The organism is Pseudoduganella lutea (assembly GCF_004209755.1).
GTDB lineage: Bacteria > Pseudomonadota > Gammaproteobacteria > Burkholderiales > Burkholderiaceae_D > Rugamonas > Rugamonas lutea.
On the sequence record NZ_CP035913.1, the window covers coordinates 229686 to 287356 of the forward strand.

Here is a 57671-nt window from a genome sequence, read left to right on the forward strand (position 1 = left end):
CTGACCAATCATCCTGCCATCATTACCAATGTGCAGTTCTATTCCGGCGAGAGTTATTACAATCACGCCAGGTATGAAGGTGAACTACCGTTCGGCTTGTCTTTTGATGACGACCGTGCAGCCGTCATCGACAAGCTCGGTCAGGGCGCCTGGCGGTTTCCGCTGGTCGCACCGTTCAAGCTCGAACGATTCGACCTGCCGGATCGCTGGATTCTTGTGAAGTATGCCGACGATGGCTCCGGTATCAGCATGATCCAGATCGGGCTGAAGCCTAAGAAGTCAGATGCAACCGTCTTGCCGAAGATCCTGCAACCCGACATCCATGCGTTGCAATCGATGCTGACAAGAAGTTGGGACATCGTGAGCGAAGATGACCGATTCGAGGGCATCGATTTGTCAGGCTTCTGCGAGCCTGCCGCTGAAGAAGATTGCCCAGATGAGATCGACGCGTTACCGACGCACGGGGTCGAACTGTACTTCCGTCAGTCCAAGGAAACCATCGATGCGAAATCGGTGCTGTCAGGCGCGCGGTACATTCGCAAAGGCCTGAACTGGTCTTCCGGTTTTGATGGGGATCTTCCGATGGGGATAGGCTTCGACGACACCCCGGAACAATTCCTGGCAAAGGTAGGTTGCTATCCGGTGACCGGAAAAGCGAATGTTCTGACTGGGTACTATGTTTGGCGGCTTCCCGAACACCTTCTTCACATCGGCTACAGCGTCATGGAGCAACGTATCAACCGCATTTATATAGCTGCCCACTCCTACTACTCTCCGTCATTATTGGAGTCGCCGCTCCTCGAGTTGCCGACGTGATCGAAATACAGAAAAGCGGAAATTCAGAGACACTTGCTCATTAGCTGCCGTTCCAAACCACTCCTCCGAAGCAATGAGAATTCATAGATCCGGTGAAGATGATAAAAAGTATCCATGAATATTGAAGAAGTTATCAGGTTTCTTGGGCTGCCGGCCCAAAGCAGAGAATTCGACGAATATCTTACTGCGCATGGCATCTCACATAGACCAGAATTCAAAGAAACGCCGGTTGACGACATCAACATTGAAGCGGCAGGTCTTTCGCTGGTTTTCGACAGTGCCAATATTTACGAGAGTATGTATGGCACTCTGCAAGAACAAGGATCAATGATCTTTTCATCATTACAGGTTTATAGCGCCGCCAACGATAGTGGATTTCAACAATACGGTGGGCCGCTGCCTTATGGTCTTTCGTTTGAATCCACCCCCATGGAAGCAATGACTATCTTCGGCACACCGACAGTGAAATATACTTTCAGCGAAGAGCCTTCGTATGTTTGGCATGATTACAATGGCAATACCATTGGAGTTACCTTCTTAGGGGAAGAGAAAGGTATTTCATGGCTGGAATTGTCGAGAGCCGAGAAAGAACCACCAGAACAGATGGATTTCGATTAATTTGCGTTGCGCATTCAATTACGCAAGAATGAGACAAAGCAGACCTTGAATGACCGACATGACCGGTTTAAGCTCGAAGAGTGCAACTGAAACTGGAACTGGATCGTCGGCGCTGTCAGTCAGACATCCGCGTCAAGTCAGTCCAGAAAGGTAGACCATGACGATCGATAAAATAACAAAATTCCTGGGCCTGCCCGCCCAGAATATCGAATTTGACAAATATCTCGCCACGCACGGCATTTCACATCGCCCCGTCTTCCGGGAAACGCCTGTCGATCGAATCAGCCTCGAGAGCTCGGGCCTCTCGCTGGTTTTCGACACCGCCGGGCTGTATGAGGAAATGTATGGACCGCTTTCGGAGAAGGGGTCGATGATATTTTCAGAACTGCAGATCTATGGAGCAGTGAACGACAGTGGATTCGAACAATATCCTGGTCCGCTCCCGTATGGCCTGTCATTCAAATCCACATCCGCGGAGGCGATCAACATTTTTGGCAGCCCAACGGTAAGTCATACCTATGGCGAACAGCGCAGTCTCGTCTGGTACGATTACGATGGCAATACCATCGGCATTACATTCTTGCAGGAAGATCAGGGCATTTCCTGGCTGGGTTTATCGAAGGCCGCGAAAAAGCCACCAGAGCAGGACGACTGGGACTAACGCTGGCCCGGCAAGCTCGCACCAGGCACTTGTGGCATGTGCGCAAGCACAGTCTGGCCTCGACCGAAGGTGATCAGGCACAGCGCGATGCGGCTTGTCGGCGGTTCACGTGCGCCTCACGCCCAATCCCGAACTCCCCACCAGCGCCACCAGCGTGGCCCGCCTGCTGCTGCAAGCTCTACCCCGCGGCGGCGGCTTCTCGACCAGCGCGCGAAGTGCCCTAGGGATCACTATGGCAAACAGTATTTTTGTACCAGCATTGCGAATGCCGACGGATATCCTTGAATTGAGTTCCGTTATAAATTTTGCTTTTGCAGAATTGGGTTTTTTGACACCGTCAGTCCGGATCGATAAACAGGGTCGAGAATCTCTATCGTTAACTGATGGCTTCATCATGATCGAAGGACAACACGACAAAGATCAATGTTGGGTATCGATTGGCAGGTGCGACCCGAAATTTACCGGCGATGCCGAGTGCTGCATTCTTTGCGATGTAAAAACTCGCGGCAGCTGGCTTTTCGCCGCCGTGGTCGCATATGCTTTTTGCAAGGCATGGGGACGAACTGTTTTTAACGATGCAGGCGAGCTGGATGGACAAGAGACCTACTCTGCCGAATCATTAAAAGAGGTAATCCTCAAAGCCAACCCCACCCGCCGAGACGCTTGATGCGGCATTTTCATGCATGCATCTGCTGACCTGCCCGGGACAAAATGCCAGCTGGGCTGATTCCGAGAAATAGTCACGTTCCGGAAACGAAGCTGCGCATCGCGCCACCGGCTGGTGGCGCAGTGCGTGGGAGGCGCCGCCTCGAACTTACGCCCCGATCCTGAACTCTCCCACCAGCGCCACCAGCGTGGCCGCCTGCTGCTGCAGGCTCTCCGCCGCGGCAGCCGCTTCCTCGACCAGCGCGGCATTCTGCTGCGTCACGCCATCCATCTGGCCGACGGCCTGCGTGACCTGCCCAATGCCGGCGCTTTGCTCGATGCTGGCCGCGGCGATGCCGGCGATGATGTCGGCCACGCTGCGCACGCTCGTCACCACTTCATCCATCGTGGCGCCGGCGCCCTGCACCAATGCGCTGCCGCGTTCGACCTGGGCGACGGAATCGCCGATCAGCGCCTTGATTTCCTTGGCCGCGCTGGCCGAACGTTGCGCGAGGTTGCGCACTTCGCTCGCCACCACGGCAAAGCCGCGGCCCTGTTCGCCAGCGCGCGCCGCTTCGACCGCCGCGTTCAGCGCCAGGATATTGGTCTGGAACGCGATGCCGTCGATGACGGCGATGATGTCGACCACCTTCGTCGACGATGCGTTGATGGCGGCCATCGTCTCGACCACTTCGGCCACCACGGCGCCACCCCGTGTCGCCACGCCGGAAGCATTGGCGGCCAGCTGGCGCGCCTGCGCGGCGTTGTCAGAATTCTGCTTCACGGTGCTGGTCAGTTCTTCCATCGATGCCGCCGTTTCCTCCAGCGCGCTGGCCTGCTGCTCGGTGCGCGCCGACAGGTCGGCGTTGCCCTGGCTGATTTCACTGCTGGCAACGGCCACGCTGGCGGAACTGTCGCGCACGCGCGCCAGCACCGCCTCGATCTTCGCGACGAAGGTATTGAAGCCATTGCCGATCACGGCCAGTTCATCGTTGCCCTTTACCGCCAGGCGCTTCGTCAGGTCGGCATTGCCGCCGGCCAGTTGCGTCATCGTGCGGGCGAGTTCGCGCAGCGGCCGGGTCAGGCGGCCCAGCACGAAGACCATCACGGCGGCCGCGATGGCGGCGCACAGCACCGAGGCCATCGCCGTGTACACCATCAGTTCGTGCGCCGGCGCGGTGGCCACGCTTTTCGGGAATGCCAGGCGCACGGCCCACGGGGCCACGCCGCCGGAAATATGCAGCGGCTGCACCAGGTTGACGATGCCGTCGGCTTCGTATTCGAACGGCTGGCCGGCACGCACGGCCGCCAGGGCGGCCTGCGGCATGTCGTCGGCCTTCTTGCCGTTGCGGGCCGCGTCCGGGTGGCTGGCGTACAGGCCTTCGTTCGACACGAGCGCCAGCCTGCCCTCTTCCACCGTCTTCAGGCCGGCAAGGATATCGCCCAGCTTCGTCAGCAGGAAGTCGGCGCTGACCACGCCCCTGACCTGACCCGCGACAACGACGGGCGCCATCAGGGAGATCATCAGCACGTCCTTGCCGGCGACGGGATACGTGGTCGGTTCGGTGAGATAGCGCTTGCCGGTTTTCTTCGGCACGTCGTACCAGTCGTTGGCACCGGGCTTGTCGCTGAACGTGATCGGTTCGACGTGGACGCCGCCGTCGGCCTTGCGCGTGAAGTACGGCATGTAGCGGCCGGTCGCGTCGAAGCGGGGTTTCTGGCCCGCGAATTCGGCGTCGCGGCCATCGAGCGCGTTCGGCTCCATCGTCACGGAAACGCCCAGCAGGTCATCGGAACCGCGCAGCAAGGCCTGCGACGCCGCATCGACCTGGTCGCGCGCCAGACCCTTGTCCGCCGCCAGCGCGGCGGCCACGGTGTTGGCCAGCGTGGTCGTCGAGGAATAATTCGCTTCGATGCGGCCCGACAGCGTGGCGGCGGCCGCCTCGGCGGAAACGCGCGCGAGGCGCATGGCCGCGTCCACGGCGCTGTCGCGGTTGTGCGCGCCGGTGATGATGGCCACCAGCGCCAGGCTCACGATCACAAGCGTGGTCGCGGCGAGGCTGATGCGGGCGTTCAGGGAAAGGTTGCGAAGCAAAGTCATGCTGCTCTCCATCGATTGCTGAATCAGAAGGTGTGTCGGAAGGTGCGTCAGAACGCGCGGCTCACGCCCACGATAGCCGTGGCCTTCGCCACGTTCGCGTAGCGCAGGTTCCCGGCGCTGTCCGCAATCCCCGTCGTGTAGGTTTTATAGATACCGGTGCGCCCCCAGGCGCGCGTGACGGCCAAGGATGCGCTCCAGCCGCCACCCAGGTCCTTCGTCACGCCGGCCTTGGCGTCGCGCCAGTTCCAGATGTCGTTGCCGGCGCCGGCCACGCGGCCGTTACCCGCGTGCAGGTTCAGCGTCCAGCCGTTGCCGAGGTCGGGATTGGCGCCCACGTCGAGGTAGCCCGTGCCGCGCGAATCGGGAATGCCGAAGAACATGGCGCTGACGGTGCGGTAGTACTTTGCATAGGCCGCGCGCCACGTGAAGCCCAGCGCCAGTTCCGCATAGTCGAAACGGTCGCCGGTGGCGCTCATCCGCGCGCCCGGATAGGCGTAGCAATACGCCATCACGCTGTAGCCGATGGCGCCGGCGCTGCCGCTGTAGCCGCCATACAGGTCCCACTCCACGCGCCCGTCTTCCATGAAGCGGTCGCTGACCGTCGACGCCCACGTGCCGGCCGACCAGCCGTCCGGCCGCACGTAGTCGACGCCGGCCTGCACGGCGGGCTTGCCCCACGTCTGGCGGATGCCGCGCGAGACATATTGCGACACGACGCTCGTGGTCGCGGTCCATTGCGCCGCTTGCGCCTGCGGTTCCTTCTCTGCGTCGGTGTCGGAAGCGTGCGCGGCGCCCGCGAACACGGCAAGGCAAAGCACGGGCAGGAGCGCGATGCTCCACTGTTGGGCTTGATTCATGTGATTGTCGTCAGGTAGCGGCGAACATGCCGGGGAAAAGTACCGCGCGGCGAAAGCGCCCGGTGCGGGATGTATATCCACACGGCAATAATAAACGCGATCTGTGCCTATCGCCTTGAAACGTGCGTTTACGTCCACGCCTTTTTCGCCCAGGTGCGTCGGCGATACAACAAACCGGTCAGCGGATTGATCGGGCCTGCCCTTCTGCCCGTGCATACGGTCGGCTACACTCGGCCGTCAAATCCCCGGAGCCCCCATGACACGACGCCCCGCCCCGGCAGCACTGTTGCCATCGATCCTGCTGGCCGCGCTGGCCCTGCCAGCCGGCGCCGCCGAGCCGCGCCGGCTGGCGATGCCCGACATGCCGCTGCACGATCCGTATATCGTGGCCGACAAGGCCAGCGGCACGTATTACCTGTACACGTCGAACGTGCCGTTGGTGAGCGGCGAATGCGGCATCGGCATCATGGCCTACACGAGCCGCGACCTGAAGTCATGGATGCCGCCGAAGGTGGTGTTCAGGCTGCCCGAAGGCAGTTGGGCGAACGGCGGCGCCTGGGCACCGGAAGTGCATGCGTGGCGCGGCAAGTACTATCTTTTCACCACGCTGCATAACGAGGCGGCCACCATCGCCACGCCATCAGCGTCGGGCTGGCCGGCCTACCGGCGCGGCACCGTGATGGCGGCGGCGGACCGCCCGGAAGGGCCGTTCACCGTGGCGAACGGCGGCGAGCCCATGGCACCGGCGGACCGGATGACGCTGGACGGCACGCTGTATGTGGACCGGGCCGGCAAGCCTTCCTATGTGTATGCCCACGAGTGGATCCAGGCCGGCGACGGCACCATCGAGGCGCTGCCGCTGACCCAGGACCTTAAACCGGCCGGTCCGCCGAAACTGCTGTTCAAGGCATCGGGCGCGCCGTGGTCGAACGGGCAACGCCCGGTGGCGCCGGACGGCACGCCGGCGAAAACCAATGTCTACGTGACCGACGGGCCGCAGCTGTATCCGTCGAAGGATGGCAGCCTGCTGATGCTGTGGTCGAGCTATGACCGCAACGGCTACGTGCAGTCGGTGGCCCGCTCCGCATCCGGCGAGCTGGCCGGCCCGTGGGAACAGCTCGAACCGATCGTGCGGCGCGATTCGGGCCACGGCATGCTGTTCGACACGTTCGACGGCAAGCGCATGCTGGTGGTGCACCGGCCCTTCAAGAACGCGCGCGGCAAGCTGTACGAGGTGCGCGATGCCGGCGGGAGGCTCGAGATCCTGAACCAGCGTGTGGACCTCGATGGCGACCATGTGATGGCGCCTTCTCCGCCGGAACGGGACCACTGCAAGCCGACGCAGTAGCCCGCCGCCGGGGGAAGCGCCTAGAGCGTCAGCGGCTTGCCGTTGACGCGCACGTTCTCCAGCCGCAGGTTGCTCGCGCCCGTTGCGTCCAGCGTACCTGTCTTCAGGTCGACGTCGATATCCTTCAGCAGGATGTCGGCGATTTCCGTCTGGCCCGGATTGGGCGCGATCTTGCCGAACGTGCCGAAGCGACCCTTGATGTCGACGAGGCTGATGTTGCGCACGACCGACTTCGGCGGCGGCGCGCCCTTCAGGTTGAAGTACTGCGTCCACGGGCGGAAAGCCACGATCAGGCCGCGTTCGGAATCGAGCGTGAGGCCGCGGAAGTGGATGTTCTCGTAATGCTGTGGCGTGTCGGCGCGCAGCTTCAGCACGGCCACGTTGGAGACGCCCGGCCCCACCTTGCAGTTTTCCACAATGACATCGCGCACGATGGTGGCTTCGCTGCCCAGCGTCATCACGCCATGACCCCGGCGGAACTCGCAGTTACGCACGCGGATCTGTTCGACCGGCGGGCTGTCCTTGTCATCCATCGCGAACGGGCCCTTGGAACCCTTGGCGGCGATGCAGTCGTCCGTCACGGAGAAATAGCAGTTCTCGATGGTCACGCGCTGGCAGCTGTCCAGGTCCACGCCATCGGTGCTGGGTGCCTGCTTGTAGTCATCCGGCACCTCGAAGCGCGCGCCGCGCACCGTCACGTCCTGGCAGCGGTACAGGTGCAGGTTCCAGAACTGCGAATCCTTGAACGTGACACCTTCGACGGTCACGCCGCGCGACCGCTCGATCAGCGCCAGACGGGCGCGCGGCACGCTGATGTTGGCGAAGTTGTGCGGGTCGGGCGCGGCATTGCGCAGCTGCCAGAACCGGTCCCAGATCGGCCTTCCCGCGCCGTCGAGCGTGCCTTCGCCGGAAATCACCAGGCCGTCGCAGCCGTTCGCATTGACCAGCGCCGGGTTGAAGCTGGGCGCGAAATGCCCTTCGATGCGGGTGCGCTGCGCGGGAAAATTCGACAGCTCCGTCGAGCATTTCAGCACGGCGCCCTTGTCCAGGTGCAGGTTCACCTTCGGCTTGAGGAACAATGCGCCGCTGACGAACACGCCGGCCGGCACCACCACGGTGCCGCCGCCCTGCCCGGCCGCGTGGTCGATGGCCTTCTGGATCGCGGCCGTGTTGACGGTCCGGTCGTCGGCCACGGCGCCGAATGCGGTGATGGCGAAGCGCTGGGAATCGTCCAGCGTGGCGCAGGCCGGCAGCGCAAGGAAGGGCGTGGCCAGCAGCGACAGGGTGAAACTGCGGCGGTTGAGCGGGTGGTTGGGCATGCCGGACCTCATGGGAATGGACCGGCCATGGTAGAGCCGTACTGCCCGGCAGGCCAGCGCCGCAGGCCATTCAGTCAGGAACTTGATCCATTGCGCGATATCCGTTCGGGCATCCCTGGGCCGGCAAAAGTGATTGGCGCGCGGGGCGGGGCTGATGGCACACTCGCCGCACCATAACGATATCCTCGAGACATGCCCTACCGTACCCTCCCCGTGCTTGCCGCCCTGGTCTTCTCCACCGCCGGCGCCGCCCCCGTGTTCGACAATCCCCTGGTGACGCAGCGTGCCGATCCCCACGTGACCCTGCAGGCCGATGGCTATTACTACCTGACCGCGACGGCGCCTGAATACGACCGCATCGAGGTGCGCCGCGCGCGCGACCTGAACGGGATCGGCAAGGGCGAGAGCAAGGTCGTCTGGCGCAAGCATGCTTCCGGGGAGATGGCGGCCAGTATCTGGGCGCCCGAGATGCACCGCATCGACGGCAAGTGGTACATCTATTTCACCGCCGGCCGCTCCGATGCGCCGATGGACATCCGCCTGTATGTGCTCGAGAACGACGCCGCCAATCCGCTCGAGGGCACGTGGCGCGAGCGCGGGCAGCTCAAGACGGGCTGGGAAATGTTCGCGCTCGACGCCACCACGTTCGCCCTGGACGGCCGGCGCTACCTGCTGTGGACCCAGCGCCCGCCCAAGTCGGACAAGCACATGACGGCCGTGTACATCGCGGAAATGGATACGCCGCTGTCGATCAAGGGCCCGGCAACCCTGCTGACCACGCCCGAACATCCGTGGGAAAAGGTGAAGTTCGACGTCAACGAGGCGCCGGCCGTGCTGGTGAAGAACGGCCGCGTGTTCGTCACCTATTCGGCCAGCGCCACGGATGCGAACTATGCGCTGGGCATGGTCACGGCCGATGCCAGGGCGAACCTGCTCGATGCGAAGTCGTGGACGAAGTCGCCGAAGCCCGTCTTCGCGAGCAGCAAGGCCACCGGCCAGTATGGCCCGGGGCACAACTCGTTCACCACCACACCCGATGGCAAGACCGACATCCTCGTCTACCACGCGCGCGGCTACGAGCATATCCCCGGGGATTCGCTGCACGATCCGAACCGCCATACCCGCGCGCAGGCGATCGCATGGCGGGCGGACGGCACGCCGGACTTCGGCGAACCGGTGGCGGACAAGAAGGCGCCGGCGGTTGCCCGGCAATAGACTGCCACTATCGCTCAAGGCCGTGTTGGGGCACGCTCGCGGATCCAGTAGAAATACAGGTCGCGGGCGCCGCCGGCAACGTCCACGGTGACCCGGCGCCGCTGTTCGACGCCCCGGGACGTGGCCACCACCGTGTAGGTACCGGGCGGCACCTTCAGGAAGACCAGCGGCCCGCTGCCTTGCAGCGCGAACACCCGGCCCCGCCGGACGTCGTCGACCGTCAGTGCCACATTGGCCACCATCGCGTTTGAATCGTGCACGCCAAAGACGAGGCGCAGGTTGTAGTCGTCGCGCCGGGTGGCCAGCGCGGTGCGTTCGGCCGCGCTGGCGCCGCCGCTTGCATACGGGATCTTGCCGCTGGCGTCACCTGGCGCCCGCCCCTGTGCCGGCAGAGCGCACGCCGGCACCAGGCAAGCCAGCGCCACGCACAGGATTCGTCGGATGTGTTTCATGCAATCTCCTGGCGGTGGGAGCGGCCGCTCCACGTTCCACCAGCGCCATGGTACGCCAAAGCGTCGCGGCACTGCCGGCACAGGGCGTGTGCCGGCACCCGCGGGTCCCCGCAGCCGCGATTACCCTCTACAATCGCGCAGTCCGTCCTTCGTCCGAGCATCCATTGACCGAGCTGGCCACCGCCATGAAAACCACCCGCAAGACGCCGTCCGCCGGGGCGCTGCTCGCGGCCGCGTGCGACATCGTGGCCGGTGGCGGCGGCCTGCATGCGCTGGCGCTGCGGCCGCTGGCCCAGAAACTGGGCGTTTCCGTGACCGTGCTCGCCACGCATTTTGGCGACCGGGCCGGCGTGCTCGCGGCCATCTGTCGGGCCGCCAGCGCCAGCGACGCCGTGCCGTTCGAGCGCTGGCGCGCGACGCTGGCGGCCATGGGTGCCATGACGCCAGCGATGGCCGCCGACCTGGCCGAGGCGATGCTGGAGGAAGAAGCCACGGCGCGGCGGGCGCTCTCGATGCTGTACGTGGCCATGCTGCATGCCAGCGCCTCGGACCCGTCGCTGCGCCCGGCGTTTGCGGGCTGGGCCGGGCAACGCCGCGGCTTCTGGGATGAATTCGGCCGCAGGGCCGGCATTCCCGGGCCGATGCTGGCCTGCGGCTGGTGGCACGGCTACGCGATCGCCGAGCAGTTCTACGGGCTCGCCCTGGATGGCAACCTGCCCTACCGGATGCTGCGCCGGCTCTGCCTGCAGCGCCTGTTCGCCGGCCCGGCCGCGGGGTCGGCGGCGGCGGCGGAAGATGCGCTGTTCGTCCACGCGGGCGAACGCATGCGCCACGCGATGGAGCCGCCCGCGGCCGGCGCCGATAGCGCACGCGTGCCCGCATGGCTGGCACCGGCGGCGCGCGCCTGCGGCATGCGCCTGGCCGCCGAGGGCATCGGCGGCCTGACGCACCGGGCGGTGGCGGCGGACATCGGCATTGCCCACACCACGCTGAGCTACCGCTTCCCCACGCAGCACCATCTCGTGCTGGCCGGGCTGGCGTCGATCACCGCCCACGTGCTCGGCGCCGTCGATGGCCCCGGCCTGGACGACGTGCAGCGCCTGCGCAGCGAGGGCGACGGCCGCAAGCTGGACCTGGCGCGCGCCAACTGCGCGGTTGCGCTGGCCGCCACGCACATGCCCGAACTCGTGCCGCACACGGCGCACATGCGCAGCCGGCGCGGCATCCATCTGGCCAGGGTGTTCCGGAAATACCTGCCCGACACGCCCGGCATCGACGCGCTCTGCGCACAGGTGGTGTCGCTGGGATTGACGGGGCTGATCAACAGCCTGCCACCGGGCGACGCATGCGAACAGTCGGTGCAGGCGGCGTTCACCGCCGCCGCCCGGTGGCTGCAGGACCGCCACCGATAGAACAGGGCACCCGCCTGCTTCCTGACCGCAGGCACCAAGGCCGAGCCTGTGTCCACCTTGGGGTCAACCCCAAAAATGGACACGGGCTCGGCAGTCGCAACCGTGGTCAACGTGCTTTCCAACGACGTTAGTGTCGAGCTCGTGTCCGATTCCGGGGTTGACCCCATGGTGGACACGAGCTGGGCAGTTGCTGCATGGGATTTCGGGCGGCATGGCCCTGCCGTGTGGCTGGCGATCAGCCGGGGTAGGCCCACAGGTCGAGCGGCGCGGTGCCGCCCGTGCCCAGCAGCCGGAAGGCGGCCGGCGCATAGTCGGCATCGATCACCAGATAGCCCTCCACCCCGGCCGGCAGGTCGCCGCAGCCGGCCGTGGCCAGCGTGAGCTTGAGCGTGTTCGGCAGCGTGGAAGCCGCCACCTTGCCGGACAGCCTGCACGCCGTGGTGCCCGGCACGATATCGCCGCCGGCGCCGACCGAGAACGCAGCCGCCGCACCCGAGGCCAGGCGCACTTCATACCGGCCCGCGACGGACGCCACGCCGGGCGTGCTGGCCGCGATGGTGTTGTTGCCCGTCAGGTCCACCACGGTATCGGCGTCCGCCGCGGGCGTGCCGCGCCAAGGGCCGTTGCCGTCGCGCCGGTAGAGGGCGGCGGCGGCCTGGTCACTGTTGTTGAGGACGAGCAGCCGGCTGCCATCGGCGCCGGCGTAGTACTTGCCGTCGACGGGACTGGCGGCATCGCCCGTGCTGACGGCATAGGCGCCGGCGGCCAGCTCGGTCACCTTCATCGTGGGCGCGTCATCGTCATGGCTGCTACCGCAGGCGGCGAGCATCAATGGCAGGAATGGGGCCAGCAGCGCGGCCGCAGCACCGCGGCGTGACATCGGCTTCATGGCGCGGCTCACTGGAACATCTCGCGCAGGCGCAGGCGCAGCCACTGCTGCGCCGCGGGGCGCTGCTCGTAGCCGACCTGCATGGCGGTGACGGCCACCCGGGTCTTGTAGACGAGGGCTTCGTCCTCGGCCTGGTCGGCGGTCGCCGCACCGGGCGCCGCGCCCGACAGGCCCCATGGCGCGGCACTGGCGAATTTCAGCCGATAGGTATCGTAGGTGCCCTGGCGGGCGAACGCCCAGCCCACGTTCGCCGCCGGTGCGTCGGGGAAGTTCACGTTCAGGGCCATGCCGGCCGGCAGCAGCGCGCCATTGCCGGCCTTGGCCTGCAGCGCCGCGACCAGCTTCACGGCCAGCTGGGCAACGATGCGCGAGCGTGGATTGGCCAGGCCCGTGTTGTCGACGGTGTCGGTACCGGCACTAAGCGCGATCGCCGGCAGGCCGCGCCCCGCGGCGAACTGGGCATTGCCGATGGTGCCCGAGTTGATCACCACCTTGCCCACGTTCTGGCCTTCGTTCGGGCCGGACAACACCAGGTCGGGCGCCTTGCCCCAGCGTGCCGGCGCCAGCACGTCGAGGCCGTACATCAACGCCATCACCGGCGTGCCATGCACATAGTGGTAATCGCCGCCCGTGTAGCCGCTCTTGGTAAACGGCCCGACGGCCGGCGCGCCCAGTGGCGCGGCGCCGTTGTGGCAGCCGCCTTCCGCCTCGATCTGCGTCTTGTCGTTGTCGGCCACGATCGTGGTGGTGCTGTACATCACGATGGCGGAGCTGCGGCCGCTCTGGCCCGTGCACGGCACCGACACGATGACCGAATGGCCGGCGGCGCGTAGTTCATCGTACAGCGCCTTCACGTTGCTGGTCAGGCCGTCATCGTTGGCGACGACGATGTTCAGGGCAAGGGCGTGGCTGGCGCACAGGGCCAGCCCGGCGGCGGAGATCAACCGTAGTGTCATGGATTCCTCTTGGATGCTGCTGTGTTGTGGAGCAGCGATACTAGCGAGTGTTCATGACAAGACCATGACGCATGTACGAATTATTAATCGTTTTAGTGGCTTGTCACTGGCCCTACTCTCAGCCTAAAAGACATTTGTTCGAAAAATTATGCGACCGGGACGCTTCCGCCGCCGCATCTGGGCACGGCTCGTCATCGCGCCGTGGCACAGGCGAGCGACAAGGCTGCGACCTGCGTGGTCCATCGCCGCAGGCAAGTCGATTTGCCGAGGGCGTGTACTTTACGCTAACATGAGAATAATTCTCATTACCGTTTTTAGCCGGTCTTTCGCCGAAATGAACTCAACCCTGTCCCCTGTCGATGCGCATCGACAAATAGGCACGCTCTACAGCGAGCATCACGGCTGGCTGGCCAGCTGGCTCAGCCATAAGCTCCAGTGCAGGGACCTCGGGGCCGAACTGGCGCAAGACACGTTCCTGCGTATCCTCACTGCCCGTCTGCCCCTGGATCTGCGCGAGCCGCGCGCATACCTGACGGTCATCGCGAAGGGCTTGCTCATCAGCCATCTGCGCCGCAGGAAGCTGGAAGAGGCTTACCTGGCGGCGCTCGCCACATTGCCCGAGGCGGCCCAGCCATCGCCGGAAGACCGGCTGGCGGTACTGGAAACGCTGACCGAGATCGACGGCATCCTCGACCGCTTGCCAAGCAAGGCAAAGCAGGTATTCCTGCTGGCCCAGCTCGACGGGCTGTGCTATGCCGACATCGGCGCGATGCTCGATCTTTCGCTGAGCACCGTCAAACGCCACATGGTGCTGGCGTTCCGCCGCTGCCTGGTGGCGCTGTAGTGGCGCGCGCAACGCAGGACGACGACGCGATCTCGAAGCGCGTCCTGACGGAAGCCGCCACCTGGCTGATGACGTTGCACGACGGCCCGCTGGACACGCGGCAGCGCCTGCAGCTCGAGCAATGGCGCCAGCGCAGCGACGAACATGAACGGGCTTGGGCAAAGGCCACCCTGCTGCTCGGCAAATTCGAGGCCTTGCCACCCGGTGGCGCCGCGGCCCTCAAGACCATGGCGAAACCCGAGCGTCGCGTGGCCGTCAAGGCGCTGGCCACCCTGCTGGTGGCCGGGCCAGCCGCGTGGCTCGCTTACCGCGGCGCGCCATGGACACAGGCGGTGACCTACAGCACGGCCACCGGCGAACGCCGCACGCTGGCCCTGGACGACGGATCCCAGGTGATCCTCAACACGGACACCGGCATCGACATCGCATTCGACCGCACGGACCGGATCGTCCACCTGCGGCGGGGCGAGATCCTCGTCGGCACCGCAAAGGACACTGCGTATCCGCCCCGTCCATTCCAAGTGGCCGTCCGTGACGGCATGATCCGCGCGCTTGGCACGCGCTTCACGGTCCGCCAGCAAGACGACCTCAGTCATGTGGCGGTGTTTGCCGGCGCCGTGGAGGTCGATCCACGCGGCATGCCCTCGGCCAAGGCCATTATTCCCGCCGGCCGGCAGGCATCGTTTTCCCGTTCGCACATCGGCGCATCCACCGCCGTCGACGAAGCCGTCACGGCCTGGCGGCAAGGCATGCTGATCGCGGACCGGATGCCGATGTCGCACTTCCTGGCCGAGCTGGACCGCTATCGCCGCGGTACGCTGCAGTGCGATCCAGCTGTCGCCATGCTCGCGGTCTCGGGCGCCTTTCCCGTGGCCGACACCGACCTGGCGCTGTCGCTGCTGGCGCAAACCCACGCGATCAGGGTGCGGTACCTGACCCGCTACTGGGTCACCGTGGGGCCAGCCTGAATATCACTGAAAATATTTGAGCCTTTTTCGATTCTCGTTCGACATATCAGATGAGACAGCACATTTGATGATCGAAAGGCCGTAATGAATTTTCAGCAGGATCTGCAAGATCAGCAGCAAGAACGGGCACATGCCGGGACGGCACACCAACCCGGCATGCTCCGGTCCCCCGGTGCGGGCGTCTTGCGGCGCAGCCCTCTGTCGCTGGCCATCGGATATGCCGCCGCCATGCTGTCGGCAGCATCCCTGGTGCCAGCCGCCCAGGCACAGCCGGCGCCCGGCACCGCCGCCGCCACCTACCGCGATATCGCGGCGGGCCCGCTCGGCCAGGTCCTGTCCCGCTTTGCCGCCGATGCCGGCGTGGCGCTGTCATTCGACAGCCGTTTATTGGAAGGGAAAACCAGCCCGGGGCTGCGCGGCAGCTTCTCCGTCAGCGACGGCTTCACACGCTTGCTGCAAGGCAGTGGGCTGCAGGTGCGACGGCTGTCCAGTGGCGGCTACGTGCTCGAGGCCGGGGCACCTGCCGGCAACGCCATTCCGCGCGCCGACATCGCGGTGACGGAGCTGCCGACCGTCGAGATCACGGCGCAGCGCACCAACAGCGAGCTGGTCCGGCCGACGCGGCAAAGCACCTTGATCGGGCGCGATGAGTTCGTTGAACTGCGCCAGGCGTCCGACAGCCTGGCGACCGTGCTGAGCAAGGCAGTACCCGGCATGGCCGATTCAAGCCGCACCATCACCGACTATGGCCAGACGCTGCGTGGCCGCAACGCGCTGGTGCTGGTCGACGGCATCCCGCTGAACACGAACCGCGATTCGGCGCGCAATATGGCGACACTGAACCTGGCCAGCATTGAAAGCGTCGAAGTGCTGCGCGGCAGCAGCGCCATCTACGGGGCCGGCGCCAGCGGCGGCATCATCGCCATCACCACGCGGCCGGCCGGCGGCGCGCCCCATGCGGAAACGACCGTGTCGTTGCGCTCGTCGTTGTCGCAGCCGCGTGCCGACAGCCTCGGCGGCGAAATCAGCCATTACCTGTCCGGGTCCGCCGGCGCGGTGGACTATGCCGTCAATGTCGGCCTGCAGCATATCGGCGCCTCCTACGACGGCAAGGGCCGGCGCATCGCGCCCGAGCCCAGCCAGGGCGACCTGTTCGACAGCGAAAACTACACCGTCGGCGGCAAGATCGGCATGCGCATCGACCGCCACCAGCGCGTGCAACTGAGCGCCAGCCGCTACGTGGCCGAGCAGGACAGCGAGGTTGCTTCCGATCCCTCGGTGGCGCGCCTGCCCGCCGGTTCCGCGGTCGCCGCGCCGATCCATGGCCTGCGCCTGGACAAGCAGAACCAGATCAGGAACACGCTGCTCAACGCCAGTTACCAGCACGGGAATATCGCCGGCAGTTCCCTGTCGACCCAGTTGTATTTCCGGGATTACTTCACGCGATTCACGCCGTTCGACGCGCGCGCGGTCGCCACGCGCGGCAACAACGTCGACCAGGTGATGCAGAACTCGACGATCTGGGGCGGGCGGGCCACGTTCGACACGCCGCTGGCCAAGGACTGGAAGCTGCTGTGGGGCCTGGACGCCAACCACGAACGCAGCGACATGCCGAACGATTTTTTCGACGCGGCCGCGTATGACGCCAGCGGGGGTCTGGTTTTCGAGCCGAGCCGGACGGTGATGTACATGCCATCGCTGACCACCCGCAGCATCGGCGGCTTCGGTCAGCTGCAATACCGGATCAGCCAGGCCTGGGCGCTCGAAGGCGGCTTGCGCCGCGAGCATGCCCGCGCGCATTTCGACGATTTCGTGCCGCTGTCGCAGATCCGTGCCGCCAGCCCGCGCCAGGTGCGGGGCGGCACGTTGTCGTATGCCGCCTGGCTGGCAAACGTGGGCGCGGTGTTCAAGCCGGCCAAGGGGCACGAACTGTATGCCTCGTTCAGCCAGGGCTTCCAGCTGCCGGACATGGGGCTGCAGGTCCGCAACGCCACGCCGGCGTTCAACCTCACCTCGTCGGCACTGGCGCCGGTCAAGACGAATAACTACGAGCTCGGCTGGCGCGGCGGTGCCGGCGCGCTGCACGGAACGCTGGCGCTGTTCTATACGACGTCGAAACTGGGCGACCTGCAAAGCTTCAACAACGGGCTGATCCTGACGCGCACCGCGGAAAAGATCCGCGGCCTGGAAGCGGCCGTCGATTATCTGCCGGTCGCCTCCTCGTGGGGCTATGGCGCCACGCTGACAGCGATGTCGGGCCGCGAAACGCCGCAAGGCAGCACGCAGGACCAGGTCATGACGGGTTACCGCATTCCGCCGACCAAGGTCACCGCTTACGTGCAATACAAGCCGGGCGACGCCTGGAGCGCCCGTTTGCAGGCCACCCACTATGGTGCCCGCGACTCGCGCCTGAATGGCGCGGCCAGCTTCGGCCGCCGCGACGTGTCCAGTTACACCACGCTCGACCTGACCGGCCGCTACCAGCTGACGGCGCGCGATGCCATCACGTTCGGCATCGAAAACCTGCTGGACCGCTACTACCTGCCCGCCTACAGCCAGCTCATGCGAAACAGCAACAACACGAGCCGCTTGCCGGCCCTTGGCGCCGTGCTGAGCGCCAGCTACCAGCACCGCTGGTAACCACCACGCGTCGCGCGGCAGTCACGCTTTCACGAGTGACCGCCGCGCATCGCCGGCGGGACAGACGGCCAGCCCATCCCACACCACGATCTTCTCAGCCCTTCGCATCCCGACCGGCGTTGTTTCAACGGTTGACCGGCGCGGCGCCCTTGCCGGCGGGGCCCCGTGGCCGCCGGCGCGGGCCGCCCGCCGCCACGCCCGCCGCCGACCGCGCCTGTTCGGCCAGCGCGAGGAAGTTGGCCACCTTCGCGGAAGGTTCCGCATCGCGCGACGCCAGCGCCAGGTTGGTGACGACCTTCGCATCGGCGATGTCCGCATACACCACGCCCTCCGCGCGGATCTGGCTGACGGATGCCGGAACGATCGAGACACCGAATTCGGCGGACACGAGGTTGACGACCGACGACAGCTGCGGCGCCTGCTGCCCCGGCAGCGGCTCGAAGCCCGCCTTGCGGCATGCGTTGAAGATTTCGTCGTGGAGCATCGGGCTTTCCTCGCGGGGAATCAGCACGAACGATTCGGCCGCCAGCGCCGTCAGTGGAATGCGGCGGCTCTTCGCCAGCGGATGACCGGCCGGCAGCACCACCTTCATCGGCTCGCTGGCGATCTGGTACAGCGCGATGCCGGCAAACGAGTGGGTGCCGGGGCGCATCAGCGCCAGGTCGAGCCGCCCTTCCTCCAGCAGTGCCAGCAACTGCGTGGTCGTGCCTTCGGTCAGCGTGAGCGCCACGCCCGGATACGTGGCGCGAAACGCGCGGATCAGCGCGCGCACGATCGGGTGGAACGCGGCCGAGGCGGTCGAGCCAAGGTGCAGGCGGCCCGTTTCGCCGCGGCCGGCGCGTTGCGCATTCGCCACAGCGCTCTGCGCATCGTTCAGCAGCCGCTTGGCATCTGCCATCAACGCCTTGCCGGCTTCCGTAAGCGACACCCCATGGCCCGTGCGATGGAACAGTTGCACGTCGAGTTCCCGCTCCAGCGTGAGGATCTGCTGGCTCAGCGGAGGCTGGCCGATGCCGAGCCGCTCCGCCGCCCGGGTCACATTGCCCTCTTCCGCCACGGCCAGGAAATAACGCAACCGTCTTAATTCCATTGCAATAATCCAATCATTGATGTGCCTGAAAAACAGGCGAATCGCACCAGCAAGTGCTCCGGTATCTGATTTTCATCTGGATTCCAAACGTTTCATATATTGGACAGTATAGCGGCATTTCACCATAATCCGTGCCTTGCAACCTGCGTTGACCATGGGCATGGTCGCGCGCGTCATTTAAAACCCAGGCGAGAGAGGTCTCCATGGCTGTACAAGAAACCCAAATAAAAGCGCGACGAGAGTTCCGCAACATCCACGTTACCGAGCTGTCGAACTACCGCATGCCGTTCTCGGCCATCGTGTCGATCCTGCACCGCATCAGCGGCATGCTGCTGTTCGTGCTGCTGCCGTTCATCCTGTACCTGCTGCAGGAAAGCATCCGCTCCGAGATCTCCTTCGCCCACTTCCAGGGCATCGCTTCGCACCCGCTCGCGAAACTGGTCATCCTGGCCATGGTGTGGGGCTACATGCACCACTTCTGCGCCGGCATCCGTCACCTGGTGATGGACACGCACGTGGGCCTGGACAAGGATTCGGCCCGCAAGACGTCGGTCGCCGTGCTGATCATCAGCCTGGTCGTGACCCTGCTGGTCGCCCTGAAACTGTTCGGAGTGTTCTGAGATGAAAAACAATATCGGACCAAAGCGCCTCGTCGTCGGTGCCCACTACGGCCTGGGCGAATTCCTCGCGCAGCGCGCCACCGCGATCGTGATGGTGGTGTACACCGTCGTGCTGCTGGCCGCTTTCCTGACTGGCAATAATTTCTCGTATGAGGGCTGGGCCGGCCTGTTCGCGCAGACGTGGTTCAAGCTGTTCACGCTGGCCACGCTGATCGGCCTGTTCTATCACGCCTGGGTCGGCGTCGTTTCCGTCTACCAGGACTACATCAAGAACGTGGGCGTTCGCTTCCTCATTCAAACCGCGTCAGCCATGTGGCTGATCGCGTGCGCCGTGTGGTCGGTGCAGATCCTCTGGAGTGTGTAAATCGTGGCAGCAATCAAATCTTCCATCCCAGTCCGCCGCTTCGACGCGGTGATCGTCGGCGCCGGCGGTTCCGGCATGCGCGCCTCCCTGCAACTGGCAGAAGCTGGCCTGAACGTGGCCGTGCTGTCGAAAGTCTTCCCCACCCGTTCGCACACCGTCGCCGCACAGGGCGGCATCGGTGCTTCGCTGGGCAACATGGCCGAGGACAACTGGTTCTGGCACATGTTCGACACGGTCAAGGGCGGCGACTACCTGGGCGACCAGGACGCGATCGAATTCATGTGCCGCGAAGCGCCAAAGGTCGTGTATGAACTCGAACACTTCGGCATGCCGTTCGACCGCAACCCCGACGGCACGATCTACCAGCGTCCGTTCGGCGGCCACACGGCGAACTTCGGCGAGAAGGCCGTGCAGCGCGCCTGCGCCGCGGCCGACCGTACCGGCCACGCGCTGCTGCACACGCTGTATCAGCGCAATGTCCGCGCCCGCACGCACTTCTTCGTCGAATGGATGGCGCTGGACCTGATCCGCGATAGCGAAGGTGACGTGATCGGCGTGGTCGCGCTGGAAATGGAAACGGGCGACGTGATGATCCTGCAGGCGAAGACGACGATCTTCGCCACCGGTGGTGCCGGCCGTATCTTCGCCGCATCGACCAACGCGTTCATCAACACCGGCGACGGCATGGGCATGGCGGCACGCGCCGGCCTGCCGCTGCAGGACATGGAGTTCTGGCAGTTCCACCCGACCGGCGTGGCCGGCGCGGGCGTGTTGATCACCGAAGGCGTGCGCGGCGAAGGCGGCATCCTGATCAACTCGCAGGGCGAGCGTTTCATGGAGCGCTATGCGCCGACGCTGAAGGACCTGGCGCCGCGCGACTTCGTGTCGCGCTCGATGGACCAGGAAATCAAGGAAGGCCGCGGCGTGGGCCCGAACAAGGATCACGTGCTGCTCGACCTGCGCCACATCGGTAAAGAGACGATCGAGAAGCGCCTGCCGTCGATCCTGGAAATCGGCCACAAGTTCGCCAACGTCGATGCGACGAAGGAACCGATCCCGGTCGTGCCGACGATCCACTACCAGATGGGCGGCATCCCGACCAATATCCACGGCCAGGTGGTCGCACCTTCTGCCGACGGTTCGCAGAAGATCGTCAACGGTCTGTACGCGATCGGCGAATGCGCCTGCGTGTCCGTGCACGGCGCGAACCGCCTGGGCACGAACTCGCTGCTCGACCTGGTGGTGTTCGGCCGCGCGGCCGGCAACCATGTCGTCGCCTCGAACCTGAAGGCGAAGGAACACAAGGACCTGCCGAAGGATGCGTCGGACTTCGCGATGGACCGCCTGAACCGCCTGGAAACCTCGACCGGTTCGGAAAAGGTGCAGGGCGTGGCCAACGATATCCGCGCCACGATGCAGAAATACTGCGGCGTGTTCCGCACCGACGACCTGCTGAAAGCCGGCTTCGACGAAATCATGAAGCTGGACGAACGCCGCAAGCACGTGTCGTTCAAGGACAAGTCGAAGGTGTTCAACACCGCCCGCGTGGAAGCGCTGGAGCTGGACAACCTGATCGAAACGGCCAAGGCCACGATCACGTCGGCAGTGGCCCGCAAGGAATCGCGCGGTGCGCATGCGCACAGCGACTTCCCGAACCGCGACGACGAAAACTGGATGAAGCACACGCTGTGGTTCTCCGAAGGCTGCCGCCTGGAGTACAAGCCGGTCGTCACCAAGCCGCTGACGGTGGAAACCTTCAAGCCCAAAGCACGCACTTTCTAAGGTAGCAAAACATGGCACGCACCCTGAAATTCAAGATTTACCGCTACGATCCGGACAAGGACGCCAAGCCCTACATGCAGGACCTGACGGTCGAGCTGAAGGACACCGACAAGATGCTGCTGGACGCGCTGCAGCGCATCAAGTCCGACGTGGACGATTCGCTGGCGCTGCGCCGTTCGTGCCGCGAAGGCGTGTGCGGGTCGGACGCGATGAACGTCAACGGCAAGAACCGCCTGGCCTGCACGACGAACCTGAACGAACTGTCCGAACCGATCATCCTGCGCCCGCTGCCGGGCCTGCCGGTGATCCGCGACCTGATCGTGGACATGACGCAGTTCTTCAAGCAGTACGAGTCGATCAAGCCGTTCCTGATCAACGATTCGATCCCGCCCGAGAAGGAACGCCTGCAGACGCCGGCCGAGCGCGAAGAGCTCGATGGCCTGTACGAATGCATCCTGTGCGCGTGCTGTTCCACGTCGTGCCCGTCGTTCTGGTGGAACCCGGACAAGTTCGTCGGCCCGGCCGGCCTGCTGCAGGCTTACCGCTTCATCGCCGACTCGCGCGACGAAGCCACCGGCCAGCGCCTGGACAACCTGGAAGACCCGTACCGCCTGTTCCGCTGCCACTCGATCATGAACTGCGTGGACGTCTGCCCGAAGGGCCTGAACCCGAACAAGGCGATCGGCAAGATCAAGGAACTGATGGTCCGCCGCGCGATCTGATCACCGGCTGAACCGTTCAAGGAACGCCCCGGATGCCCCGCATCCAGGGCGTTTGTCATTGATGGGCCATGCGGACCTGCCGCCTTGGTGTGCCCCTGCCATGAAAAAGCCGCGCGATGCGCGGCTTTTTCATGGGTGCAAGCCCGGATCGCTTGCCGATCAGCGCACGTCCAGCAGTTCGACCTCGAAATTGAGCGTGGCGTTCGGCGGAATCGGGCCAGCGCCGCCCTCGCCGTACCCCATGTCCGGCGGCACGATCAGCGTGCGCTTGCCGCCGACCTTCATGCCCTGCACGCCTTCGTCCCAGCCCTTGATGACCTGGCCGGCGCCGAGCTGGAACGTGAACGGGCCGCGCCCGATCGAGGAATCGAATTTCTCGCCCCGCTGCTGCGGCGCAGCGGGTACGTACAGCCACCCCGTGTAGTTGACGACGGCGGTGCTGCCGGCCACCGCTTCCTTGCCGGTACCGGCCACGGTATCGACCTTCTGGAAAGGCACGGCGACGGCGGGCGCGGCGCCCGCCGCAGGGGCTTCCTTGGCGCGGTCGCAGCCGGCCAGCGCCAGCGTGAGGGCCACGCCGAGGACGCAGGAGGAGATCATCTTTTTCATGGTGTTCTTTCGTTATGGTTGTCCGATGCCGCCGCAGCATACATCGCGACCGCGCTCCTGCCAACACCTCCGGTGCGGCGTGCCGGCCGGTCGCGGGGATTGCCACCATCGTGTCACCACCGTGCCACCACCGCGCCACCATCGCGCCAGCCCGGCATGCACGCAGCTCAGCATGCACGTAAGGATGCTTCACCAATTGTCGCAAGTTCTTCACGCGGCTTGCATCGGCGACCGTGGAGCCTAAGCTGTGGACACACCAACCATGGCATGACGGAGGCGCGATGGGCAATGCGATGCACGGACGCGATCGGAGCATCCCCACGCCGGCGAGTTCGTCCAGCCTGGCGGACACCCAGCGGCTGTATTTCCTCGACTGGATGCGCATCGGTGCGTTCGGCGTCCTGGTCTGCTTCCATACGGGCCTCTACTACGGGCCCTGGGACTGGCACGTGAAAAGCGCGCATGCCGGCACGGCCGTCGAGCCGCTCCTGCTGCTGACATCGCCCTGGCGCATGTCGCTGCTGTTCCTCATCAGCGGCGCGGCGTCGGGCCTCCTGCTGGGCAATGCGCCGGACGGGCGGTTCCTGCGCGAGCGCAGCACGCGCCTGCTGGTGCCGCTGCTGTTCGGCATGCTCGTCCTCGTGCCACCGCAAACGTTCTGCGAGGTGGCGGAAAAGATGGCTTACCAGGGCAGCTATGGGCAATTCATGGGGCGCTACCTGGCGGCGGACCCCGGGTTCTGCACGGACACGCATTGCCTGGCACTGCCGGCATGGAACCACCTGTGGTTCGTGGCCTACCTGTGGGTCTACACGCTGGTGCTGTCGGTACTGGTGGCCATCGCCGGCAGGGATCGCCTTGCCGCCGCTGGCCAGTGGCTTGGCGGCGTGCTCACCGGATGGCGCGCCGTGCTGCCGCCGATCGTCGCCCTTGCCCTCGCGCGGGCGATCCTCCATCCCCGCTTCGGCGACACGCATGCGCTCGTCGACGACTGGTACAACCACGCCGTGTACTTTTCCGTCTTCCTCGTGGGCGTGCTGGTCGCCCGGCAGCAGCGCTTCTGGGAAGAAGCGTCGCGGCTGCGCTTCGTCACGCTGGCCCTGGCGCTGGGCGGCTGGGCGCTGCTCGTGTGCCTGCATGCCGTGCCGGAAGCGTCGCGGCAAGGGGACCATCTGGCGTTGGCCACCGCCTGCGTGCGCAGTGTGCAGCAATGGTGCGCCATCCTCACCGTGTGCGGGTTCGGCTACCGGCACCTGAATCGCGATGCCCGGGCGCGGCGCTACCTCACCGGCGCGGTCTTTTGCGTCTATATCGTCCACCAGACGTTGATCGTCGTCGTGGCAACGGTGCTCAAGCCGCTGCGCATCCCGCCTGTGACGGAGGCCTCCGTCATCATCGTCCTCACCTTCGTCGGCAGCTTCGCCCTGTTCGAAGCGGCGCGGCGCCTGGCACCGTTGCGGCCGTTCCTGGGCATCGCACCGGTGCGCACCACGCGGGCGGATGCGCCGCCCGATACCGGACGACGCCCGGCCGGGGTGGCGAAGTAGCAGGCGCCGTTCACCCTCGCCCTGCACGCCATAAGCTCTTTTCCCCGGCCCTTCCGAGGCGTTGGCGCGCGCCGCTTCCGCGAGCCCGGCATTACAATCGGCGCTTTCCATTCTGAAAGCCGTCATGGTCCGCCGCCTTGCCATCGTTGCTGCCGCCTGCCTTCTCGCCACGGGCGCCAGTGCCCAGACCATCGTGAAGATCGGCACTGCGTCTCCACTGTCCGGCCCCGGCGCGCACCAAGGCAAGGATATCGAGAACGGCGCGCGCATGGCGATCGACGACCTGAATGCGAAAGCCATCACCATCGGTGGCCAGAAGGTGCAATGGGTATTGATGGCGGAAGACGATGCCAGCGACCCGAAGGCCGGCACGGCCGTCGCGCAGAAACTCGCCGATGCGCGCGTGGCAGGCGTGGTCGGGCACCTCAATTCGGGCACCACGGTGCCGGCGTCGAAGATCTATGCGGCGGCGGGCATCCCGCAGATCTCGCCGGCCGCCACCACGCCGGTCTACACGCGGCAGGGATTCAGGACGGCGTTCCGCGTGGTGGCGAACGACAACCTGATCGGCCGCACGCTGGCCACCTATTCGATCAAGGCGCTGCGGGCGAAACGGATCGCCATCATCGATGACCGCACGGCGTTCGGCCAGGGGCTCGCCGACGAATTCGCCAAGGGCGTACGCGCCATCGCCGGCAACGAAGCCATCGTCAGCCGCCAGTTCACCAACGACAAGGCAGTGGACTTCAACGCCATCCTCACGCAGATCCGCGGCAAGAAACCGGACGTGATCTTCTACGGCGGCATGGACGCCGTGGCCGGGCCGATGCTCAAGCAGATGAAGACGCTGGGCATCGACGCGCGGCTGGTGTCCGGCGACGGCATCTGCTCCGAGCGCCTGCCGCTGCTGGCGGGCGATGCGCTGGGTGACGACAAGGTGATCTGCGTGGTCGCCGGCGGCATCGACGGCCCGCAGGAAGCGAGCCACGCGGCGTTCACGGAGCGCTACCGGGAGCGCTTCGACCTGCCCGTCGAAACCTACGCCCCGTATGCCTACGACGCCGTGATGGTGCTCGCCACGGCCATGCAGCAGGCACGGTCGACCGTGCCCGCGAAATTCCTTCCTGCCCTCGCGAAGGTGCGCTATGAAGGCATCACCGGCGACATCGGCTTCGACGCCAGGGGCGACCTGCGCGACGCGGCAATGACGATGTTTACCTACCGGCAAGGCAAGAAGGTGAAGCTCCAGGTGGTGCGCGGGCGCTGAACACTCGAAGTGCCTCCGCTTGCGTTTCTCCGGATCGCGATGCGGCATGTTCCTACAGGGCCCAGCGCCCTGGCCTGACAGATCCGGCTGCCGGGCGCGGCTACGCAGGCGTTCCTCGTGCGGTCGGCCACGCCGGGCCTGGAAGCAAAGGTGTAGTTCTGCTGCCCCATGCCGCGCGACCCGCTCCGCGCTACATGGTGACCGAGCGGTTGCGCCCGGCGTGCTTGGCGTCGTAGAGCGCCTTGTCGGCGCGCTCGATCACGTCGTCGATCGCCTCGCCTTTCCGGTAGCCGGTGATGCCGGACGAGAACGTGAGCTGGATGTGCGGCGCTTCCGCGCAGACCGGCGTTTCCAGCAGGGCGCGCCGCAGCCGCTCGATGCCCAGATGGGGGTCCGACGCGGCGGGGCCGGCCAGGATGATGACGAATTCTTCGCCGCCCCATCGTCCGGGCACGTCGGTGCTGCGCAGGTGCGCGCGGGCCCGCTCGGCAAAACCGGCCAGTACCGCATCGCCGATGGCGTGCCCATAGCGGTCGTTGATGTTCTTGAAATGATCGAGGTCGGCGATCGCCACCGCGAACGCCGCCCCCCGCGGTCGAAGCGTTCGATGTGCTGCGCCAGCAGGGTGCGCACATGGCGCCGGTTCGGCAGCCCGGTCAGCTCATCCAGCGTTGCGACACGCTGGATCTTTTCCAGCGCAACCTGCAACTCCGATCGCTGCTTCTGCAGGCGCTCGCGCATCGCCCTCAACTGGGCGGACAGCGACGAGATCGCGGGCAGCACCGTCGCCAGCATCGCAAAGTGGATGATCTCGACATCGGGCTGGTACGTCTTTGGGTCGTGGCCGGCGCACCAGAGCATGACGGCTCCCATCAGCACGAGCGTATAGCGCATCAGCAGCCACACGTGCCTGGCACGCATTTCGAACATGCCGAATACTATGACCATGGCAGCCAGTGCCAGCACGGATGGATGGGCCGGCCCCGTGACCATGTAGGCCGCCGCGACGAGGGTCTGCGCGCAGATTGCCTGGGGCAACGCAAGCGAGGGCGCGGCGAAGCGCAGGTTGAAGCCGCTGCGGATGGCGATATAAAAGCAGGTGACGACGGCCGCGCAAGCCAGCGCCAGCGCGCCGATCCAGTTCTTGTTGAAAATGCCCCGCGCGCTGCCGTAGTACAGGATGGCGATGCAGATCGTGTACACGCCCGCGGTCATCAATGCCACGATGGCCCGGCGCCGCTGCTTGAAGTCGGTGGTCAGCACCAGGTCGGCAAAGCGATGCGCTGCGCGTTGCAGCGGAGACTGCGCTGGCGATGCGGGGTCAGGTGAATCCACGGTGCGTTCCCGCTGTGAATGCCGTACCGCCCGGCGGATGAAAAATGCAGAAAGGCACCGGCTGCCCGCTAGCGGCGCGGGCGATCTGTCGGTATGGAAGCTGGTGCCATTCACGGTATCGCGTTCGCCGGCCTCTGCCCGATGCTGCCTGCAAAGGCAATAGCGGAAGCATGACTGGCGAAAGTTGATGCAAGGAACTATATCATGGGATCAGACATTATTTTTCGTCGATCCCCCGACGGATAGTACACATGTGCCGATATGTTGTGCATGCGCATCAAGATACGTGTCTTGAACGAAGCCAGACCGGCTCGTTCGGGAGCTTGCAACAATGAAGTCGCCTACAGCTTGCTGGGGCACGTCCGCTACGCCAAAGTCCGCTCCCGCCCCATAGGGGACATAGGCGAATGTCAGAATGTGGGCAAATTGTCCGGTTCCATCAACAGAAAAATCGAGTTTCCCTCTCTGTCTGGCCCATGCGCTAAAGATTGGAGATGGAGTAGAAATCCTGCCAAATCCATTGGGTTCGTGTCGAGTGGTTTCCATGGCAATAGCTGCGCCCATCGCGCGCCGGCATCTATCAATTCCTCCGCCGAAGCCTGTTCAACCTTAGCCTGCAGACAATCACTAAGTTCACGGAACGGTTCAAGGGATAACGGCACTGGTTCAGCGGAAAACTCGGCTCTTCCCGTGATTGCCTCACCTAGCGAAATAAGCGCGCTAGCGTCGGGCATTGTGATGCCAATACACGGAAATCGATCACATGCCTCTTGAAAGTGCAAGTAACGATCTGCTCTCTTTTGCATCCGAAAAAATCGACTGCGATCATGTATGCGTCTATGGTGTCATTTGTCCGGAAAACTGACTGGGACTTAGGTCCGCTTCTGGCCGATCTCGGCCGTTTGCCACAGCGTATCAGGTCGTCGAACCAAAAAAGGCATGGCCTGTCACGACAGGCAGCTCCCGCCCCAAGCGGACCTTAATAACCCCTGCAACGGCTTGCATTGGAACAGCCAATGCCAAACTTACTGCTGGCCATGAGTTTTCAGCCAATCGGCCCCGATCTCGAAACGTTCGGCTTCCCAGCCAGGCAGCAGGTCTGCGATCTCGTTTAGGGTGAGGTCTGCAACAAGCAACACGCCCAAGCTCACATGGTAGGGTTTAAGCGAATCGTCGTTATCGACGTTACCGCACAAGAATTGCCAGTCCTCGTCTTCTCTAACGACCAAGAGCGAGGGCCGTTCTCCTCGGAATATGCCCGCAGCAGTGAACGCCCAGCCGTTGATCAGTAAACTCAGGATTTTCAATCCGGCGTACCTCATCTATTGTGCCGATCAATTTCGAACAGCGACCGTCCGCTCTTGCCCCGGTTGCTGCCGCCCAGTGTACGACGGCTATCGACCCATTGCACACCTTCCCATCAGGCTTGCTTGGAGATTAGAACTCTGCCAGTTGCCACAACTTGGCTCCCTTCCACAACGCGAAATCCTGCGCCAGGCACGAGCGCTGAATAGTCGACGCCTGGATACATCAACGCGACGATTGCAACTGCCGAATCACCTGGCTCTACGACGGGCGGGGTCGACTGTACGAAGACAACTCCAAGGAGTTCGCTGGACTCAGTTATCAGATGGGGACGGTAAGTGCCCGTTGTCAAATCTAATGAGGGCTTCCGCCCCCCTGATGCCGTTGGCGTGAAGAGCACCTCGACTTGCAAACGTTGTGATGTATCCATAAATTTCCTCAGCGTGCGCAGCTGATCATTAATCCAGGATCTGCATGATCCGCTTCTGGCCGAACTCGGCCGTTCGCCGCAGCATAGCAGTTGCCGAACCGGAAAAATCACAGACTGTCACGACAGGCTACTTACGCCCCAAAGCGGACGCTCATGTGTTCCGTTTAGGCTCTTCAAACGTTGCATTCAGCGAGTTGCACGCATCGCCACAATCGTGGACGCCGACGTTCAGCCGCTGTTCCAGCGCAGTGATTGCAAAGCTGAAAGTATGAAGTGCTAGAATCACCAAACAATACCCGTTATTTCCGACCTATTTTCGTGAGTGATTGATGCGCAGATCCGGCAATCGATACAACCATCTCTTTGCTGATACCGACCTTCAACACCAGCTCGATATCACGCTGCACGAACTGTGCACTACCGTCGACAACATCCCAGCAGAGCGTTTTCTGAATACCGCCCATGACGACCTGATTGCTCATCTTGTCGAAAAGTTCAGCGTTGAGCAAGTGAACCTACAACGCGACCAGATGTCGGTTGAAGCAACAGAAACTAAAGTTGACGTCAGCCAGGACCATAACCGGTGGATCGAGGACCGGAGTCGCCCCTTCTATCGTCCAGGGCAAAAGATTGTTGTGCACTTGCCGTTTATATGCGAGGCGCCCTTGTTGAAGGCGCGGCCCAGCACGTACACGACCAGCTCACCTATCGCGGAGGTCACCGGTCAAGAAATAATCCTTACCTACGACATCGCGGACGACGTCACTCGCGACATCAAACCCGATCTCGATGCGACTATTGCTCAAATCGAGCAGTATCTAAATTGGCAGGCACCCCAGATCTTTGCCCACAACGCGCGTCTCCAAGGTGCAGCCGATACCGCGATTAACGAGCGCCGGCGTCGTCTGCTTGCCAATACCCGGCGCCTGACAAACTTGGGGATACCGGTACGCACTCGGGCTGACGCGCCGGCTACTTACACGATTCCGACGGTGCGTAAAAAGGCACTGCCGACTTTGCCGATCGCCACTACTGCACCGTTCGAGCCAGAGCCTACTTGGGCCATGGACCAGTACGAGCATGCCCTAAATGTCATCCAGCAGATGACTTTGGTTATGGAACGTAGTCCGAGTGCATTTAGCACCATGGACGAAGAGGCGCTTCGCCAGCATTTTCTCGTGCAGCTCAACGGACAATTCGAGGGCAGGGCAACAGGAGAAACGTTCAATCTGAATGGCAAGACCGACATCCTCCTCCGCGAAGGTGCTCGAAATGCATTTATCGCTGAGTGCAAATTCTGGAAGGGACCGAAAAAGTTTCGCGAGGCGATCGACCAATTGCTCGGCTATACGGCATGGCGGGACAGCAAAACCGCGATCTTGGTGTTTAACCGCGGTACAGCGACGTCGACCGTACTGGAAGGAGTCAAGGATGTATGCGAGTCGCACCCCAATTTAAAGCGTGTCGTCAATTGGCCCCACTCTTCCGGCTACCGCTATATATTTCATCAGAATGGCGACCGCAACCGCGAGTTTTTGATGACCGTTCTCGTTTTCGACGTCCCTGCTGACGCGGCGGCATCTTAGATCCCCCCGACTAGCGTTGCGCAGCGGAGTTCTATATTACTACCCTTAGTAAATAAACCTGCGTCCTGTACCATCGCACGGCCCGGCGCATGGGAGCCTCGGGCGACAGTCAAAGTTGGTATGACCGCTTCTGGCAGGTTGCTGCCGTCCAGTGTATGGCGGCTCCCTGCCCCTTAGCGGTCGTAGGACCACTCTAGGAACTCGGCAACGGTATCCGATGAGGTCATCTCCAGCAGCGCCTCTGCAAGCTCGTATTGCCCCTTTGCGGCGGCCGTGGCAGACAAGGCACAGGCTGTAAAAGCAGCACTCCAGTGATTCCCTTTGGCACTTGCAACTAATGCAGGAATGCGGCTTAGTGCGTCGAAGTAGTCTGCTGCCAGCTCATCGGGAACATCGACGCCATTCTTGTGCCGGCAGATTTCGATCCATGCCGGGAAGTGAAAATACACATCGGGCAAGCGTTCTGGTGAACCAGCGATTGCCGCAATAACGTGGGGAACCGCTGCAAATGAAGCCGAGTACACGTCGCCTTGGTGAGCAAGGGCGCTCCAGAGACTGAACCACGGTTCGGAACTGCCGTCATCACCAGGTAAAGCCGATAGCTGGCGAAGAAGCTCAGGAATCTTCGCGGCACTACCGTACGCATCGCCCAGTTCACGCCATCGTGGATTATTCAGTTCCAGCATGTCTTGTCCCTTTTTCGTGTAACGAACTGCGTACTTGGTCAATGGCTGATCCTTGCCGATCTTGGCCGTTCGCCGCGGCATAGTAGCTGGCCAGGCGGAAATTCGCAAACTGTCACGAAGGACCGGAACCGACCAGAAGCGGAGCTAGCTTGGTCGCCTTATTCGTATTCGAAATCGGCTTTATATGTCCGGATCTTCGCGGCGCTGGCACGGCATTGTTAGTTCGTGGCGACCTGTATCAGGTGACCACGACGCCGGCTTCACTGTGCCAAGCCTCTACCGTTCAGGGCCGATCCCGCCATAGCGCCGGGCTAAACCAGCAATAGCTATGATTATGTAGGAGTCCTATACATTCGCTGCTATGATGCTTTCCATGGACGCACGGCAAGCAGTCTTCAGCGTGCCGATCCAGGTGACTGCCCCATCATTAATCAGGAATCCTAACTTCACGACCCGAAAGGAAACATCATGGCCTCGACTACTACCACCGCCCGCGTTGCACTTCTCACCCGCGACACCGCAACGGGCGCTTCGCAGCCGCTGCTCGAACAGATCCATGGCGCCTTTGGCGTTACGCCGAACATGTTCAAGGCCGTCGCCAACTCCCCCGCGGCGCTGGCCAGCATGTGGGCCGCCTTCGGTGCCCTCGGCAGCGGCACGCTGGGCGCGAAGCTGGGCGAGCAGATCGCCGTGGCCATCGCCGACATCAACGATTGCGAATATTGCCTGGCCGCGCACACGGCCCTGGGCCGCAAGGCCGGCGCCACGAGCGATGAAATGACGGCCGCCCAGGCCGGGCAGTCGCACGATCCGAAGACGGCCGCCGCGCTGACCTTCGCGACGCGCGTGGTGCGCAACCGGGGCAAGGTCGGCGCGGAGGAAGTCGACGCGCTGCGCGCGGCCGGCTTCGAGGATGGCCAGGTCGTGGAAATCGTGGCCCACGTGGCGCTGAACCTGTTCACCAACTATGTGAACGTGGCCCTCGCCGTGCCGGTCGATTTCCCGCAAGTGAAGCTGCGCGCCAAATGAGCGCCGGGACCGTGACGGATTTCAGCACCGCCCCCGAATTCGAGGTGGCGGCCTGGCTGAACGCCCGCGGGCCCGTGAGCCTTGCCGCGCTGCGCGGCAAGGTGGTGGCGGTCTACGCGTTCCAGATGCTGTGCCCCGGCTGCGTGTCGCACGGCATTCCCCAGGCGAAGAAGATCGCCGCCACGTTCGACCGCGGCGACGTCGAAGTACTGGGCCTGCACACGGTATTCGAGCACCATGCGGTGATGGGCCAAGAAGCGCTGGAAGCCTTCATCCACGAATACCGGATCGATTTCCCGGTCGGCATCGACCTGCCGTCCGAGAGCAGCCCGGTACCGCGCACGATGGCGAAGTACCGGATGCGCGGCACGCCCACGCTGCTGCTGTTCGACCGCCGGGGCATGCTGCGCCAGCAGGTGTTCGGCATGGCCGACGACATGCGGGTGGGCGCCCTCATTGCGGGGCTCGTGCACGAACACGCGGATGACGCGGCATGCGACGATGGCGGCTGCCGCATTCCGCTGTCCTCCGTCACCTGAAAGGAGTGTCCATGCAAGTAACGCACCGCCGCTGCATCGCCCTGTACCACGTGCGCTTCGAGGATCTCGGCAGCTTTGCCGCCCCCTCGCCGCCAAGGGCTACGAAATCGAGTACCGCCACGCCGGCGCGCAGCCATTGACGCCGGACGAGTGGCGTGACGCGGCGCTGGTCGTCGTGCTCGGTGGCCCGCTTGGCGCCGGCGACCTGGCCGCTTACCCGTGGCTTGCCACGGAAATCGACGGCCTGCGCCAGCGGCTGGCCCTTGGCCGCCCCACGCTGGGCATCTGCCTGGGCGCCCAGCTGATGGCCGTCGCCCTCGGTGGGCGCATCGAGCGCCGCGGGGCGGATAACGTGCCGGCCATGGAGATCGGCTGGGCGCCGCTCGACACGGTGGCAGACGCCGGCCCGCTCGGCGCCTTGCAGGGCATCCCGGTGCTGCACTGGCATGGCGACAACATCGTGCCGCCGCCCGGCATCGTATCGCTGGCCGCCACGCCGGGAACACCCTGCCAGGCCTTCGCCGCCGGGCACCATGCGCTGGGCCTGCAGTTCCACGCCGAGTTCGCGGCGCACGCGCTGGAGGAATGGCTGGCCGGGCACGCGGTGGAACTGGCGCGGGCCGGCACCGACCTGGCCGCGCTGCGCCGCGACACGTCCCGGCATGGCGACACGCTGGCACAGGCCGGCCAGGCCTTGCTGCGCGGTTGGCTTGCCGGCCTGCCGGCGGCGCATGCGCGCTGAACGGGCGCCGGCGCCAGCGGCTGCGCGGCCTTCGATCCCGGATCGTGCCGCGCAGGCCATCTTGGCGGTAAGGCCAGCATGGTGTTGCTCCGGCCCATCACGGTCCATGCATACACTGCCTATACGGCAGCAAATATTGTTCCTTGTCAATATCCATGCTACGTTTACCGCTCCACCCGCACGAATCGCGGGACCTCCCATGAACTCCGGGCATTCGACCCACCGCGATGCGAAAAAACCAAGTCGGCCGGGCCATGCAGTACATCACCCTGGCAATGATCATCCTCACCGCGGCGCTGCTCTGGTGGCACCGGCTGGGCATGGTGCGCGTTCTGGAAATCTCGGCGCGCAGCGGCCATGCGGTGGAGGCGCGGGACGATCACGCCGATGGCGGCATGTCGCGGGCCGTGCTGGCGCCGGAAAATCCCTTTGCATTCACGTGCACGCTGACGAAAAGCGCGTACGCCTGGCCTTACTGCGGCGTGCATTTCCTGCTGGGGCGCGATGACGGCGGCATCGACCTGTCCGTGTTCGACCACATGACGGTGGTGATGGACCGCGCCGGCCCGGGCGAACACCACGTCCGCGTCGCCATCCGCAACTTCGAACGGGGTTTCTCCACGGTCGCGGACTACCGCACGCAGAAAATCAACGAGATCGAATTCACGATTCCCCCGGCGGGCAGCGTCACCATCCCGCTCGGCCTGCTTCGCACCGCCGCATGGTGGAATTCCATGATGAAGGTGCCGCTGCTGCGCACCGGGCCAAATTTCGACAATGTCACCTCCATCGAGCTGTACACGGGCAGCCTCAGCGAAATGGGCACCCACCGGATGCACGTGCAGGCCATCCGCTTCGAAGGCAAATGGATCAGCGAACGCCAGCTGGCCCTGGCGCTCGTCTGCGCCTGGTGCCTGTACGGCGCATCGTGGCTCGCCCTCGGCATGGTCCAGTACCGCGGGCAGCTTCGCAGCGAAAAGGCACGCGTGGCCACGCTCACGGTCATCAACCGCGCGCTCCAGCTCGAATCGCAGCAACTGGCCGACCTGGTCAAGCACGACCCGCTGACCGGCGCGCTCAACCGCCAGGGCTTGCGCGATGTGCTGCTGAAAGACCAGGAAAGCAATGCCGACGGGCAGTTCGATGCCGTCCTGTTCATCGACCTCGACCACTTCAAGCGGATCAATGACCAGCATGGCCACGACGTGGGCGACAGGGTGCTCAAGCAGTTCGCCGCCGTCGCCACGCCCGTGCTGCGGGGGTCCGACAAGCTGGTGCGCTGGGGTGGCGAGGAATTCCTCGTCCTGTGCGCCGGGATCGGCCAGGACAATGCCGTGGAGCTGGCGCGGCGGCTGTGCAACCGGCTGGCCGGCATGGCATGGCCGGAGGGCCTGCGCGTGACCGCGTCGATCGGGGTGGCCGCGATCCACGGCAGCGCGGACATGGGCGAGGCCATCAAGCGCGCCGACGCGGCGCTGTACGTCGCCAAGCGCAATGGCCGCAACCGGGTGGAAATCGCCACCGGTGCGCATGCCCAGGCCTGAAGCGCCGGTCTATGCGGCGCCGATCCGGTTCCGCCCCGCTTCCTTGGCGTGGTACAGCTGCGCATCGGCAAGTTCGATCAAGCCGCTGGTCGTCATGTCGCGCACGGCCTGCGGCACCAGTGTCGCCAGGCCGAAGCTGGCCGTGACGATGTGGAACGGCGACCGCTGGTGCGGCATGGCCAGCGCCTGGAGGCCGGCGCGGACCCGCTCGGCGACCGCCGCCGCGCCCGGCTGGTCGGTATTGGGCATGATGACGGCGAACTCTTCACCACCATAGCGCGCGGCAAGGTCGCCGGCCCGGACGATCTGGCCCGCCAGCACCTGCGCCGCGGCGTGCAGGCAGTCATCGCCCGCGCGGTGGCCATAGCTGTCGTTGTATTGCTTGAAGTAGTCGAGGTCCATCATCAGCAATGACAGCGGTGTTCCACTGCGTTTCGCGCGCTTCAGTTCGAGATCGAGCACCTCGTCGAACCGGCGCCGGTTGGCCAGCCCGGTCAATTTGTCCGTATGCGCCAGCACTTGCAGGCCATCGTTATGTTGCCGCAATTGTTCGGAATAGCGGCGCAGTTGCTGGTCGAGCGTGTCCCGGATGCGGACCTGCATGATCAGTTTTGTCGCGAACGCCACGAATACCGCGCTGATCAGGAAGGCGGCCGCGCCGATCAGCAGGCTCGAACGCCGCCAGTTGCTCAGCAATTCATCCTTGGTCCGCCCGACCGCCACGAGGAAGGGGTACGCCTTCATGCGGCGGAAGCTGTAGAGCCGCTCGATGCCGTCCACCTTCGCCTTCAGCATGGCCGAGCCGATATCGCGCTTCCGGAGTTCGGCGAAGATTGCGCCGTTGGACAGGTCGGTGCCGAGCAGCTTTTCGTCGAGGGGCCGGCGGTAGACGACGGTGCCGTCGGACAGCATGAGCAGCACGGTCCCGGTCCTGCCGATATTGAGTTCGTCATAGATGCGCTCGAAGAAATCGATCCGCAGCGTCACCAGCGCCACGCCGGCGAACTTGCCGCCGGCATCGTAGAAGGCCCGCGACACGGGGATGATCCAGACACCCGTCGAGCGGCTCTTGACGGGAGCGCCGAAATGGATGCCACGCCCCGGGTGCGTGCGGTGGTACTGGAAGTAGGCGCGGTCCGCATTGTTGCCCTGCACGGTCCGGGCCAGCGACGTGGCCAGCCAGCTGCCGTCCGCCCCGTAGACGAACAGGCCATACAGCTCCGGCGTGGTGGACGCGAGTGTTTCGAGGTTGTCCGTCAGCCGTTCGAGCGCGGGGCCGGTCGTGCCATCGTGCTCGACCTGCTCGGTCATGTCGGCAAGGGCCATGGTGGCGATCTTCATCGCGGACTCGACCTGCGCGCCGACCATGCGCGCCACGTTCGACGTGGCCACTTCGGTCTGGCGGATCTGGACCTGCCGCGACGTCCAGACGAACCAGGCGGAAAAGCCCATCACGAGCAGGCAGGACAGAGCCGCGGCCAGCACCACGAGCCGTATGACGGGGTGGCGTCGCGGGGGCAGCAGGCCGGCTTGGTCATCCACGCCCGCGCCGGGCGGCTGCGAATTCACTGTCGTGTCGTGTAGATCGTGCAACAAGAAGCGCCTTTGTCACGGGCTCGAGACCGCCCTCTGGCGCTATTGTGCCATCGGGGCCAATGGGCCGGCGCATGCCGCGCCCGGCATTGCCGCCCAGCGATCCGTCTCCCGCATTCATCCCGCCGACGCCGGATTCCTCCCCGATTCGCGGCCGTTCGTCGCATGGGTGAAAGCAGGATTGCCAGCGCCGCTAGAATGGCGGCAAGTCCAACACGAGGATGCAATGAGCTCTCCCGATTTCCCGCCGTTCAACGCGCCGCCCTTACCGAAAGTGGCGCATGACCGTCGCCTGGTGCGCCGCTATCTGCTGCAGTCGGCGCTGCGCTTCAATGCCGGTTCGCTGCTGTTCGTGTCGCTGGCGGTCGCGCTGCTGCCGCTCGGGCTGGATATCGGCCCGGCCGCGCCGGGCGAATCCGGGGTACGCAAGCTGAACCCTTACCTGGTCGGCGGCGTCGTGCTGGCCGTGATGCTCTGGCTCGCGCTGCTGTCCAGCGGCATCGCCCGCGGCTTTCTTTCCCGGCTGGCCGAGGAAGGCAAGGCGCTGTCCGCCGAGTGGCTCGCATCCACGGTGACACGCCGCATCGAGGCGCCGTTCAATCCCTACACCACCTTCGACCTGTGCACGGAAACCCTGTCGGGACTGGCGCTGGGCACCGCGCTCGGCTACGCCGGTCCGCCGGCGTTTTTCCACGACCCGTTCAAGGGCCGGATCGTGCTGGGCCGCTGGCGCCCGCTCGCGCTGGGTCGCCATATCGAGGTGAAGGTATCGACCGAGCTGGGTCCCAGCTGCCGCATCGAGCTGCGCAGCCGCCCGGGCCTGGCCTGGTTCGCGATCCAGCAGGGCCAGTCGCTGAAGGCCGCCGAGACGGTGTGCGCCCAGCTGCGCCAACACCTCGAGCGCCACGCGGCCGCGCTGGAAGCGGCACGCCGGGAACGCGAGCTGGAACGCACGTCGCTGCAGGCGCGCCTGTCGGCGCTGCAGGCCCAGGTCGAGCCGCACTTCCTGTTCAATACCCTGGCCAACCTGAAATACCTGATCCGCACCGACCAGCAGGCCGCGCAGGACATGCTCGACCACCTGGTCGGCTACCTGCAGAACGCGCTGCCGGACATGCGCTCGGTGTCCTCGACCCTGGGCCGGGAACTGGATCTGGCCAGCGACTACCTGGCGATCATGCGTATCCGCATGGGCGAGCGCCTGCGCTTCGACGTCGCCGTGGACGAGGACTTGCGCCGCCTGCCGTTTCCGCCGGCGATGCTGATCTCGCTGGTGGAAAACGCGGTCAAGCATGGCCTGGAACGGGCCAGCCGGCCCGGCCTGATCACCATCGACGCATGGTGCGAGCGCAGGAACGGCGGACAGCTGCTGAGCGTGTCCGTGGTCGACGACGGCGTCGGCTTGACCGAACAGGCCGGCGAAGGCACGGGCCTGGCGAATATCGCGGAACGCCTGATGCTGCTGTACGGGCGCGAGGCCAGCCTGGTCGTGGAGCCCGGGATGGAACCTAATGCAGGGCAAGGCGATGCACGGGGTGTGAGGGCCGTGCTGACGGTGCCCGTGGCAGGAAGGGACGCGTGATGCCGACTGCCCTGATCGTCGAAGACGAGCCGCTGCTGCGCGCGGAACTGGCGGACCAGCTGCACATCCTGTGGCCCGAGCTGCACATCGCCGGCCACGCCGCGAACGGCATCGACGCGGTGGCGGCCATCGACGCTTTGCGGCCGGACATCGTGTTCCTGGACATCCAGATGCCCGGCCTGAACGGCATGGAGGTAGCGCGCCACATCCCCGAGTCCTGCCAGGTGGTGTTCGTCACGGCCTACGCGGACTATGCGCTGGCCGCCTTCGATGCCGGCGCGTCCGACTACCTCGTCAAGCCTTTGACGACCGCGCGCCTGCTGCAGACGATCCGCCGCCTGAAGTCGCGCGCGGCCGCAAGCCCGCCACCGGTCGTGTGGGAAAAGCTGTTCGAGCGGGAGCGCGCGCCGGTGTACCTCAAGTGGATCAAGGCGTCGAGCGGCAACACGGTGCGGCTGGTGATGGTGAGCGAAGTGCTGTACTTCCAGTCGGACGGGAAGTACACACGGGTGGTGACGGCGAACGGCGATGCGCTGATCCGGCTGCCGCTGAAGACCCTGCTCGAGCAGCTCGACCCGCAGCAGTTCGCGCAAATCCACCGCAGCGCCATCGTCAACCTCCAGGCCGTCGACCGGATCGAACGCAACGACCACGAAGCGCGCGCATGCGCCAGCGTGGAAGTGATCCTGAAAGGCCGGGCCGAGCGCCTGGCCGTCAGCGAAGCCTTTACCCGGCAGTTCCGCCAGATGTAGCCCGGACCCGGCCGGGTGAGGCAGTGAACGCAGGCGATGGCCAGTCGTGCCATCCCGCGGTGTCACTGCCGACACATACCGGGAATCGTCATTCCGAAGCGCTCGATGAGCCGCTGGATCGGCTGTGGACAACGCCGCCGATCGGGCACGCGCGCGCCATCGGCAAACCCATTGATGTCAACCAGGAGGAGAGAGAGAAATGCAGAAGAAATGGATCGTCATACCGTCTTTGCTGGCGCTGGCCATGGTTGGGGCAGTCGTCACCCAGCCCATGTGGCGGCCGCTCTGGGAAAGGGTCAATCCGCCGCCGAAGATGGCGATCGATCGCGCGATGCGGTCGCAGACCATCGATACGCTGGTGGCAAAGCTGAACGAGCACTATATCTTTCCCGACAAGGCCCGGGCGATCGAAACGGTGCTGCGCCAGCGCCAGCAAGAGGGCAAGTACGATGGCTTGACGGATGGCGAACAGCTGGCAAGGCAGCTGACGAACGACGTGCGCGGCGTGGTCCACGACCTGCATATGGCGGTAGAGTTCAGCCCCCGGCCGGTCCCGCCCGAGCCGGTCGGGCCGCCCCCCGCGACGCTGGCGGAGTGGGAACGGTCGGCTCCCCTTCCCCTGCGGCTGTTCCGTCACGTATCGGACCTTGACGTCGAGAAGGTCGATCACCTGGACGCCGGCATCGGCTACCTGCAGCTTTCCAGCTTCCCGCCGCATTTCCTCGTGGCCGAAAAATACGCCAAGGCGATGGACAAACTCGCCGACACCAGGGGCCTCATCGTGGACCTGCGCGACACCCGCGGCGGCGACCCGCGATCGGTGGCCCTGCTGGTCAGCTATTTCGTCGACCAGCGTACCCGCCTCAACGACCTGTGGGACCGGCGTACCAACGTCACCACCCGGCAATGGACGGTGGACAAGCCTGGCGGCAAGCGCTATGGCGGCAAGAAACCGGTCGTCATCCTGGTCGGCCCGGGCACGATATCCGGCTGCGAAGACTTTGCCTACACGATGCAGGCACTGAAGCGCGCGACGGTGATCGGCGAGCGGACCTGGGGCGGCGCCCACCTGGCGCGGCCTTTCCGGCTCGGCGAGCATTTCTTCGCCGTGATTCCCGACGTGCGCCCCGTCAGCCCGCTTACCCAGACCAACTGGGAAGGCGTGGGTGTCATCCCGGATATCGCGGCAAAGCCGGATCAGGCGCTCGCGGTGGCCAGGGACCTGCTGCAGCGTCGGCTTCACGTAGACGCCCCGCTCGTCGCCGCGGGACATTGATTGCGCCGCCATGGCGTCCCGGCGTGCCCGGGCGTCGAGGATGCCTGCCGGATCGCGGAAATTACAAGGTCGATGACAGCAAAGTCAACTACAGCCGGATGTAGTCGAAACGCACGTAGGAAATTTACGTAAATTCCGTTGTAATTTTGTTGCAAGCTACATTTCCATTGACAGCCGCTTGGCGATTGAACAATATTTGGAAAAGTCACGGCATGCCGCGCGCGCAGCGGCAAAGCTCGGGATTCGCCAATTTTTATATCGGCGCTCCGACGAGCCCCCCGATGCGGGAGGCATGCCGGCCATGAACCCAATATTCTTGAATCCATCGCCATGCAAACAAGCGCTCTCCACGACCACAGCGAACCAGCCCTGCCCACCGCGACCCGCCTGCCGGACCCGGACAAGGATGCACCGTTGAAGGAAGACATCCGCCTCCTCGGCCGCCTGCTCGGCAACGTGATCCGCGAACAGGAAGGCGATGTCGTGTTCGACGTGGTGGAAACGATCCGCCAGAGCGCCGTGCGCTTCCGCCGGGAAGACGACCTTGCCGCGGGCGCCGAACTGTCGGCGCTGCTCGCCAACCTCGCGCCCGAACAGACCAATGCCGTGGTGCGCGCGTTTTCCTATTTTTCGCACCTGGCCAACATCGCCGAGGACCGGCACCACAACCGCCGTCGTCGCGCCCACCTGCTGGCCGGTTCGGCGCCGCAGCCATCGACCGTGGCGCACGCGGTCATGCGGCTGAAGGAAGCGGGCGTGGGCAGCGACGCCGTCGCCTCGTTCCTGCGCGAGGCGCTCATCGCGCCGGTGCTGACTGCCCACCCCACCGAGGCGCAGCGCAAGAGCATCCTCGATGCCGGACACGCGATCGCCGCCCTGCTCGCCGAGCGCGACCTGCCGCTCACGCCCCGGGAACGGGAGCGCAACGTGCGCCTGCTGCAGGCGCGCATCGCCACGCTGTGGCAGACCCGCATGCTGCGCTATGAAAAGCTGACAGTCGCCGACGAGATCGACAACGCCCTGTCCTACTACCGCACCACGTTCCTGCGCGAACTGCCCGCCCTGTACGACGATGTCGCGCGCGAGATCGCGCACGGCTACGGCGGCGCCGCGCTGGAACTGGGCGACGCCGACTACCTGCAGATGGGCAGCTGGATCGGCGGCGACCGCGATGGCAACCCGAACGTCAACGCCGCCACGATGCGCCACGCGCTGCTGCGCCAGTCCGCCACCATCCTCGAGTTCTATCTCGACGAAGTGCGGGCACTGGGCACCGAGCTGTCGACGTCCACGCTGCTGGTGCCGGCCAGCGACGCCTTGCTGGCACTGATCGAAGCGTCCCCCGACGATTCGCCGCACCGCAACGATGAACCGTACCGCCGCGCCCTCATCGGCATCCATGCGCGCCTGGCCGCCACCGCGCGCGAACTGGGCGTAGCGGAGACTCCGCACAAGGCGGCCGACGCCCTGCCCTACCGCGATGCCGCCGAGCTGCAGGCGGAACTGTCGGTGCTTGCCGCGTCGCTGGCCGCCAACAACGGCGCGATCCTCGCGGAGCCGCGCCTCGATGGCCTGCTGCGCGCGGCGCGCATCTTCGGCTTCCACCTGGCCTCGCTCGACATGCGCCAGGGTTCGGACGTGCACGAGGCGGTACTGGCCGAGCTGTTCGCCCGCGGCGGCGTCGAAGCGGACTACGCGGCGCTGGAGGAAGACGCCAAGGTGGCGCTGCTGCTGGGCGAACTGTCCAGGCCCCGCCTGCTGTTCTCGCCGTTCCTGGAGTATTCCGGGACCACCGCTTCCGAGCTGGAGATCCTGCGCACCGCGCGCGAACTGCGCCAGCGCTTCGGCGCGCGGGCCATCCGCCAGTACGTCATCTCGCACACGGAAACCGTGTCCGACCTGCTCGAAGTGCTCGTGCTGCACAAGGAAACGGGCCTGCTGCGCCCGCAGGACATGCGCGGCGACGTGATGGTGGTGCCGCTGTTCGAAACCATTCCCGACCTGCAGCGCGCCGCCGGCATCATGGCCGACTGGATGGCGCTGCCGCCGGTGGCGCAACTGATCGGCCACCAGGGCCGCCTGCAGGAAGTGATGCTGGGCTATTCGGATTCGAACAAGGATGGCGGCTTCCTCACGTCGAACTGGGAGCTGTACCAGGCGGAGCTGAAGCTGGTGGACGTGTTCGCCGACGCCGGCGTGCGCCTGCGCCTGTTCCATGGCCGTGGCGGCACCGTGGGCCGCGGCGGCGGCCCGAGCTACGAGGCGATCCTGGCCCAGCCGCCGGGCACCGTGAACGGCCAGATCCGCCTGACCGAACAGGGCGAGATCATCGCCTCGAAGTTTTCCAATCCCGAGATCGGGCGCCGCAACCTGGAACTACTGGTGGCCGCCACCCTCGAGGCGGGCCTGCTGCCCGCCGGCGCCGGTCCTCAAGCCACGGGACGGCTCGCCACGTTCGAACACGTGATGGCCGACCTGTCGCAACGCGCCTACCACGCCTACCGCGGCCTCGTGTACGAGACCCCGGGCTTCACCGACTACTTCTTTGCATCGACACCGATCGCCGAGATCGCCGAACTGAACCTGGGCTCGCGCCCGGCATCACGCAAGTCGACCCGGCGCATCGAAGACCTGCGCGCCATTCCGTGGGGCTTCTCGTGGGGCCAGTCCCGCGTGCTGCTGCCCGGCTGGTTCGGCTTCGGCTCCGCCATCGCCGGATGGCTCGACGATGGTGACCACGGCAATGGCGGCGACCGCGAGGCGCGCCTGGCCACCCTGCGCGAGATGGGGGAACAGTGGCCATTCTTCGCCACGCTCCTGTCGAACATGGACATGGTGCTGGCCAAGACCGACCTGGCGATCGCTTCCCGTTATGCCGCGCTGGTGCCCGATGCCGACCTGCGCCAGCGCATCTTCGGGCGCATCGCCGGCGAACACGCGACAACCCTGCGCTGCCTGGAACTTATCACCGGCAAGGGCGAGCGCCTGGTCGACAATCCGAGCCTGGCACGCTCGATCCGGAACCGCTTCCCTTACCTCGATCCGCTGAACCACCTGCAGGTCGAGCTGATCGGCCGCCACCGGGCACACCCCGCAGCGCCGGAGGATCGCCACAACCGCGTGCACCGCGGGATTCACCTGTCGATCAACGGCGTGGCGGCGGGATTGCGCAACACGGGTTGACCAGCGCCCGGCTGGAGGATCGTGCAATGAATCCGGACACATGGCCGATGCGCGCATAGCCGCCGGCCGGCATGATGGGAGCCCGTGCTTTCCACCATGGAGGACCATCATGCTGACCACCATCGATCCCACCGGCAAGGCCGCAGCGTGCGGCGCAAGCCCATGGCGGCTGCGCAACGGGCGCGCATTTGCCATCGCCTTGCTGCTGTCGGCCGGCGCATGCGCAGCCGCCCGGCCGCCCGACACCGCGAGCAACCGCCAGGCCGTCGACGCGGCCTTCCAGCGCTGGGCGGCCGGCGGCAGCGGCTTCTTCGACGAAATGCTGCACGAAGACGTGGTGTGGACGATCGCGGGCAGCGGCCCATCGGCCGTCACCTACCGCGGCAGGCAGGCATTCCTGGACAGTGCGGTAGCACCGTTTGCCGCCAGGATGGCCGCACCGGTCCGGCCGGTGGCACGGCAGGTCTGGGCGGACGCGGACCATGTCATCGTGCGCTGGCGCGGCGAGGGGACGGCCGGCGATGGCCGGGCCTACCACAACAACTACGTCTGGATCTTCCGCATGCGCGGCGGTCGGGCGATCGAGGCGACCGCCTTCCTTGACCTTCCGGCCTATGACGACGTGCTGCGGCGCGTGGCGCCACGGCCCTGAACGCGAAGGCTTGCCCGCCTGGTTGGCGGGCAAGCCTTGGAGCGGGTTGAGGATTACTTCATCCAGACGGCGTAGTTGTTGCCCGACGCCTGCAGCGTCCAGCCGCTGCCCGGGCTCCAGCTGTTCGGGCCGATCTTCATGGCCAGCTGGCGCGACGTGCCGGTGACGGTGGCCGCATACAGGCCCTGCGTCGCCTGATGGATCGTCACCGCCGACGTCGAGTGCACGCCGGCCGCCTTGCGCGCGTTGATCAGCGCGGCGATCGGCGCCCTCAGGTTCCAGTCATACACGTGCGGGTAGAACACGGTCGGAATGCCAGGGTGCGACAGTACGTAGGCATAACCTTGCATCACGCTGCCGCATGGCACCGGCCAATGGTTCTGGCCCGTGCCGCAGCTTTCCGCCGGCCCCGTGTCGTGGTTGTCCACGAAGGTCACCGACATCGCCGGCCACCAGCCGATCGCGCCCTGCGGCTTGCCGGCGCTGTCCTTCAGGCGCCAGTAGTTGCCGTTGGCGAGCGCATCGTTCAGGATCGCCTTCGTGGTGAAGTCGAACGCGCCGCACGACGAACCGGTGCCGTCGATCCAGTTCATGATCGCCTGGCGGTGGGCATTCATGTCGTTGGGATTGAAATCGCCCCACAGTTCGCCCACGCAGAAGTCCGGCGCGAACGCGTTCGCATACTTGCCGGCGTACGAAGCGTTGAAGCCTTTCACGTAGTCGAAGCGCAGCCCCGTGAAGCCGGCCTGCTTGATCGGGCCGTTCAGCCACGTGATGATGCCGTTCTGCGTCTGGGCCACATTGGTGTGATCGAGATCGCGCCCGGCGTTGAAACCGTCGCCCGTGTCGGCACTCCCCAGGCCGCAATTGCACTCGTCGCCATTGACGACGGCGTGCGTGGTCCATGTGGGATTGGTGAAGTCCGACCAGCCGTTCGTGCCCACGCGGTGGTTGACGACGATGTCGGCGACGGACTGGATGCCGCGGTTCTTCAACGCGGCCACCACGCCCGTCAGTTCGGCCGGGCTGCCATAGGCGGACATCAGCGAATTGAGCTGGCGCGGCAGGTAACCCTCCTTCGCGCTGGAATCGGATGGTGGCGGGAACCACACGTGCGTGATCCCCAGCGCGGCCACGTCGTCGACGCGGTCCGTCAGCGTGTTGTACCAGTCCGGCCGCGTATAGCCGGCCGAATGCCAGTGGAACCCCTGCAGCAGGATGGCCTTGCTGCCACCGGCCTGCTGCTTCGGCGTTGCCGCTCCCGCGTGGGCCACGGCCGACATCAGGCCTGCCGCCACGATGGCGGTAACGATGCGTTTCTTCATTGGTATCTCCTCCAAATGATCAGACCTGCCCGCGCCGGACATGCCCGCTCGCGGCAGGCGAGTAGTCTGACTACATACCGCGTGTAGTCCAGTTATAGGATCTTGTATCTGCGGTAAACGAAGTCTTGGCTATTAGAGGGATCATGTCAACCGAATTCGAGTTTAATGATGTAGTTTCAATACATTCCCTTCCGTGAATTGGTGGTGATTCGGCAGGCCCTCCCGGTTTCAGCCCGACGCGCGCGCCAGCACGGCGGCCATGCGCGCCATCGCATCGGGTGCGATCCGCACGCGGGTGCCATCGAAGTCCGGTCCCCGCGTGGCGTCCAGGCCCATGCGCGAAGTCGTCCCGATGCCCGACGCCGACGGGTCGAGCGCGCTGCCGGGCAGGCCGTCGACGATGACGACATCGCGGTGCGGCTGCATGTGCGTGGCCATCGCCCACAGCACCTCGCTGTCGCGCGTGATGTCCACGTCGTCGTCGACCGCGACCACGGTCTTCAGGTAAGGGTCCCAGCCCAGCAGGCCAAGCATGACCTGGCGCGCCTCGCCAGGGCGGCTCTGCCGCACCGCCACGTAGGCGTGGAAGTGGGTGCCGGAACTGGGGTAATGCACCGAGGTCACGCCGGGAAAGCGTTCGCGCAGCTTTTCCACCATCTCCGATTCGCGCGGGATGCGGCCCAGGTTCAGGTGTTCTGCCGAATTGCCGCCCACCACATCGACCAGCACCGCGTCGCGCCGGCGCAGGATCGACTCGACGCGCAGCAGGTTGTTCGTGGAACGGTCCGACGAGTAGCCGGAAAATTCGCCGAACGGCCCTTCCGGCACATGTGCCTCCGGGTCGATCACGCCTTCGAGCACGAACTCGGCGTGGGCCGGCACCGCGATGCCGTACTTCGGCGTGCGGACCACCTGCAGCGGCGCGCCCAGCAGGCCACCGGCCACGTGGCGCTCGTCGACGCCGAAGGGCAGCCGCGCGGCCCCGGCCAGCATGAACAGCGGATGCGCGCCGATCACCATCGCCACCGGCAGCGGGCTGCCCCGCTCGCGGGCGATCTGCAGCAGGCGCCACAGGTGGCCCCGCGAATGCAGGCTGGTGGCGATCTCGGTGGGGCTGTGCAGCGTGGAGCGGTGATAGCTCATATTGCCCACGCCCGTGTCCGGATGCTCGGCCACGAGGATGGCATTGGTGATGTACGGCCCGCGGTCGGTGGCGAAGTGCTGCACGACGGGCACGCTGCGCAGGTCGATGTCGCCCTGCTGCACGCTGTCCGTGACCGGGCCGCTGTCGACCAGCAGCGGCGGCACCAGCCTGCGGCTGCGCGCCTGGTATTCGGCATGGATCTGCGCGGCCGGCACGCCGAGCATGCGCCCGACGCGCTCGCGCGATGCAAAGATGTTGGTGACCAGCGCCGTGTCGATGCCGCGCACGCGTTCGCACACCAGCAGCGGATGCCGGTCCTGCGCGGCAAGCTGCCACACCAGCGCGGTGACGTCTTCGCCGCCGGCCAGCTCCTCGCGCACGGCCAGCACGTCCTGCGGGTACAGTTCGCGGTACTGGCTGAGGAATTGATGGAAGTCCTGGGGGATCATGTCTGCCCTCTTTCATTGGTTGCGGCGGCGCGCCCTTGCCGGGCGCGCCGCCTTCGGTTGCTGCTTGCTGCCTGCCGGCGCTTACCTCAGGCCCGCATAGGTATCGGTCAGCCGCAGCTGCGCCTCTTCCAGCGTGCGTGGCGGCGGCGTGGTCTCGATGCCGCAAAGCCGGGCGATGTTGTTGCCCATGTAGTCTTCCAGCCCATCCTCGTCCAGTCCCATGCCGTGCGGCGGTTCGGAGCACAGCACTTCGAGCTCGCGCAGCCACATGCCCGGTTCGTTCGGCGGCGAATCGGTGCCGAACACGATCTTGTTGCGCGGCAGCTGCTTGGCGAATTCCACGATGCGCGACTGGAAGCACCAGCCGGATTCGCACACCACGTTGGGCGTGTCCATCGCCATCCAGAACGCCTCGAACGAATAGTTGCCGCCTGTCTGGATGCCGAAGTGGCCGATGATGAAGTTCACCATCGGGAATTCGCGGATGATCGGGTAGAACATCGTCGGGATCGTGTACGGCCCGTCACCCGTGTGGATCAGCACCACCACGTTGTGCTTGGCGCACATCTTCATCGCGGGGCGCAGCCAGTCGAGGGCGCGGTCGGGCCGGTAGCCGTGCATGTTGGCGTGCAGCTTGAGCATCTTGAAGCCGTATTCCTTCACGTGGTACTCCAGCTCCAGCGCGCCTTCTTCCGGGCCCCAGCGCGGATTGAACGTGAAGTTGCCGATGAAGCGGTCCGGGTACTTCTGGCACAGTTCCGCGATGTAGGCCATGTAGTCGCGGATGCCGTCGCGGCCGCGCCGGTTGCCGTCGCGGTAGCCCGTGTTGCCGGGCGGTGGCTGGATGAAGCCCATGTCGATGCGGCGCGGCTTGCCGTTGATCATGTAAGGGCCGTCCATCATCTTCAGCAGGCGTTCGCCGGTGAAAGGCTCGCCCGTGTGGCGCCATGCCTCGTCGACCAGGTTGGTGGGGTGCAGGTGGGTATCGATGATCATGTCAAATTCCTGTGATGTTGGCCGCTCAACGGTCGTTGATGCGCGTGATGGGGTGTCCGATGTCGAGGCGCGCCTGGGCTTCGGCCACGGTGCGCGGCGGCGGGCTCGGTTCCAGGCCGACCATGCGGGCGACGTTGTTGCCGAGGTAGTCCTCGAGCGTGTCCTCGTCCAGGTTCAGGCCCTGCGGCGGTTCGAAGCACAGCACCTCGAGCAGGCGCAGCCACATGCCCGGTTCGTTCGGCGGCGTGTCGGAGCCATACAGGATCTTGTGCTTCGGCAGCACCTTGGCGAATTCGACGATGCGCGACTGCAGGCACCAGCCCGATTCGCAATACACGTTCGGCAAGTCCATCGCCAGCTGGAACGGCTCGAAGCAGTACACGCCGCCCGTCTGCACGCCGAAGTGCGCCATGATGAAGTTCACGGTCGGGAACTCCTTGATCATCGGCACCCATTCGGTCGGAATGCTGTACGGGCCGTCGCCCGTGTGCAGCTTGACCAGCACGCCCAGTTCCGCGCATTTCTCCAGCGCGGGGCGCAGCCAGTCGAGTGCACGGTCGGGCCGGTAGGCGTGCATATTGGCCTGGAACTGCACCATCTTGAAACCGTACTCGCGCACATAGCGCTCGATGGCGCCCACGCCGTTCTGCACGCCGCAGCGCGGGTTGTAGACGAAGCAGCCGATCAGGCGGTCCGGGTACTTGCGCACCATCTCCAGCGTGTAGGCCATGTAGGCATCGATGGATTCCGTGCCGGATTTCTCGCCGTCCGTGTACGTGTAGATGGTGTTGCCCTGGGGCGGCTGGATGAACGCCTTGTCGATGCGGCGCGGCTTGCCGTTGATGATGTACGGGCCGTCCATCATCCGGATCAGGCGTTCGCCGGTGAATGGGTCGCCATCGTGGCGCCAGGCCAGGTCGACCAGGTTGGTCGGATAACAGCTGGTGTCGATGATCATGGGATCTCCTCACAATTGCTTCAGGTAAAAGGCGGTCTTGCTGATTCACGCCTCGCTTAACTGGAGAATTGCCAGGGGCGCATTCATGGGACGAATGGCCGCTGGCGGTTCCTCCGCCAGTGAGCAATCTCCCACCGGGTCACTGGCCCTGCATCGCCAGGTGCACCGGTTGAACGCTTCTACCCACTACTGGTACTGCTGATTTGTTTTACTGCTTACTGTTTTACTGCTTTACTGCGTTACTGCTTCTTTGCTTCACTGCGTTACTGCGTTACTGCTTCACTTCTTCATCGCCTTGCCTGATCTGTTGCCGCAGCGCTTCGGTCACTGCCCGATCGTCCGCACCAGGTGCAGCACGTCGGCGCTGGCTTCGGCACGCAGCTGCGCCATGTCCAGGCCGGGGATGGCATCGTCCTCCACCAGCACCCGCCCCGCCCCCAGCAGCCATTTCAGGCGCGGCCTGCCGGCCGCCACCACGGGGCCGATCGCCATGTCGTGCAGCCCGAAGTAACGGGGCGCGTCGAGGTCGTAGACCGCCAGGTCCGCCGCCTGCCCTACCGCCACCGTGCCCACGCCATCGAAGCCCAGCACGCGCGCGCCACCCTCGCTGGCCCAGTTCACCACCTGCTCGACCGACACGGTGTCGGCACCCGCTTCGCCGTCGCCCGCCGGCCGTGGCCGCGTGGCGGCGCCCGCGTGGGCCCGGTGCATCAGCCAGCAGAAGTGCACCTCGCTGAGCATGTCGGCCGCCTCGTTGGACGCGGCGCCATCCACACCGATCGACACCGCGCCTCCCAGCCGGTGCAGCGCCGGCGCCCGGGCCACGCCATCGGCCAGGCGCGCATTGCTTTGCGGGCAGTGCGCCATGCCGGTGCCCGTCTGCGCCAGCAGCCGCAGTTCCGCATCGGCCAGGTGGGTCAGGTGGGCCAGCGACACGTCCGGCCCCAGCCACTCGTGCTCGGCCAGGAATTCGATGGGCAGGCAGCCGAATTCGGCGCTGCAGTGCTCCATGAAGCTGACCGTTTCGGACATGTGCGTGTGCAGCGGCACGCCCATGCGGCGCGCGGCGCGGGCGATTTCGCGCAACTCGCCCCGCGCCACCGAGACCGTGGCGGTCGTGGGCGCCATTGCCACGCGGGTGCGCGGTCGCGGTCCGACCTGGTGGTAGCGCCCGGCGATGCGCTCCACGTCGGCCACCATGCCGTCCAGCGTTTCCGGCGGCACGTAGGTGCTGGCATCCGCTTCCAGCTTGCGGGTCACCGTGCCGCCGCCCCGCTGCAGCATGAAGCGCACGCCCAGCTTGTCCGCCTCCTCGAACAGCGCGGCCGACGGGTCGTAGCCCAGGTCCGGATGGTAGATGTAGTGGTGGTCGGCGATCGTCGTGCAGCCCGACATCATCAGCTCGACGATGCCGATGCGCGCCGCCAGCCGCAGCCGGTCTTCGTCGAAGGCGCGCCGGTAGATGAACGGCACTGCCTGCAGCCACGGGCTCAGTGTCAGGTTGATCCCGGCCGGCACGCCCTTGAGCAGCGACTGGAACAGGTGGTGATGGGTGTTCACCCAGCCCGGATAGATCACGCAATCGCGTGCGTCGAGCACCCGTTCGTCCGGCTGGCGCTCCAGGGCGCGGCCCATTTCCGTGATGACGCCGTCCGCGATGCGCACATCGGTGGCCGTGCTGCGGGCCGCGTCGCCGCGGGCGCCGGTAAGGATGCTGTGGGCATCCCTGATCAGTAGTTTGTTGCTCATGGTCGATCCTGTCTGGTCTATTTGGGTGGCGTGCCGTCGATGCCGTTGACGAGGAAATTCATCTTGTCCAGCTCCGCGGCGCCCAGCACCTGGCCCGCGGCCACGCGCTGCTTGCCGGACTGGTCGAGGATCGGGCCGGCGAACGGGTGCAGCCTGCCTTCGGTGATGTCCTTCTCGGCGGCGGCGAACTTTTCCCGCACGTCGGCCGGCACGGAAGCGTTGAGCGGGGCCATCTTGATCATGCCCTCGCGCAGGCCGCCCACCGTATGCGCCGCCTTCCAGCGGCCGGCCAGCACGTCCTCGATCGTCTTCGTGTAGAAACCCGTCCACGTCTGCACCACCGAGGTCAGGTTCGTCTTCGGGCCGAAACGGCTCATGTCCGAGTAATAGCCCACCGTGGGAACGCCCTTTTCCTCCCCGGCCGTCACCACCGCGACCGACGACGTGTCGTAGGTGAGCAGGTCCACGCCCAGCGTGAGCAGCGTGTTGGCGGCGGCACGTTCCTTGCCCGGGTCGTACCAGGCGTTCACCCAGATCAGCTTGACCTGGGCATTCGGGTTCACGCTGCGCATGCCCAGCGTGAACGCGTTCAGGCCCTGCAGCACCTCGGGAATCGGGAAGGCGCTGACATAGCCGGCCAGCCCCTTCTTGCTGAGGTGCCCGGCCAGCACGCCTTCCAGGTAGCGGCCCTCGTAGTAGCGGGCGTTGTAGGCCCCCACGTTGGGCGCCGTGCGGTAGCCGGTGCCGTTCATGAAGATCACCTTCGGCGCCTGGCGCGCCACCTTGATGGTCGGTTCCATGAAGCCGAACGAGGGAGTGAAGATCAGCTTGCAGCCTTCCTGCACGAAGTTGCGGATCACCCGTTCGGCGTCGGGCCCTTCGGCCACGTTTTCCACGTACTTCGTCGTGACCTTGCCCGCCATGCTCGTGGCGATGGCCTTGCGCGCCTGCTCGTGCTGGTAGGTCCAGCCGCTCTCGCCGATGGGGTTCGAGTACAGGAAGCAGGTCTTCATGGGCGCGGCGGGCGCAGCGTTGGTGGCGGTGGTGGCCGCCGCGCCGGCCGACATGGCCAGCAATACCGGCAGCGCCGCCATGGCCGGCAGGCACCGTGGTCGACGTCCATCCTTGCGGACATCCTTGCGCGAATCGTATGGCATGTTGTGTCTCCTTTATTGTCGTGATTCAGGCGTCGGGCCGGAATGGCTGCCCCAGCGATGCGGGCGAATGCAGCCTGATGGTGTGGGCGTTGCGTGAAATGAGGACCAGCACGGCGATGGTGGCGATGTATGGCAGCGAGGACATCAGCTGCGCCGGCATGTCGAGCTGTACACCCGAGCCCTGGACGAACAGCTGGGCGATCATCACGCCGCCGAACAGGTAGGCGCCCAGCACGACGCGTAGCGGCCGCCAGGTGGCGAACACCACCAGGGCCAGCGCGATCCAGCCGCGCCCGGCCACCATGCCTTCCGCCCACAGCGGCGTGTAGAACACCGAGATGAACGCGCCGCCCATGCCGGCCATGGCGCCGCCGAACGCCACCGCGGCATAGCGCAGCGTAATGACGCGGTAACCCACGGCATGGGCCGACGACGGCGATTCGCCCACCGCGCGCAACACCAGGCCCCAGCGGCTGCGGTACAGGAAATACAGCACCGCCGCCACGATCGCCCAGGACAGGTACACCATCGCCTGCTGGTTGAACAGTGCCGGGCCGAGCACGGGAATGTGCTCCAGCAGCGGTACCGGCACCGGAGCGATCATCGGCAACGGCGTGGACTCGAATGGCTTGCCGATGAAGGCAGCCAGGCCCACGCCGAACAGCGCCAGCGCCAGGCCGGAAGCCACCTGGTTGGCCATCATCGTCAGCGTGAGGAAGCCGAACGCCAGCGCCATCACGCAGGCCGCCGCCATGCCGGCCAGCACGGCCAGCACGGGGCCGCCCCCGGACAGCGCGACGGCGAAGGCCGTCACGGCGCCGATGGACATCATGCCTTCGGCACCCAGGTTCAGTACCCCGGCCTTCTCCGTCACCAGTTCGCCCATGGCGACGAGGATCAGCGGCGTGCCGGAGACGATGGTGGCGGCCAGCATCGAGGCGATCAGGTGGTTTTCCATGGCAGTTTCCCCGGGTTGACGGTGCGATCGAAACGGATGCGGTAGCCGATGAACAGGTCCGCGCCGAGCAGGAAGAACAGCAGCAATCCCTGGAACACCTTCGAGATCGACGATGGCAGGTTGATGAACTGCTGCGCCTGTTCTCCGCCCAGGAACAGCAGCGCCATCAGCAGGCTGGCCAGGCAGATGCCCACCGGGTGCAGCCGCCCGACGAAGGCGACGATGATGGCGGCGAAGCCGTAGCCGCTGGAGATCGACTCCGTCAGCTGGCCCATCGGGCCGGCCACCTCGGCCACCCCGGCCACGCCCGCCATGCCGCCGCTGGCCAGCATGCCGATCCAGATTGCGCGGCTGGCCGAGTAACCGGCGTAGCGCGCCGCCGCGTCGGCCTCGCCGGCCACCTGCATCTGGTAGCCATAGAAGCTGCGTTCCAGGAACACGTAGCCCACCGCCAGCGTGGCCAGCGCCACGAGGAACGCCGCATTCAGGCGCGTGCCCTCGACGAGGATGGGCAGCAGCGCGGCATCGGCGAACATGCGGGTCTGCGGGAAGTTGAACCCGTCCGGATTCTTCCACGGCCCGTGCACCAGCCACGATGCGGCGAACTGCGCGATGTAGACCATCATCAGGGTGACGAGGATCTCGTTGGCCCGCCAGCGCGTGCGCAGCAGGGCCGGCACGGCCGCCCACATGCCGCCGCCAAAGGCGCCGGCCAGCAGCATCAGCACCCACGTCCACGGGCCGCCGTCGCCCGCCTGCAGGGCCACGCCCGTGGCCGCGATGGCGCCCATGACGAACTGCCCCTCGGCACCGATGTTCCACACGTTGGCGCGGTAGCCCACGGCGAGGCCGATGCCGATCAGCATCAGCGGCGTGGCCTTGAGCAGCAGTTCGGTCAGCGCGTGCATGTCGCGCAGCGGGTTGAGGAAGAACACCCGGAAGGCGGTGAACGGATCCTTGCCCAGCGCGGCGAACAGGAACAGGCTGGCGAACAGCGTGAGCGCCACCGCGGCCAGCGGCGACACGTAGCGCATGGTGGCCGATGCGCTGGGGCGCGGTTCCAGTTTAAGCAACATGGCTGTGCCCCTTGTGCGTGCAGGCCGCGCCGGTTCCACGATGGGTCCACGGTTCGAGTTCGCCGGCCGGTGGCGTATCGTCCGATGCATCATCCTGGCAGTTCCCGCCCGCATCGACCGCATCGGACACGTTGCCGCCGTCATGCCACACGCCGCTCATGCGCAGGCCCACTTCCTCGACGCTCGTGTCCCGGGTGGGCGTGGCGGGCGACAGCCGGCCGCCGGCGATGACCGCGATACGGTCGGTGATCTCGAACAGCTCGTCGAGTTCCTCGGAAATCACCAGCACGGCCGTGCCGTTGCTGCGCAGGTCCAGCAGCGCCTGGCGGATGAAGGCGGCCGCGCCCACGTCCACGCCCCATGTGGGTTGCGCCACGATGAGGATCTTCGGACATTGCATGATCTCGCGCCCGACGATGAACTTCTGCAGGTTGCCGCCCGACAGCGAGCGGGCCTGCGATTCCGGACCGCCGCACTTGACGTTGTATTTCTCGATACAGTGGCGCGCCAGCTCGTGCATGGCTTGGATCCGCACCAGGCCGAATTTCAGCAGGCCACTGCCGTAGGCCGTCAGCAGGCCGTTGCGGGCCAGCGACATGCGCGGTACCGCGCCCCGCCCCAGCCGTTCCTCGGGCACGAAGCACAGGCCGAGCGCGCGGCGCCGTCCCGGCGACAGGTGCCCCGCAGCGGTGCCGCAGATGCGGATCGCCTCCCGCGCTTCCAGCGGCGCCTCGCCCGACAGCGCGTACAGCAGCTCCTGCTGGCCATTGCCGGACACGCCGGCGATGCCGACGATCTCGCCGGCCCGCACGTCGAGCCGGATGTCCCGCAGGGCCACGCCGAACGGGTCGGGCGATTGCTGCGACAGGCCGCGCACGGCCAGCCGGACTTCGCCATCCTCCCGGGCGGCGCCCCGCGTGCACTTGGGCAGTTCCTTGCCGATCATCAGCCGCGCCAGCGATGCCAGCGTTTCCTCGGCCGGGATGCAGGCGCCCGTGACCTTGCCGGCCCGGAGCACGGTGGCGCCGTGGCACAGCTCGCGGATCTCGTCGAGCTTGTGGCTGATGTACAGGATGCTGCAGCCCTCGGCCGCCAGCTGGCGCAGCGTGGTGAACAGCGTGCGCACCGCCTGCGGCGTCAGCACCGACGTCGGTTCATCCATGATCAGCAGCTTCGGGTTTTGCAGCAGGCAGCGGATGATTTCCACCCGCTGCCGTTCGCCGACGGACAGGCCATGCGCCAGGCGGCACGGATCGACCGGCAGGCCGTAGCGCATCGAGACGGCGCGGATGCGGGACGCCAGGTCGTCCAGGTCCGGCTTGCCCGGCAGCGACAGCGCCACGTTTTCCACGACCGTCAGCGTCTCGAACAGCGAGAAGTGCTGGAACACCATGCCGATGCCCAGGCTGCGCGCATGCGCGGGGCTCGTCACCCGCACCGGCTGCCCTTCCCAGGCGATCTCGCCCTCGGTGGCCTGCGTGACACCGTAGATGATCTTCATCAGCGTGGACTTTCCCGCGCCGTTCTCGCCCAGCACGGCATGTATTTCACCGGGCATCACCTGCAGGTCGATGCCGTCGTTGGCCACCACGGACGGGTAGACCTTGCGGATGCCCCGGAGTGCCAGCCGGGGAACGCCCTGCGCCATGTGATCGGTCGTCATCATGCCTCCAGCACGGCGGTTGCCGGCACGGCCAGGCACCAGTCGAGGCCCGACTTCAGCGTGTCGCGGTCGAGGTTGCGGCCGATGAACACCAGCTTGCTCACGCGCGACCCGCCGGCGGGCCAGGTGTCGGCCGGGCGCAGGTCCAGCACGCGGTGCACGGCCTGCAGCACGTGGCGGCGGCCGTCGCCGGCGATCGCCAGGATGCCCTTCAGGCGGAACAGGTCGTCGCCCTGCGCCTGCAGCAGCTGTGCGAGCCAGGCGTCGAGCAGGCGCCGGTCGAATGGCGCGGCGAACGTCAGCGAGACCGATTCGACCGACGGATCGTGGGAATGGCCGTGCGCCTCGGCGCGGTTGCCGGGCGCCTCGCACACGCCCCCCGGGATATCGGCGTGAGAGGCGTGCGCATGGGCATGGGCATGGGACGCGTGATCGCATTCGTCGCCACCGCATTCATGGGCGTGAGCATGCGAATCATCACGTACATGAGCTTCGTGCTCGTCGAGGAAATGCGGATCGACCAGCGCGGCGCCGGAATCGAAGCCGCCGATGCCGAGCACCTGGCCCAGGTCCACCTGCGCATGGCACGAGTACAGGATGCGGGCGCCCTGGTTGATGGCGCGCATGCGTTCTTCCAGCGCCCTTGCTTTGGCGGGTTCGACGAGGTCGGTCTTGTTGATGATGACGCGGTCGGCCGCGACGATCTGGTCGACGGCCTGGTTGTCCATGCCGGCCAGCGCCGGATCGTCCAGGTGCCCCTCGATGTGCAGCGCGTCGACCAGCGTCACCACGCCGTCCAGCCGCAGCCGGCGCGCCACGTCGTTGTCCATGAAGAAAGTGGCCGCGACCGGCGTGGGGTCGGCCAGGCCGCTGGTCTCGACGATGATGTGGTCGAACTGTTCCGGCCGTGCCAGCAGCGCCTGCAGGATGCGCACGAGATCCTTGCGCACGTCGACGACGCAGCAGATGCAGCCGTTCGTCATCTGGAAGATTTCCTCGCTGGAGGCCAGTACCAGGTCGGAATCCACGTCCACCGCGCCGAACTCGTTCTCGATCACGGCGATGCGCATGCCGTGCTGCGCCGTGAGGATGTGGTTCAGCAGCGTTGTCTTGCCCGCGCCAAGAAAGCCCGTCAGGATCGTCACCGGGATGGTTCCTGCCGCGCCGGTTTCATGCATCATTGTTGTTTGATTCATATTGTCTCCGTGTTGTCATGCAGTGATACCCTGCCAGCGCCGCACGAGGCCTTCGTGCGGAACGCCGAACAGATCCAGCGTGCGGCCCACGGTGTGGGCCACGATGTCTTCGATTGATTGGGGATGCTGGTAGAACGCGGGCACCGGCGGGCAGACGATGCCGCCCAGCTCCGTGACCGCCGTCATGTTGCGCAGGTGCGCCAGGTTCAGCGGCGTTTCCCGCGCCAGCAGCACGAGCCGGCGGCGCTCCTTGAGCATCACGTCCGCCGCGCGGGTGACGAGGTTGTCCGCCAGGCCATGGGCCACCGCCGCCAGGGTGCGCATCGAGCAGGGCGCGATGACCATGCCTTCGCACTGGAAGGAACCGCTGGCGATGGTGGCGCCGATATCCTTCACGTTGTGCACCACGTCCGCCATGGCCTCGATCTGCCCCTTGCGCAGGTCGAGTTCATGCGTGGCGGTCAGCGCGCCGGACGGGGACAGCACCAGGTGGCTTTCCCAGTCGTCCAGCGGGGCCAGCGCCTGCAGCATTCGCACCCCGTAGATCGCGCCACTGGCACCCGTGATGGCGATGACGAGGCGCTTCGTCATGCGTCGCCCCCGGCCGAGAAGTCGAACGGCGTGCTGCGCTGGCGTCGGCCGGTCAGCGCGAACAGCGCGTTGGCGATGGCCGGCGCCACACCGGGGTTGGACAGCTCGCCCACGCCGCTCGGCTTGTCGGTATCGCCTTCGACGATGGTGATGTCGATTTCCGGCATGTCCGCCATGCGCATCACCGGGTAGTCGTGGAAGTTCGACTGCACCACGCGGCCGTTCTCGATATCGAGCCGGTCATGCAGCGCGTGGCCGAGGCCCCACATGAGCCCGCCATACAGCTGTTCTTCCACGCTGCCCGGGTGGACGGCGAGGCCGCAGTCCGCCACGCAGGTGATGCGTCGCACCTTGACCACGTCATCGACCTTTTCCAGTTCGGCCACGATGGCGATATAGCTGTTGTACGCCTGGTTCGTGGCGATGCCCAGCG

Annotated in this window: 52 protein-coding genes and 1 pseudogene (2 of these 53 cut by a window edge); 29 read left to right on the forward strand and 24 right to left on the reverse strand. The window is 65.5% G+C overall.

Annotated elements, in window-relative coordinates; genetic code table 11:
- The 4 genes from EWM63_RS00945 to EWM63_RS00960 all read left to right on the forward strand — a co-directional run.
- A protein-coding gene (locus EWM63_RS00945; RefSeq protein WP_130184876.1) for a hypothetical protein crosses the window boundary here: on the forward strand, positions 1-816 show its 3' portion. Its footprint begins 207 nt before the window's first position; only the last 816 of its 1023 coding nucleotides appear in the window; the start codon falls outside the window, past its left edge; it ends in the stop codon at positions 814-816.
- Between the two features lie 114 nt (positions 817-930).
- Positions 931-1434 (forward strand): hypothetical protein, encoded by a 504-nt coding sequence (locus EWM63_RS00950; RefSeq protein WP_130184877.1) that lies wholly within the window; start codon positions 931-933, stop codon positions 1432-1434.
- A gap of 157 nt (positions 1435-1591) precedes the next feature.
- Entirely contained in the window at positions 1592-2095 is a 504-nt protein-coding gene (locus EWM63_RS00955; RefSeq protein ID WP_130184878.1) for a hypothetical protein, read from the forward strand.
- 109 nt (positions 2096-2204) lie between these two features.
- Entirely contained in the window at positions 2205-2762 is a 558-nt protein-coding gene (locus tag EWM63_RS00960) for a hypothetical protein (protein ID WP_130184879.1), read from the forward strand.
- 147 nt (positions 2763-2909) lie between these two features.
- Here the strand turns inward: EWM63_RS00960 and EWM63_RS00965 are convergent, their stop codons facing one another.
- Both EWM63_RS00965 and EWM63_RS00970 read right to left on the reverse strand, forming a co-directional pair.
- Entirely contained in the window at positions 2910-4841 is a 1932-nt protein-coding gene (locus EWM63_RS00965; RefSeq protein ID WP_130184880.1) for a methyl-accepting chemotaxis protein, read from the reverse strand.
- Between the two features lie 47 nt (positions 4842-4888).
- Positions 4889-5698, reverse strand: coding sequence for a TorF family putative porin (locus EWM63_RS00970; RefSeq protein WP_130184881.1), 810 nt, complete (start codon positions 5696-5698; stop codon positions 4889-4891).
- Between the two features lie 256 nt (positions 5699-5954).
- Between EWM63_RS00970 and EWM63_RS00975 the strand changes: the two genes are divergently transcribed.
- On the forward strand, positions 5955-7046 hold the full coding sequence (locus tag EWM63_RS00975) for a glycoside hydrolase family 43 protein (protein ID WP_130184882.1): 1092 nt from the start codon (positions 5955-5957) through the stop codon (positions 7044-7046).
- 20 nt (positions 7047-7066) lie between these two features.
- On the opposite strand, the gene EWM63_RS00980 is transcribed toward EWM63_RS00975, so the two are convergent.
- On the reverse strand, positions 7067-8365 hold the full coding sequence (locus EWM63_RS00980; protein WP_165390710.1) for a glycoside hydrolase family 28 protein: 1299 nt from the start codon (positions 8363-8365) through the stop codon (positions 7067-7069).
- 192 nt (positions 8366-8557) lie between these two features.
- Between EWM63_RS00980 and EWM63_RS00985 the strand changes: the two genes are divergently transcribed.
- On the forward strand, positions 8558-9580 hold the full coding sequence (locus EWM63_RS00985; RefSeq protein ID WP_130184884.1) for a glycoside hydrolase family 43 protein: 1023 nt from the start codon (positions 8558-8560) through the stop codon (positions 9578-9580).
- Between the two features lie 14 nt (positions 9581-9594).
- On the opposite strand, the gene EWM63_RS00990 is transcribed toward EWM63_RS00985, so the two are convergent.
- On the reverse strand, positions 9595-10032 hold the full coding sequence (locus tag EWM63_RS00990; protein WP_130184885.1) for a hypothetical protein: 438 nt from the start codon (positions 10030-10032) through the stop codon (positions 9595-9597).
- Positions 10033-10217: 185 nt separating this feature from the next.
- Between EWM63_RS00990 and EWM63_RS00995 the strand changes: the two genes are divergently transcribed.
- Positions 10218-11444, forward strand: a complete 1227-nt coding sequence (locus tag EWM63_RS00995; RefSeq protein WP_130184886.1) for a TetR/AcrR family transcriptional regulator — start codon at positions 10218-10220, stop codon at positions 11442-11444.
- Positions 11445-11679: 235 nt separating this feature from the next.
- Here EWM63_RS00995 and EWM63_RS01000 read toward each other — a convergent pair whose 3' ends face one another.
- On the reverse strand, positions 11680-12333 hold the full coding sequence (locus tag EWM63_RS01000) for a hypothetical protein (RefSeq protein WP_229487658.1): 654 nt from the start codon (positions 12331-12333) through the stop codon (positions 11680-11682).
- A gap of 8 nt (positions 12334-12341) precedes the next feature.
- Positions 12342-13289, reverse strand: coding sequence for a 5'/3'-nucleotidase SurE (locus EWM63_RS01005; RefSeq protein ID WP_130184887.1), 948 nt, complete (start codon positions 13287-13289; stop codon positions 12342-12344).
- A gap of 334 nt (positions 13290-13623) precedes the next feature.
- On the opposite strand from EWM63_RS01005, the gene EWM63_RS01010 reads away from it, so the two are divergent.
- The 3 genes from EWM63_RS01010 to EWM63_RS01020 all read left to right on the forward strand — a co-directional run bounded on the left by EWM63_RS01010 (position 13624) and on the right by EWM63_RS01020 (position 17741).
- Complete coding sequence (locus tag EWM63_RS01010; protein WP_130184888.1) at positions 13624-14133, forward strand: sigma-70 family RNA polymerase sigma factor; 510 nt, start codon at positions 13624-13626, stop codon at positions 14131-14133.
- A complete protein-coding gene (locus EWM63_RS01015; RefSeq protein WP_229487659.1) occupies positions 14133-15101 on the forward strand; it encodes a FecR domain-containing protein in 969 nt (322 codons plus the stop codon). Before EWM63_RS01010 ends, EWM63_RS01015 begins: the two co-directional genes overlap by 1 nt.
- A gap of 156 nt (positions 15102-15257) precedes the next feature.
- A complete protein-coding gene (locus EWM63_RS01020; protein ID WP_229487660.1) occupies positions 15258-17741 on the forward strand; it encodes a TonB-dependent receptor in 2484 nt (827 codons plus the stop codon).
- Between the two features lie 124 nt (positions 17742-17865).
- Here the strand turns inward: EWM63_RS01020 and EWM63_RS01025 are convergent, their stop codons facing one another.
- Entirely contained in the window at positions 17866-18831 is a 966-nt protein-coding gene (locus tag EWM63_RS01025) for a LysR family transcriptional regulator (protein ID WP_130184890.1), read from the reverse strand.
- 203 nt (positions 18832-19034) lie between these two features.
- Here EWM63_RS01025 and sdhC point away from each other — a divergent pair, with 203 nt between their 5' ends.
- From sdhC to EWM63_RS01045, 4 genes are read left to right on the forward strand one after another with little or no spacing between them, the layout of a single operon-like run.
- Positions 19035-19451 carry a succinate dehydrogenase, cytochrome b556 subunit gene (sdhC, locus tag EWM63_RS01030; protein WP_130184891.1) on the forward strand — a complete coding sequence of 139 codons (417 nt, stop codon included), beginning with the start codon at positions 19035-19037 and terminating at the stop codon, positions 19449-19451.
- 1 nt (position 19452) lies between these two features.
- Entirely contained in the window at positions 19453-19815 is a 363-nt protein-coding gene (gene sdhD / locus EWM63_RS01035; protein ID WP_130184892.1) for a succinate dehydrogenase, hydrophobic membrane anchor protein, read from the forward strand.
- Between the two features lie 3 nt (positions 19816-19818).
- Positions 19819-21597: a succinate dehydrogenase flavoprotein subunit gene (gene sdhA / locus EWM63_RS01040; protein WP_130184893.1), complete on the forward strand. Its 1779-nt coding sequence runs from the start codon at positions 19819-19821 to the stop codon at positions 21595-21597.
- An 11-nt stretch (positions 21598-21608) separates the two neighbouring features.
- The gene (locus EWM63_RS01045) at positions 21609-22319 is read left to right on the forward strand and encodes a succinate dehydrogenase iron-sulfur subunit (RefSeq protein ID WP_130184894.1); all 711 of its coding nucleotides are present in this window, start codon (positions 21609-21611) and stop codon (positions 22317-22319) included.
- Between the two features lie 159 nt (positions 22320-22478).
- On the opposite strand, the gene EWM63_RS01050 is transcribed toward EWM63_RS01045, so the two are convergent.
- The gene (locus EWM63_RS01050; protein WP_130184895.1) at positions 22479-22928 is read right to left on the reverse strand and encodes an FKBP-type peptidyl-prolyl cis-trans isomerase; all 450 of its coding nucleotides are present in this window, start codon (positions 22926-22928) and stop codon (positions 22479-22481) included.
- A gap of 281 nt (positions 22929-23209) precedes the next feature.
- On the opposite strand from EWM63_RS01050, the gene EWM63_RS01055 reads away from it, so the two are divergent.
- Entirely contained in the window at positions 23210-24475 is a 1266-nt protein-coding gene (locus EWM63_RS01055; RefSeq protein ID WP_229487661.1) for an acyltransferase family protein, read from the forward strand.
- Between the two features lie 124 nt (positions 24476-24599).
- Positions 24600-25742, forward strand: a complete 1143-nt coding sequence (locus tag EWM63_RS01060; RefSeq protein WP_130184896.1) for a branched-chain amino acid ABC transporter substrate-binding protein — start codon at positions 24600-24602, stop codon at positions 25740-25742.
- Positions 25743-25932: 190 nt separating this feature from the next.
- Here EWM63_RS01060 and EWM63_RS01065 read toward each other — a convergent pair.
- Positions 25933-26328, reverse strand: a pseudogene (locus EWM63_RS01065) (GGDEF domain-containing protein); the annotation flags it as partial.
- 23 nt (positions 26329-26351) lie between these two features.
- On the opposite strand from EWM63_RS01065, the gene EWM63_RS01070 reads away from it, so the two are divergent.
- The gene (locus EWM63_RS01070) at positions 26352-27071 is read left to right on the forward strand and encodes a hypothetical protein (RefSeq protein ID WP_130184898.1); all 720 of its coding nucleotides are present in this window, start codon (positions 26352-26354) and stop codon (positions 27069-27071) included.
- A 1031-nt stretch (positions 27072-28102) separates the two neighbouring features.
- Here EWM63_RS01070 and EWM63_RS01075 read toward each other — a convergent pair.
- Positions 28103-28384 (reverse strand): hypothetical protein, encoded by a 282-nt coding sequence (locus tag EWM63_RS01075; RefSeq protein ID WP_130184899.1) that lies wholly within the window; start codon positions 28382-28384, stop codon positions 28103-28105.
- Positions 28385-28856: 472 nt separating this feature from the next.
- Between EWM63_RS01075 and EWM63_RS01080 the strand changes: the two genes are divergently transcribed.
- Positions 28857-29084, forward strand: coding sequence for a hypothetical protein (locus EWM63_RS01080; RefSeq protein WP_130184900.1), 228 nt, complete (start codon positions 28857-28859; stop codon positions 29082-29084).
- Positions 29085-29141: 57 nt separating this feature from the next.
- The gene (locus tag EWM63_RS01085) at positions 29142-30398 is read left to right on the forward strand and encodes a hypothetical protein (RefSeq protein WP_130184901.1); all 1257 of its coding nucleotides are present in this window, start codon (positions 29142-29144) and stop codon (positions 30396-30398) included.
- 173 nt (positions 30399-30571) lie between these two features.
- Here EWM63_RS01085 and EWM63_RS01090 read toward each other — a convergent pair whose 3' ends face one another.
- Complete coding sequence (locus tag EWM63_RS01090; protein WP_229487662.1) at positions 30572-31126, reverse strand: hypothetical protein; 555 nt, start codon at positions 31124-31126, stop codon at positions 30572-30574.
- 426 nt (positions 31127-31552) lie between these two features.
- Between EWM63_RS01090 and EWM63_RS01095 the strand changes: the two genes are divergently transcribed.
- From EWM63_RS01095 to EWM63_RS01110, 5 genes are all read left to right on the forward strand, one after another.
- Positions 31553-32113 carry a carboxymuconolactone decarboxylase family protein gene (locus tag EWM63_RS01095; protein WP_130184902.1) on the forward strand — a complete coding sequence of 187 codons (561 nt, stop codon included), beginning with the start codon at positions 31553-31555 and terminating at the stop codon, positions 32111-32113.
- Positions 32110-32652, forward strand: a complete 543-nt coding sequence (locus tag EWM63_RS01100) for a peroxiredoxin family protein (protein ID WP_130184903.1) — start codon at positions 32110-32112, stop codon at positions 32650-32652. The genes EWM63_RS01095 and EWM63_RS01100 overlap by 4 nt, the downstream gene beginning before the upstream one ends.
- 11 nt (positions 32653-32663) lie before the next feature.
- A complete protein-coding gene (locus EWM63_RS32785; RefSeq protein ID WP_259772522.1) occupies positions 32664-32792 on the forward strand; it encodes a hypothetical protein in 129 nt (42 codons plus the stop codon).
- A complete protein-coding gene (locus EWM63_RS01105) occupies positions 32759-33394 on the forward strand; it encodes a glutamine amidotransferase-related protein (protein WP_229487916.1) in 636 nt (211 codons plus the stop codon). Before EWM63_RS32785 ends, EWM63_RS01105 begins: the two co-directional genes overlap by 34 nt.
- A gap of 254 nt (positions 33395-33648) precedes the next feature.
- Positions 33649-34938, forward strand: a complete 1290-nt coding sequence (locus tag EWM63_RS01110; protein WP_165390711.1) for a GGDEF domain-containing protein — start codon at positions 33649-33651, stop codon at positions 34936-34938.
- A gap of 9 nt (positions 34939-34947) precedes the next feature.
- Here EWM63_RS01110 and EWM63_RS01115 read toward each other — a convergent pair whose 3' ends face one another.
- Positions 34948-36480 (reverse strand): sensor domain-containing diguanylate cyclase, encoded by a 1533-nt coding sequence (locus EWM63_RS01115; RefSeq protein ID WP_229487663.1) that lies wholly within the window; start codon positions 36478-36480, stop codon positions 34948-34950.
- 277 nt (positions 36481-36757) lie between these two features.
- Here EWM63_RS01115 and EWM63_RS01120 point away from each other — a divergent pair, with 277 nt between their 5' ends.
- The 5 genes from EWM63_RS01120 to EWM63_RS01140 all read left to right on the forward strand — a co-directional run bounded on the left by EWM63_RS01120 (position 36758) and on the right by EWM63_RS01140 (position 43976).
- Complete coding sequence (locus EWM63_RS01120) at positions 36758-38113, forward strand: sensor histidine kinase (protein ID WP_130184905.1); 1356 nt, start codon at positions 36758-36760, stop codon at positions 38111-38113.
- Positions 38113-38865, forward strand: a complete 753-nt coding sequence (locus tag EWM63_RS01125) for a LytR/AlgR family response regulator transcription factor (RefSeq protein WP_130190101.1) — start codon at positions 38113-38115, stop codon at positions 38863-38865. Before EWM63_RS01120 ends, EWM63_RS01125 begins: the two co-directional genes overlap by 1 nt.
- A 199-nt stretch (positions 38866-39064) precedes the next feature.
- Positions 39065-40141, forward strand: a complete 1077-nt coding sequence (locus EWM63_RS01130) for a S41 family peptidase (RefSeq protein ID WP_130184906.1) — start codon at positions 39065-39067, stop codon at positions 40139-40141.
- A gap of 330 nt (positions 40142-40471) precedes the next feature.
- Positions 40472-43324, forward strand: coding sequence for a phosphoenolpyruvate carboxylase (gene ppc, locus EWM63_RS01135; RefSeq protein WP_130184907.1), 2853 nt, complete (start codon positions 40472-40474; stop codon positions 43322-43324).
- Between the two features lie 109 nt (positions 43325-43433).
- Positions 43434-43976: a nuclear transport factor 2 family protein gene (locus EWM63_RS01140; RefSeq protein WP_130184908.1), complete on the forward strand. Its 543-nt coding sequence runs from the start codon at positions 43434-43436 to the stop codon at positions 43974-43976.
- A 53-nt stretch (positions 43977-44029) separates the two neighbouring features.
- Here EWM63_RS01140 and EWM63_RS01145 read toward each other — a convergent pair whose 3' ends face one another.
- From EWM63_RS01145 to EWM63_RS01200, 12 genes are all read right to left on the reverse strand, one after another.
- Positions 44030-45301: a glucan 1,4-alpha-maltotetraohydrolase domain-containing protein gene (locus tag EWM63_RS01145; protein ID WP_130184909.1), complete on the reverse strand. Its 1272-nt coding sequence runs from the start codon at positions 45299-45301 to the stop codon at positions 44030-44032.
- Between the two features lie 228 nt (positions 45302-45529).
- Complete coding sequence (locus EWM63_RS01150; protein WP_130184910.1) at positions 45530-46894, reverse strand: UbiD family decarboxylase; 1365 nt, start codon at positions 46892-46894, stop codon at positions 45530-45532.
- Positions 46895-46975: 81 nt separating this feature from the next.
- On the reverse strand, positions 46976-47890 hold the full coding sequence (locus EWM63_RS01155; RefSeq protein ID WP_130184911.1) for an amidohydrolase family protein: 915 nt from the start codon (positions 47888-47890) through the stop codon (positions 46976-46978).
- Between the two features lie 25 nt (positions 47891-47915).
- Positions 47916-48848, reverse strand: a complete 933-nt coding sequence (locus EWM63_RS01160) for an amidohydrolase family protein (protein WP_130184912.1) — start codon at positions 48846-48848, stop codon at positions 47916-47918.
- A 324-nt stretch (positions 48849-49172) separates the two neighbouring features.
- A complete protein-coding gene (locus tag EWM63_RS01165; protein WP_130184913.1) occupies positions 49173-50597 on the reverse strand; it encodes an amidohydrolase family protein in 1425 nt (474 codons plus the stop codon).
- Positions 50598-50614: 17 nt separating this feature from the next.
- Positions 50615-51754: a BMP family ABC transporter substrate-binding protein gene (locus tag EWM63_RS01170; protein ID WP_229487664.1), complete on the reverse strand. Its 1140-nt coding sequence runs from the start codon at positions 51752-51754 to the stop codon at positions 50615-50617.
- A gap of 25 nt (positions 51755-51779) precedes the next feature.
- A complete protein-coding gene (locus EWM63_RS01175) occupies positions 51780-52712 on the reverse strand; it encodes an ABC transporter permease (RefSeq protein ID WP_130184914.1) in 933 nt (310 codons plus the stop codon).
- Positions 52697-53785 carry an ABC transporter permease gene (locus EWM63_RS01180; protein ID WP_130190103.1) on the reverse strand — a complete coding sequence of 363 codons (1089 nt, stop codon included), beginning with the start codon at positions 53783-53785 and terminating at the stop codon, positions 52697-52699. Before EWM63_RS01180 ends, EWM63_RS01175 begins: the two co-directional genes overlap by 16 nt.
- Complete coding sequence (locus tag EWM63_RS01185) at positions 53778-55454, reverse strand: ABC transporter ATP-binding protein (protein WP_130184915.1); 1677 nt, start codon at positions 55452-55454, stop codon at positions 53778-53780. The genes EWM63_RS01180 and EWM63_RS01185 overlap by 8 nt, the downstream gene beginning before the upstream one ends.
- Positions 55451-56647 (reverse strand): CobW family GTP-binding protein, encoded by a 1197-nt coding sequence (locus EWM63_RS01190; RefSeq protein WP_229487665.1) that lies wholly within the window; start codon positions 56645-56647, stop codon positions 55451-55453. The genes EWM63_RS01185 and EWM63_RS01190 overlap by 4 nt, the downstream gene beginning before the upstream one ends.
- Positions 56648-56662: 15 nt before the next feature.
- On the reverse strand, positions 56663-57238 hold the full coding sequence (locus tag EWM63_RS01195; protein WP_130184916.1) for a UbiX family flavin prenyltransferase: 576 nt from the start codon (positions 57236-57238) through the stop codon (positions 56663-56665).
- Positions 57235-57671: the 3' portion of a xanthine dehydrogenase family protein molybdopterin-binding subunit gene (locus EWM63_RS01200; RefSeq protein ID WP_207221214.1), read on the reverse strand. 1804 nt of this gene lie beyond the right edge of the window; only the last 437 of its 2241 coding nucleotides appear in the window; its start codon lies off the right edge, out of view; its stop codon occupies positions 57235-57237. Before EWM63_RS01200 ends, EWM63_RS01195 begins: the two co-directional genes overlap by 4 nt.

Excerpts from the sequence above, each read along its gene's own strand:
- EWM63_RS01155 (WP_130184911.1), bottom strand. The coding sequence starts at position 47,890 with ATGATCATCGATACCCACCTGCACCCCACCAACCTGGTCGACGAGGCA.
- EWM63_RS01050 (WP_130184895.1), bottom strand. The coding sequence starts at position 22,928 with ATGAAAAAGATGATCTCCTCCTGCGTCCTCGGCGTGGCCCTCACGCTG.
- EWM63_RS01175 (WP_130184914.1), bottom strand. The coding sequence starts at position 52,712 with ATGGAAAACCACCTGATCGCCTCGATGCTGGCCGCCACCATCGTCTCC.
- EWM63_RS01005 (WP_130184887.1), bottom strand. The coding sequence starts at position 13,289 with ATGACACTACGGTTGATCTCCGCCGCCGGGCTGGCCCTGTGCGCCAGC.
- EWM63_RS01080 (WP_130184900.1), top strand. The coding sequence starts at position 28,857 with ATGATCCGCTTCTGGCCGAACTCGGCCGTTCGCCGCAGCATAGCAGTT.
- EWM63_RS01190 (WP_229487665.1), bottom strand. The coding sequence starts at position 56,647 with ATGAATCAAACAACAATGATGCATGAAACCGGCGCGGCAGGAACCATC.
- EWM63_RS00965 (WP_130184880.1), bottom strand. The coding sequence starts at position 4,841 with ATGACTTTGCTTCGCAACCTTTCCCTGAACGCCCGCATCAGCCTCGCC.
- EWM63_RS01060 (WP_130184896.1), top strand. The coding sequence starts at position 24,600 with ATGGTCCGCCGCCTTGCCATCGTTGCTGCCGCCTGCCTTCTCGCCACG.
- EWM63_RS01055 (WP_229487661.1), top strand. The coding sequence starts at position 23,210 with ATGGGCAATGCGATGCACGGACGCGATCGGAGCATCCCCACGCCGGCG.
- EWM63_RS01025 (WP_130184890.1), bottom strand. The coding sequence starts at position 18,831 with ATGGAATTAAGACGGTTGCGTTATTTCCTGGCCGTGGCGGAAGAGGGC.
- EWM63_RS01020 (WP_229487660.1), top strand. The coding sequence starts at position 15,258 with ATGCTCCGGTCCCCCGGTGCGGGCGTCTTGCGGCGCAGCCCTCTGTCG.
- EWM63_RS01125 (WP_130190101.1), top strand. The coding sequence starts at position 38,113 with ATGCCGACTGCCCTGATCGTCGAAGACGAGCCGCTGCTGCGCGCGGAA.
- EWM63_RS01170 (WP_229487664.1), bottom strand. The coding sequence starts at position 51,754 with ATGCCATACGATTCGCGCAAGGATGTCCGCAAGGATGGACGTCGACCA.
- EWM63_RS00985 (WP_130184884.1), top strand. The coding sequence starts at position 8,558 with ATGCCCTACCGTACCCTCCCCGTGCTTGCCGCCCTGGTCTTCTCCACC.
- EWM63_RS01010 (WP_130184888.1), top strand. The coding sequence starts at position 13,624 with ATGAACTCAACCCTGTCCCCTGTCGATGCGCATCGACAAATAGGCACG.
- EWM63_RS00995 (WP_130184886.1), top strand. The coding sequence starts at position 10,218 with ATGAAAACCACCCGCAAGACGCCGTCCGCCGGGGCGCTGCTCGCGGCC.
- EWM63_RS00950 (WP_130184877.1), top strand. The coding sequence starts at position 931 with ATGAATATTGAAGAAGTTATCAGGTTTCTTGGGCTGCCGGCCCAAAGC.
- EWM63_RS01120 (WP_130184905.1), top strand. The coding sequence starts at position 36,758 with ATGAGCTCTCCCGATTTCCCGCCGTTCAACGCGCCGCCCTTACCGAAA.
- EWM63_RS01140 (WP_130184908.1), top strand. The coding sequence starts at position 43,434 with ATGCTGACCACCATCGATCCCACCGGCAAGGCCGCAGCGTGCGGCGCA.
- ppc (WP_130184907.1), top strand. The coding sequence starts at position 40,472 with ATGCAAACAAGCGCTCTCCACGACCACAGCGAACCAGCCCTGCCCACC.
- EWM63_RS01110 (WP_165390711.1), top strand. The coding sequence starts at position 33,649 with ATGCAGTACATCACCCTGGCAATGATCATCCTCACCGCGGCGCTGCTC.
- EWM63_RS01130 (WP_130184906.1), top strand. The coding sequence starts at position 39,065 with ATGCAGAAGAAATGGATCGTCATACCGTCTTTGCTGGCGCTGGCCATG.
- sdhD (WP_130184892.1), top strand. The coding sequence starts at position 19,453 with ATGAAAAACAATATCGGACCAAAGCGCCTCGTCGTCGGTGCCCACTAC.
- EWM63_RS00955 (WP_130184878.1), top strand. The coding sequence starts at position 1,592 with ATGACGATCGATAAAATAACAAAATTCCTGGGCCTGCCCGCCCAGAAT.
- EWM63_RS00975 (WP_130184882.1), top strand. The coding sequence starts at position 5,955 with ATGACACGACGCCCCGCCCCGGCAGCACTGTTGCCATCGATCCTGCTG.
- EWM63_RS32785 (WP_259772522.1), top strand. The coding sequence starts at position 32,664 with ATGCAAGTAACGCACCGCCGCTGCATCGCCCTGTACCACGTGCGCTTC.
- EWM63_RS01185 (WP_130184915.1), bottom strand. The coding sequence starts at position 55,454 with ATGATGACGACCGATCACATGGCGCAGGGCGTTCCCCGGCTGGCACTC.
- EWM63_RS01100 (WP_130184903.1), top strand. The coding sequence starts at position 32,110 with ATGAGCGCCGGGACCGTGACGGATTTCAGCACCGCCCCCGAATTCGAG.
- EWM63_RS00980 (WP_165390710.1), bottom strand. The coding sequence starts at position 8,365 with ATGCCCAACCACCCGCTCAACCGCCGCAGTTTCACCCTGTCGCTGCTG.
- EWM63_RS01000 (WP_229487658.1), bottom strand. The coding sequence starts at position 12,333 with ATGAAGCCGATGTCACGCCGCGGTGCTGCGGCCGCGCTGCTGGCCCCA.
- sdhC (WP_130184891.1), top strand. The coding sequence starts at position 19,035 with ATGGCTGTACAAGAAACCCAAATAAAAGCGCGACGAGAGTTCCGCAAC.
- EWM63_RS01095 (WP_130184902.1), top strand. The coding sequence starts at position 31,553 with ATGGCCTCGACTACTACCACCGCCCGCGTTGCACTTCTCACCCGCGAC.
- EWM63_RS01160 (WP_130184912.1), bottom strand. The coding sequence starts at position 48,848 with ATGATCATCGACACCAGCTGTTATCCGACCAACCTGGTCGACCTGGCC.
- EWM63_RS01045 (WP_130184894.1), top strand. The coding sequence starts at position 21,609 with ATGGCACGCACCCTGAAATTCAAGATTTACCGCTACGATCCGGACAAG.
- EWM63_RS01165 (WP_130184913.1), bottom strand. The coding sequence starts at position 50,597 with ATGAGCAACAAACTACTGATCAGGGATGCCCACAGCATCCTTACCGGC.
- EWM63_RS01150 (WP_130184910.1), bottom strand. The coding sequence starts at position 46,894 with ATGATCCCCCAGGACTTCCATCAATTCCTCAGCCAGTACCGCGAACTG.
- EWM63_RS00970 (WP_130184881.1), bottom strand. The coding sequence starts at position 5,698 with ATGAATCAAGCCCAACAGTGGAGCATCGCGCTCCTGCCCGTGCTTTGC.
- EWM63_RS01145 (WP_130184909.1), bottom strand. The coding sequence starts at position 45,301 with ATGAAGAAACGCATCGTTACCGCCATCGTGGCGGCAGGCCTGATGTCG.
- EWM63_RS00990 (WP_130184885.1), bottom strand. The coding sequence starts at position 10,032 with ATGAAACACATCCGACGAATCCTGTGCGTGGCGCTGGCTTGCCTGGTG.
- EWM63_RS01195 (WP_130184916.1), bottom strand. The coding sequence starts at position 57,238 with ATGACGAAGCGCCTCGTCATCGCCATCACGGGTGCCAGTGGCGCGATC.
- EWM63_RS01085 (WP_130184901.1), top strand. The coding sequence starts at position 29,142 with ATGCGCAGATCCGGCAATCGATACAACCATCTCTTTGCTGATACCGAC.